The sequence below is a fragment of the Bradyrhizobium sp. S3.3.6 genome (assembly GCF_040546905.1).
GTDB lineage: Bacteria > Pseudomonadota > Alphaproteobacteria > Rhizobiales > Xanthobacteraceae > Bradyrhizobium > Bradyrhizobium cytisi.
Genome location: NZ_JBEPOT010000014.1, coordinates 170230 through 226461, shown reverse-complemented (window position 1 = coordinate 226461; position 56232 = coordinate 170230). Strand labels below are relative to the sequence as shown.

General features: G+C 65.0%; 52 protein-coding genes, 2 tRNA genes and 2 pseudogenes (2 of these 56 cut by a window edge). 23 read left to right on the top strand and 33 right to left on the bottom strand.

Translation table 11 applies throughout. The annotated features are described in order from the left end of the window. Positions 1-1162: the 3' portion of a YbfB/YjiJ family MFS transporter gene (locus tag ABID59_RS31740; RefSeq protein WP_354085973.1), read on the top strand. It extends 38 nt beyond the left edge of the window; the window shows 1162 of its 1200 coding nt (coding positions 39-1200); its start codon lies off the left edge, out of view; it ends in the stop codon at positions 1160-1162. Here ABID59_RS31740 and ABID59_RS31735 read toward each other — a convergent pair. The 4 genes and pseudogenes from ABID59_RS31735 to ABID59_RS31720 form a co-directional block, all read right to left on the bottom strand. Beyond that, positions 1149-1931 (bottom strand): molybdopterin-binding protein, encoded by a 783-nt coding sequence (locus tag ABID59_RS31735; RefSeq protein WP_354085972.1) that lies wholly within the window; start codon positions 1929-1931, stop codon positions 1149-1151. The two genes, ABID59_RS31740 and ABID59_RS31735, sit on opposite strands and share 14 nt — an antisense overlap. A 15-nt stretch (positions 1932-1946) precedes the next feature. Continuing rightward, a complete protein-coding gene (locus ABID59_RS31730) occupies positions 1947-2576 on the bottom strand; it encodes a cytochrome b/b6 domain-containing protein (protein WP_354085971.1) in 630 nt (209 codons plus the stop codon). A gap of 185 nt (positions 2577-2761) precedes the next feature. Next, complete coding sequence (locus ABID59_RS31725; protein WP_354085970.1) at positions 2762-3316, bottom strand: fasciclin domain-containing protein; 555 nt, start codon at positions 3314-3316, stop codon at positions 2762-2764. A gap of 305 nt (positions 3317-3621) precedes the next feature. Further along, positions 3622-4384, bottom strand: a pseudogene (locus ABID59_RS31720) (SDR family oxidoreductase). Positions 4385-4479: 95 nt separating this feature from the next. Here ABID59_RS31720 and ABID59_RS31715 point away from each other — a divergent pair. Continuing rightward, entirely contained in the window at positions 4480-6009 is a 1530-nt protein-coding gene (locus ABID59_RS31715; protein WP_354085969.1) for a malonate--CoA ligase, read from the top strand. Positions 6010-6159: 150 nt separating this feature from the next. Here ABID59_RS31715 and ABID59_RS31710 read toward each other — a convergent pair whose 3' ends face one another. Beyond that, entirely contained in the window at positions 6160-7020 is an 861-nt protein-coding gene (locus tag ABID59_RS31710; protein WP_354085968.1) for a sulfite exporter TauE/SafE family protein, read from the bottom strand. 508 nt (positions 7021-7528) lie between these two features. Between ABID59_RS31710 and sdhC the strand changes: the two genes are divergently transcribed. From sdhC to ABID59_RS31670, 8 genes are all read left to right on the top strand, one after another. Further along, positions 7529-7927, top strand: coding sequence for a succinate dehydrogenase, cytochrome b556 subunit (sdhC, locus tag ABID59_RS31705; protein ID WP_148756059.1), 399 nt, complete (start codon positions 7529-7531; stop codon positions 7925-7927). Positions 7928-7953: 26 nt separating this feature from the next. Beyond that, a complete protein-coding gene (sdhD, locus tag ABID59_RS31700) occupies positions 7954-8328 on the top strand; it encodes a succinate dehydrogenase, hydrophobic membrane anchor protein (protein WP_187435438.1) in 375 nt (124 codons plus the stop codon). Between the two features lie 3 nt (positions 8329-8331). Then, positions 8332-10182 carry a succinate dehydrogenase flavoprotein subunit gene (sdhA, locus tag ABID59_RS31695; RefSeq protein ID WP_354085967.1) on the top strand — a complete coding sequence of 617 codons (1851 nt, stop codon included), beginning with the start codon at positions 8332-8334 and terminating at the stop codon, positions 10180-10182. 24 nt (positions 10183-10206) lie between these two features. Then, positions 10207-10989 (top strand): succinate dehydrogenase iron-sulfur subunit, encoded by a 783-nt coding sequence (locus ABID59_RS31690; protein ID WP_148756056.1) that lies wholly within the window; start codon positions 10207-10209, stop codon positions 10987-10989. Positions 10990-11179: 190 nt separating this feature from the next. Further along, positions 11180-13333 carry a hybrid sensor histidine kinase/response regulator family protein gene (locus tag ABID59_RS31685; RefSeq protein ID WP_354085966.1) on the top strand — a complete coding sequence of 718 codons (2154 nt, stop codon included), beginning with the start codon at positions 11180-11182 and terminating at the stop codon, positions 13331-13333. A gap of 337 nt (positions 13334-13670) precedes the next feature. Further along, entirely contained in the window at positions 13671-14495 is an 825-nt protein-coding gene (locus ABID59_RS31680; RefSeq protein WP_354085965.1) for an FkbM family methyltransferase, read from the top strand. 104 nt (positions 14496-14599) lie between these two features. Beyond that, the gene (locus ABID59_RS31675; RefSeq protein ID WP_187435433.1) at positions 14600-14842 is read left to right on the top strand and encodes a hypothetical protein; all 243 of its coding nucleotides are present in this window, start codon (positions 14600-14602) and stop codon (positions 14840-14842) included. A 234-nt stretch (positions 14843-15076) separates the two neighbouring features. After that, complete coding sequence (locus ABID59_RS31670; protein ID WP_354085964.1) at positions 15077-17293, top strand: OmpA family protein; 2217 nt, start codon at positions 15077-15079, stop codon at positions 17291-17293. A gap of 171 nt (positions 17294-17464) precedes the next feature. On the opposite strand, the gene argG is transcribed toward ABID59_RS31670, so the two are convergent. From argG to ABID59_RS31640, 6 genes are all read right to left on the bottom strand, one after another. After that, positions 17465-18802 (bottom strand): argininosuccinate synthase, encoded by a 1338-nt coding sequence (argG, locus tag ABID59_RS31665; protein WP_354085963.1) that lies wholly within the window; start codon positions 18800-18802, stop codon positions 17465-17467. A gap of 93 nt (positions 18803-18895) precedes the next feature. Further along, positions 18896-19672: a phosphatase PAP2 family protein gene (locus ABID59_RS31660; RefSeq protein WP_354085962.1), complete on the bottom strand. Its 777-nt coding sequence runs from the start codon at positions 19670-19672 to the stop codon at positions 18896-18898. Positions 19673-19728: 56 nt separating this feature from the next. Continuing rightward, positions 19729-20223: a hypothetical protein gene (locus tag ABID59_RS31655; protein WP_148756236.1), complete on the bottom strand. Its 495-nt coding sequence runs from the start codon at positions 20221-20223 to the stop codon at positions 19729-19731. 121 nt (positions 20224-20344) lie between these two features. Continuing rightward, positions 20345-21547, bottom strand: coding sequence for a dual-specificity RNA methyltransferase RlmN (gene rlmN, locus ABID59_RS31650; RefSeq protein WP_354085961.1), 1203 nt, complete (start codon positions 21545-21547; stop codon positions 20345-20347). Positions 21548-21748: 201 nt separating this feature from the next. After that, a complete protein-coding gene (locus ABID59_RS31645; protein WP_354085960.1) occupies positions 21749-22378 on the bottom strand; it encodes an invasion associated locus B family protein in 630 nt (209 codons plus the stop codon). 106 nt (positions 22379-22484) lie between these two features. Beyond that, the gene (locus ABID59_RS31640; RefSeq protein ID WP_354085959.1) at positions 22485-23324 is read right to left on the bottom strand and encodes an SDR family oxidoreductase; all 840 of its coding nucleotides are present in this window, start codon (positions 23322-23324) and stop codon (positions 22485-22487) included. A gap of 246 nt (positions 23325-23570) precedes the next feature. Between ABID59_RS31640 and ABID59_RS31635 the strand changes: the two genes are divergently transcribed. The 3 genes from ABID59_RS31635 (at position 23571) to ABID59_RS31625 (ending at position 26971) form a co-directional block, all read left to right on the top strand. Beyond that, positions 23571-24545 carry an NADPH:quinone oxidoreductase family protein gene (locus tag ABID59_RS31635; protein WP_354085958.1) on the top strand — a complete coding sequence of 325 codons (975 nt, stop codon included), beginning with the start codon at positions 23571-23573 and terminating at the stop codon, positions 24543-24545. 398 nt (positions 24546-24943) lie between these two features. Then, positions 24944-25798 carry an SEL1-like repeat protein gene (locus tag ABID59_RS31630; RefSeq protein ID WP_187435457.1) on the top strand — a complete coding sequence of 285 codons (855 nt, stop codon included), beginning with the start codon at positions 24944-24946 and terminating at the stop codon, positions 25796-25798. Positions 25799-25816: 18 nt separating this feature from the next. Further along, complete coding sequence (locus tag ABID59_RS31625; protein ID WP_148756241.1) at positions 25817-26971, top strand: TAXI family TRAP transporter solute-binding subunit; 1155 nt, start codon at positions 25817-25819, stop codon at positions 26969-26971. A 179-nt stretch (positions 26972-27150) separates the two neighbouring features. Here the strand turns inward: ABID59_RS31625 and ABID59_RS31620 are convergent, their stop codons facing one another. Continuing rightward, positions 27151-27531 (bottom strand): YkvA family protein, encoded by a 381-nt coding sequence (locus ABID59_RS31620; protein ID WP_148756242.1) that lies wholly within the window; start codon positions 27529-27531, stop codon positions 27151-27153. A 90-nt stretch (positions 27532-27621) separates the two neighbouring features. After that, entirely contained in the window at positions 27622-27924 is a 303-nt protein-coding gene (locus ABID59_RS31615) for a 4a-hydroxytetrahydrobiopterin dehydratase (RefSeq protein WP_148756243.1), read from the bottom strand. Positions 27925-28076: 152 nt separating this feature from the next. Here ABID59_RS31615 and ABID59_RS31610 point away from each other — a divergent pair, with 152 nt between their 5' ends. Continuing rightward, entirely contained in the window at positions 28077-29522 is a 1446-nt protein-coding gene (locus ABID59_RS31610) for a TAXI family TRAP transporter solute-binding subunit (RefSeq protein WP_354085957.1), read from the top strand. 130 nt (positions 29523-29652) lie between these two features. Beyond that, complete coding sequence (locus ABID59_RS31605) at positions 29653-31200, top strand: alkaline phosphatase D family protein (protein ID WP_148756245.1); 1548 nt, start codon at positions 29653-29655, stop codon at positions 31198-31200. Positions 31201-31213: 13 nt separating this feature from the next. Here the strand turns inward: ABID59_RS31605 and ABID59_RS31600 are convergent, their stop codons facing one another. Then, positions 31214-31597, bottom strand: coding sequence for a response regulator (locus ABID59_RS31600; RefSeq protein ID WP_187435458.1), 384 nt, complete (start codon positions 31595-31597; stop codon positions 31214-31216). Positions 31598-31789: 192 nt separating this feature from the next. Between ABID59_RS31600 and ABID59_RS31595 the strand changes: the two genes are divergently transcribed. The 3 genes from ABID59_RS31595 to ABID59_RS31585 all read left to right on the top strand — a co-directional run bounded on the left by ABID59_RS31595 (position 31790) and on the right by ABID59_RS31585 (position 36029). Beyond that, positions 31790-32566, top strand: coding sequence for a Crp/Fnr family transcriptional regulator (locus tag ABID59_RS31595; RefSeq protein WP_354031168.1), 777 nt, complete (start codon positions 31790-31792; stop codon positions 32564-32566). A 292-nt stretch (positions 32567-32858) separates the two neighbouring features. Continuing rightward, the gene (gene typA, locus ABID59_RS31590) at positions 32859-34685 is read left to right on the top strand and encodes a translational GTPase TypA (protein ID WP_148756248.1); all 1827 of its coding nucleotides are present in this window, start codon (positions 32859-32861) and stop codon (positions 34683-34685) included. Between the two features lie 99 nt (positions 34686-34784). Continuing rightward, the gene (locus ABID59_RS31585) at positions 34785-36029 is read left to right on the top strand and encodes a flavin monoamine oxidase family protein (protein WP_354085956.1); all 1245 of its coding nucleotides are present in this window, start codon (positions 34785-34787) and stop codon (positions 36027-36029) included. A 22-nt stretch (positions 36030-36051) separates the two neighbouring features. Here ABID59_RS31585 and ABID59_RS31580 read toward each other — a convergent pair whose 3' ends face one another. Both ABID59_RS31580 and ABID59_RS31575 read right to left on the bottom strand, forming a co-directional pair. Continuing rightward, on the bottom strand, positions 36052-36459 hold the full coding sequence (locus tag ABID59_RS31580; RefSeq protein WP_354085955.1) for a thiol-disulfide oxidoreductase DCC family protein: 408 nt from the start codon (positions 36457-36459) through the stop codon (positions 36052-36054). Positions 36460-36502: 43 nt separating this feature from the next. Then, on the bottom strand, positions 36503-37390 hold the full coding sequence (locus ABID59_RS31575; RefSeq protein ID WP_354085954.1) for an alpha/beta hydrolase family protein: 888 nt from the start codon (positions 37388-37390) through the stop codon (positions 36503-36505). A gap of 266 nt (positions 37391-37656) precedes the next feature. Here ABID59_RS31575 and ABID59_RS31570 point away from each other — a divergent pair, with 266 nt between their 5' ends. After that, positions 37657-38166 (top strand): GNAT family N-acetyltransferase, encoded by a 510-nt coding sequence (locus tag ABID59_RS31570; protein ID WP_027533231.1) that lies wholly within the window; start codon positions 37657-37659, stop codon positions 38164-38166. A gap of 179 nt (positions 38167-38345) precedes the next feature. After that, a complete protein-coding gene (gene ppa / locus ABID59_RS31565; RefSeq protein WP_148752828.1) occupies positions 38346-38882 on the top strand; it encodes an inorganic diphosphatase in 537 nt (178 codons plus the stop codon). 142 nt (positions 38883-39024) lie between these two features. On the opposite strand, the gene folD is transcribed toward ppa, so the two are convergent. Genes folD through ABID59_RS31550 form a run of 3 tightly spaced genes read right to left on the bottom strand, consistent with a single transcriptional unit; the run spans position 39025 to position 40560 of the window. Next, positions 39025-39909 carry a bifunctional methylenetetrahydrofolate dehydrogenase/methenyltetrahydrofolate cyclohydrolase FolD gene (gene folD / locus ABID59_RS31560; protein WP_148752827.1) on the bottom strand — a complete coding sequence of 295 codons (885 nt, stop codon included), beginning with the start codon at positions 39907-39909 and terminating at the stop codon, positions 39025-39027. Position 39910: 1 nt separating this feature from the next. Continuing rightward, positions 39911-40243, bottom strand: coding sequence for a DUF167 domain-containing protein (locus tag ABID59_RS31555; protein ID WP_148752826.1), 333 nt, complete (start codon positions 40241-40243; stop codon positions 39911-39913). A 26-nt stretch (positions 40244-40269) separates the two neighbouring features. Continuing rightward, positions 40270-40560: a YggT family protein gene (locus ABID59_RS31550; protein ID WP_148752825.1), complete on the bottom strand. Its 291-nt coding sequence runs from the start codon at positions 40558-40560 to the stop codon at positions 40270-40272. A gap of 185 nt (positions 40561-40745) precedes the next feature. On the opposite strand from ABID59_RS31550, the gene ABID59_RS31545 reads away from it, so the two are divergent. After that, positions 40746-40821 (top strand) — tRNA-Ala (locus tag ABID59_RS31545). Positions 40822-40944: 123 nt separating this feature from the next. On the opposite strand, the pseudogene ABID59_RS31540 reads toward ABID59_RS31545, so the two are convergent. The 7 genes and pseudogenes from ABID59_RS31540 to ABID59_RS31510 all read right to left on the bottom strand — a co-directional run. Further along, positions 40945-41070: pseudogene (locus ABID59_RS31540) on the bottom strand (enoyl-CoA hydratase); the annotation flags it as partial. Between the two features lie 133 nt (positions 41071-41203). After that, positions 41204-41998 (bottom strand): glutamine amidotransferase, encoded by a 795-nt coding sequence (locus ABID59_RS31535; RefSeq protein WP_148752824.1) that lies wholly within the window; start codon positions 41996-41998, stop codon positions 41204-41206. Positions 41999-42221: 223 nt separating this feature from the next. Next, complete coding sequence (locus tag ABID59_RS31530; protein WP_148752823.1) at positions 42222-43001, bottom strand: SDR family NAD(P)-dependent oxidoreductase; 780 nt, start codon at positions 42999-43001, stop codon at positions 42222-42224. A gap of 229 nt (positions 43002-43230) precedes the next feature. Continuing rightward, positions 43231-43719, bottom strand: a complete 489-nt coding sequence (locus tag ABID59_RS31525; RefSeq protein ID WP_354031174.1) for a tellurite resistance TerB family protein — start codon at positions 43717-43719, stop codon at positions 43231-43233. Positions 43720-43865: 146 nt separating this feature from the next. Continuing rightward, positions 43866-45275, bottom strand: coding sequence for an adenylate/guanylate cyclase domain-containing protein (locus tag ABID59_RS31520; protein WP_148752821.1), 1410 nt, complete (start codon positions 45273-45275; stop codon positions 43866-43868). A 50-nt stretch (positions 45276-45325) separates the two neighbouring features. After that, positions 45326-46693, bottom strand: a complete 1368-nt coding sequence (locus ABID59_RS31515; protein WP_148752820.1) for a cytochrome P450 — start codon at positions 46691-46693, stop codon at positions 45326-45328. A gap of 34 nt (positions 46694-46727) precedes the next feature. Further along, on the bottom strand, positions 46728-48110 hold the full coding sequence (locus tag ABID59_RS31510) for a hydrolase (RefSeq protein WP_354085953.1): 1383 nt from the start codon (positions 48108-48110) through the stop codon (positions 46728-46730). A 137-nt stretch (positions 48111-48247) separates the two neighbouring features. On the opposite strand from ABID59_RS31510, the gene ABID59_RS31505 reads away from it, so the two are divergent. Beyond that, positions 48248-49936, top strand: coding sequence for an MFS transporter (locus ABID59_RS31505; protein WP_354085952.1), 1689 nt, complete (start codon positions 48248-48250; stop codon positions 49934-49936). 4 nt (positions 49937-49940) lie between these two features. Here the strand turns inward: ABID59_RS31505 and ABID59_RS31500 are convergent, their stop codons facing one another. Then, positions 49941-50156, bottom strand: a complete 216-nt coding sequence (locus tag ABID59_RS31500) for a hypothetical protein (protein WP_148752817.1) — start codon at positions 50154-50156, stop codon at positions 49941-49943. Between the two features lie 176 nt (positions 50157-50332). Continuing rightward, entirely contained in the window at positions 50333-50641 is a 309-nt protein-coding gene (locus ABID59_RS31495) for a hypothetical protein (protein WP_354085951.1), read from the bottom strand. Positions 50642-50894: 253 nt separating this feature from the next. On the opposite strand from ABID59_RS31495, the gene ABID59_RS31490 reads away from it, so the two are divergent. Further along, positions 50895-51962: a polysaccharide deacetylase family protein gene (locus ABID59_RS31490; RefSeq protein ID WP_148752815.1), complete on the top strand. Its 1068-nt coding sequence runs from the start codon at positions 50895-50897 to the stop codon at positions 51960-51962. Positions 51963-52037: 75 nt separating this feature from the next. On the opposite strand, the gene ABID59_RS31485 is transcribed toward ABID59_RS31490, so the two are convergent. The 5 genes from ABID59_RS31485 to ABID59_RS31465 form a co-directional block, all read right to left on the bottom strand. Continuing rightward, complete coding sequence (locus tag ABID59_RS31485) at positions 52038-52403, bottom strand: hypothetical protein (RefSeq protein WP_354031177.1); 366 nt, start codon at positions 52401-52403, stop codon at positions 52038-52040. A 195-nt stretch (positions 52404-52598) separates the two neighbouring features. Beyond that, positions 52599-52674 (bottom strand) — tRNA-Thr (locus tag ABID59_RS31480). A gap of 96 nt (positions 52675-52770) precedes the next feature. Further along, complete coding sequence (locus tag ABID59_RS31475; RefSeq protein WP_354085950.1) at positions 52771-54516, bottom strand: heme biosynthesis protein HemY; 1746 nt, start codon at positions 54514-54516, stop codon at positions 52771-52773. Between the two features lie 48 nt (positions 54517-54564). Further along, positions 54565-55800 (bottom strand): COG4223 family protein, encoded by a 1236-nt coding sequence (locus ABID59_RS31470; protein ID WP_354031179.1) that lies wholly within the window; start codon positions 55798-55800, stop codon positions 54565-54567. Positions 55801-55865: 65 nt separating this feature from the next. Next, positions 55866-56232 carry the final stretch of a uroporphyrinogen-III synthase gene (locus ABID59_RS31465; RefSeq protein ID WP_148752811.1) on the bottom strand. It continues 380 nt past the right edge of the window, so only the last 367 of its 747 coding nucleotides appear in the window; its start codon lies beyond the right edge, outside the window — the gene reads right to left on this strand; it ends in the stop codon at positions 55866-55868.

The window sequence follows — 56232 nt, the reverse complement described above, 5'->3', positions numbered from 1 at the left end:
CGCGCGGCTGATCCTGACCCTGTCGCTGGCCGCAACCGTCGGGCTCGGCATCGGCCGCTTTGCCTATGCGCTGGTGCTGCCTGACATGCGGGAGGACCTCGGCTGGTCCTACTCGGCGGCCGGTTTCATGAACACCATCAACGCCGTCGGCTACCTCGTGGGCGCGCTGGCGGCGTCCCGGCTGATCCAGCGGGTCGGCTGGGCGGCGGCGATCCGCGGCGGAACATTGGCCTGCCTCGCCGCGCTGGCGACCTGCGCGCTGACAGGCAATTTCATCGCACTGAGCCTGGCGCGGCTGGTGCTCGGTGTCGGCGCCGCGGCGGGCTTCGTCGCCGGCGGCGCATTGGCTGCGACGATCGCGCAGTCGCGCCCGGAGCGGGCCAATTTCCTGCTGAGTCTCTTTTATGCCGGCCCTGGCATCGGCATTCTTTCCTCCGGGCTGATCGCGCCGTTCACCCTGCAGCATTTCGGGCCGGGCTCGTGGTGGATGGTGTGGTGGGCGCTGACATTGCTGTCGGCCGCAATGACCGTGCCGCTGTTCCTGGTCCGGATCGAGAGCGGCGCGCGTTTCCACGAAGGCAGCCACGCCGCCTTCGCGATTCGTCCCGTGCTGATCTATCTCACCGCCTACTTCCTGTTCGGCGCCGGCTACATCGCCTACATGACCTTCATGATCGCCTATGTGCGCGACGGCGGCGGCGGAGCGGCGGCGCAGGCGGGATTCTGGAGCCTGATCGGCATGAGTGCGTTCGTGACGCCCTGGGCCTGGCGTCGCGTGCTCGCGCTCGACCGCGGCGGTCTCGCCACCGCGATCATCCTCGGCACCAATGCGATCGGCGCCGGCCTGCCGATGCTCGGACACTCGACGGCGTGGCTCGCAACCTCGGCGGTGGTGTTCGGCGTCGCCTTCTTCGCCGTGGTCGGCTCGACGACGGCCTTTGTCCGCTTCAACTATCCGTCCGAGGTGTGGCCGCGCGCGATCGCGGCGATGACGATCTCGTTCGGCGTCGGCCAGACGCTCGGGCCGATCGTGGTCGGCGCGATCACGGATGCGCTGGGGAGCCTGAGTTACGCGCTGAATGTCTCGGCGGGGTTGCTGGCGTTGGGGGCGGTGGCGGCGTTGTGCCAGCGGAAGGTGGGGCCGACACCTAGCTCCCGCTAAACGAATTATATCCCTGGTCTTCCCAGTAGCCGCCCTTGTAGTCGTTGGTGACTTCCATCGAGACCACGTATTTCGGGTTCTTGAAGCCGAGTTTCGTCGGCACGCGGATCTTCATCGGAAAGCCGTAGGCGCGCGGCAAGATTTCGTTGGCGTATTTGAACGTCATCTGGGTCTGCGGATGCAGCGCGGTGCGCATGTCCAAAGGCGAGTTGTAGCCGTCCTTGTCGGCGCACTGGAACCAGACGTATTTCGCGCGCGTGTCGGCGCCGATCAGCTTGAGGAAATCGCGCAACGGCGTGCCGGTCCAGCTGCCGATTGCGCTCCAGCCCTCGACGCAGATGTGACGGGTGATTTGCGTGACCTGCGGCAGCTTGTAGAGCTCCGGCAGCGTCCAGGACTTCTTGTTGTCGACGAGGCCGCGCACCTCGAGCTTCCAGGCGTCGCCATCGACGTCCGGAGCGTCGTCGAGATCGTAATAGGCGTTGAACGGGAACGGCTTTGTAATCGCGCTCTCGGGAAAGGTCGGCGCCAGCGCGTCGGGATTGAAGATGAAATCCTGCACGGCGTCGTTGAACTTCGAGACCTTCGCCAGCAGTGCTTCGGCCGACGAGGAGTCGACGACATCGCAGCCGGTGAGCAAGGTCAGCGCGCCGAGGCTGGCGCCGCCCGCGATGAAGCGGCGGCGGGTGACGTCAGGCATGGTCTTGAGGGAGTCCTTGATCAGCAGCCGCTTGTCGACGCCGGGGATCAGGAATGAACGCTTGGCCATATCTGCTCTCCCTCTCTAGCGACCGATGATCATCGCGCGCAGGCTCTTCGGCACCAGCAGCGCGAGCAGCACGTGAATGACGATGAAGGCGCAGATCGCGGCCATGCAGAAGAAATGGACGTAGCGCGCGGTCGGATAATCGCCGAACAGCGTCACCAGCCAGTGCAGCTGCACCGGCTTCCACATCGACAGGCCGGACAGCACGATCAGCACGCCGACGACGATGATGCCGGCATAGAGCGTGCGCTGCACGTAATTGTAGACGCTGAGATCGTCATGGCTGAGCTTGAAGGTCAGGGCAGCCCGGACGTCGTGGAGCACGCCCGATGGCGTGATCGGCAGCAGCTTCTTGGCGAAGCGGCCGGTGGCAAAACCGGTAATGAGATAGGCGAGGCCGTTGATCATCAGGAGCCACATCGCCGCAAAGTGCCAGAGCAGGCCGCCGCCGAGCCAGCCGCCCAGCGTGTACTCCCGCGGGAAGCTGAAGCCGAACAGCGGCGAGGCGTTGTAGATCTGCCAGCCCGACAGGATCATCAGGATCATCGCGACGGCGTTGGTCCAGTGCATCACCCGGACCCAGACCGGCTGGATCGTTTTGGCCGGGGTGGCCCCGACGTGCTCGTCGGTGACTGTGAGGCTTGCCATGATGGTTCCGTCCTGAACGTCGTCTGATGCCGATTATACGCCGATGCTTCCGCTTTCGTTACGCCCCTGCGGGCATCGAATCGATACCGCCGGACTCTGGTGGTCACAAAAAAGCGAGCCGGGCACCCCCCCGGCTCGCCGTTTCGTCGCATCCGGTTTGGGGGATGAAACCGGACCTCGTGGTGTTACGTCGCCGGCATCAGCACGGTGTCGACCACATGGATCACGCCGTTGGACTGGTTGACGTTGGAGATCGTCACCATCGAGGTGCCGCCCTTGGCGTCGACTATCCAGACCTTGCCGTCCTGCTTCTTGATCGTGAGCTCCTCGCCCTCGACGCTCCTGAGCTTCTTGCCGTCGGCGAGGTCGGAAGCCTCGAGCTTGCCGGCCACCACATGATAGGTGAGGATCTTGGTCAGGGTCGCCTTGTTCTCGGGCTTGACCAGGGTGTCGACGGTGCCGGCCGGCAGCTTGCCGAAGGCGGCGTTGGTCGGCGCGAACACCGTGAACGGGCCCTTGCCTTCCAGCGTCGGCACCAGGCCGGCCGCCTTCACCGCCGCCACGAGCGTGGTGTGGTCCTTCGAGTTGACCGCGTTCTGGACGATGTTCTTCGAGGGGAACATCGCGGCGCCGCCGACCATGACGGTCTTTTCCTCGGCGCGGGCCGGCGCGATGATTGTCGCGGTGATGGCCAGCGCGCTGAAGGCGGCGGCGGTGAGATAGGCAATGCGCTTCGACATGGAGAAACTCCCGATGATTGTGGCCGGCGACTGCCGGATTTTGCGTTGGGGCAACAACGGCGCCTGCGACAGTTTGACGTGAAGCAGTCACGCGTCGTTGGTCCGAACTACGGGAGCGTCTGCGAAACGGTTTCGAGCAATAATTTATCGTGATGCGTGAAACTATGGGCGGGGGAGTTCGTGTAGTGGCTCCGCCGTCATTGCGAGGAGCCCTTGCGACGAAGCAATCCAGACTACCTCCGCCGATACATTTCTGGATTGCTTCGCTTCGCTCGCAATGACGAACTCGGGGCTCCGACCGCGCCTCAATCCCTGCTCAACGGTGTCTGGATGAAGCCGCGATTATGCGTGGGGCTGATCAGGAGCTCGTTGATGCAGACGCGCGGCGGCATCGACGCGATGAACGCGATGGTGCGGCCGAGATCTTCGGACTGCAGCATCATCGCCTGCTCCTCCGCGCTCGGGCACCACCGGGCGCAGCTTCAGGATGGGCGTCGCCACCTCGCCCGGCATCAGGCAGCAGGCGCGCAGGCCATTGACGCATTCGTCCATGTTGAAGGAATGGGTCAGTGCCAGCACCGCATGCTTGGTCGTGGTGTAGGCCGGGCCCGGCATTTTCGAGACGTGGCGGCCGGCCCATGACGAGACGTTGATGATCGAGCCGTCCTGCTGCTTGCGCATCGTCGGCAGCACCGCGCGCATGCAATAGAGCACGCCGTTGAGATTGACCTGGACCAGCCTGTCCCAGCCGTCCAGTTCCATGTCCTTCCAGCTCCGCTTGGGGACATTGATGCCGGCATTGTTCACGAGCAGATCGATCCGGCCGTGCTTCGTGGCGATGTGATCGGCCGCCTTCTGGGCCTCAATGGCGTTTGAAACGTCCAGCGCCAGCGCCTCCGCGGTCCCGCCGGCCCTGGCAATCTTCGCGACCACGGTCTCGAGGGCGTCCTTGCGGCGGCCGGAGACCACGACGATCCAGCCGTCGGCCGCGAGCGCCTCGGCGCCGGCCTCCCCGATCCCGCTGCCGCCGCCCGTGACCCAGGCCACGCGTTTCCCGTTTTTTGCCATGCCAACTGTCTCCGTTGCTTCTTCGGGGCGGTTTTTGCTAATCCAGCCCTCGGTTTTGACCGGCCTTGTCAGTCTTGCGGTCGAGGAAATCTTGCATGAACCAAGCAGCCAACGCCAATCTGTTTTCCCGCCTGTTCGACGGCCTCGATAACCCTGCGCGTCTCGCCATCGAGACGCAGGACGGCGCCCATATCAGCTATGGCGATCTGATCGCGCGGGCCGGGCAGATCGCGAATGTGCTGGTCGCGCGCGGCGTGAAGCCCGGCGACCGCGTCGCGGTGCAGGTGGAAAAATCCGTCGCCAATATCGTGCTGTATCTCGGCACGGTCAGGGCCGGCGCGGTCTACCTGCCGCTCAACACCGCCTATACGTTGAATGAGCTCGACTATTTCATCGGCGACGCCGAGCCCTCGCTGGTGGTCTGCGATCCCTCCAAGGCCGACGGCCTCGCCCCGATCGCCGCCAAGGTGAAGGCCAAGGTCGAGACGCTTGGACCTGACGGCAAGGGCTCGCTGACGGATGCCGCAGCGACGGCGAGCAGCGAGTTTGCGACGGTCTCGCGTGCCAACGACGATCTCGCCGCGATCCTCTACACGTCGGGCACCACCGGCCGCTCCAAGGGCGCGATGCTCAGCCACGACAATCTCGCGTCGAACTCGCTCTCGCTGGTCGGCTATTGGCGCTTCACCGACAAGGACGTGCTGATCCACGCGCTGCCGATCTACCACACCCACGGCCTGTTCGTGGCGACCAACGTGACGCTGTTTGCGCGGGCGTCGATGATCTTCCTGCCGAAGCTCGATCCGGACCTTATCATCAAGCTAATGGCGCGCGCCACGGTGCTGATGGGCGTGCCGACATTCTATACGCGGCTGCTGCAGAACCCCGCGCTGTCGCGCGAGACGACCAGACACATGCGGCTGTTCATTTCGGGCTCGGCGCCGCTGCTGGCGGAAACCCATCGCGAATGGTCGGCGCGCACCGGCCATGCCGTGCTCGAGCGCTACGGCATGACCGAGACCAACATGAATACGTCGAACCCCTATGACGGCGAGCGCGTTCCCGGCGCAGTCGGCTTGCCGCTCCCCGGCGTCACCGTGCGCGTGACCGAGCCCGAGACCGGCAAGGAGCTGCCGCGCGACGGGATCGGCATGATCGAGGTCAAGGGCCCGAACGTCTTTAGGGGTTACTGGCGCATGCCGGAGAAGACCAAGTCCGAATTCCGCCCTGACGGCTTCTTCATCACCGGCGACCTCGGCAAGATCGACGACAAGGGCTACGTCCACATTCTCGGCCGCGGCAAGGATCTCGTGATCTCCGGCGGCTTCAACGTCTATCCGAAGGAGATCGAGAGCGAGATCGACGCCATGCCCGGCGTGATCGAGTCGGCCGTGATCGGCGTGCCGCATGCCGATTTCGGCGAGGGCGTCACGGCGGTGCTGGTCTGTAACAAGGGCGCCAATGTCAGCGAAGCCGCGGTGCTGAAGGCACTCGACGGGCGTCTTGCAAAGTTCAAGATGCCCAAGCGCGTGTTCGTCGTCGACGAGCTGCCGCGCAACACCATGGGCAAGGTGCAGAAGAACGTGCTGCGGGATATCTACAAGGATATTTACGCGAAGAAATGAGGGGGCTTTTGCTCTCTCGCCGTCATTGCGAGGAGCTCGCGACTCAATTGCGAAGCAATTTTGCACTGATGCGACGAAGCAATCCAGACTGCTGCCGCGAAGAGATTCTGGATTGCTTCGCTTCGCTCGGAATGACGGACTTTGTGGCGACTACTGTCCGCCCACGAGACTCATCACGAACCTGCTGCCGACGATAAACAGATAACAGCCGAATGCCATCTCCAGCGTGCGCTTCGACATAGCGTGCGCAGCTCTCACACCGAGCGGCGCGGTCACAAGACTCATCGGCATCACCAGCACGGCGCCGATCAGCGAGACATAGCCGAGCGCAAACGGGATTTGCAGCGCTGCGACGCCGGGATAGGCCACCGCCGCCGGCCAGCCGGCATAGACGTAGCCAAGCGCACCCGGGATGGAGATCAGCACTGCGAGCGCCGACGAGGTCGCCACCGCCTGATGAATCGGACGGCCGTAGAACGTCATCAGCAGGTTCGAGAACAGGCCGCCGCCGATGCCCATCAGCGTCGATAAAATGCCGACGCAGAAGCCGTAGATGCGCATCAACGGCCCTTCTGGCAGATCGTTGCCGAGCTTCCAGGTCTCGCGCGCGAAGATCAGGCGCACGGCGGCCGACCAGGCGACGCCAACGAACACGATCTTGAACAGCCGCTCCGGCGCGTAACGCGCGACCACGCTGCCGGCGACGACGCCGATCAGGATCGGCAGCCACCACACGCGCAGGATCGACATATCGACCGCGCCGCGCTTGTAATGGGCCTGGAACGAACGGATCGATGTCGGGATGATGACGGCTAGCGAGGTGCCGACGCAGAGCGGCATGCGCACCTCGAGCGGCACGCCGGCGAGGCGGAAGCATTCGTAGAACACCGGCACGAGAATCGCGCCGCCGCCGATGCCGAACACACCGGCGAGAAATCCGGAGAGCGCGCCGACTGCGATCAGCAGCAGCGCGAGCTCCACGATTTCCGCGATATCGAGACCTGCAATCACCCGGACCTGCCCCGCAGCTTCTCCGGTTCGTCCGTTCGGAATGAGCTGCGCAACAATCTGTAGGCGATCCGATTTGCATGGTCGACACGCCACGCCTCCCGGCTGGGGTGGAATGCAGGGTGCGCATATCCGCCGCCCGACGGAAAATCGATGCGCAAGGCGGAAATTGGAAAGGGCGCATCGTCCGGCCGCGCGGTGCCGGACATCATGAACTGCCTGGTTCGAACGGTGGCAGCCGGTCGGCGGCTTGGAGCCGTTCCAATAGTGATTTCAATGCGCCTCGACGGTCGCCCAAGAGATGAACTTATATTCTATTCTTGTCCGGTACACCATCGCGGTGGTATACCAAGCCCCTGATTGGCTTGTCGCATCAACGCCGTAGAGCTGAACGATGGTTCGATTTATGTCGATTTGGTGATTGCGCAGGCCAAATCGACTCCGTAAATAGAGCCGACCTTTCGCGATCCCCGCGTGCCCCCTGCTGGGCCGCAATAGACATCAAAAGCCCATGACCGCACGGATCGAACGACCGCTTTCACCACACATGCAAGTCTACCGCTGGACGTTGACGATGGCGCTGTCCATCGTCCATCGCGCCACCGGTATTGCCCTGTACTTCGGAACCCTGCTGCTGGCCTGGTGGCTGATCGCAGCCGCCTCGGGCCCTGCCGCCTACGCCCACGTCCAGGGCTTCACCGGCAGCATCATCGGCCGGCTGATCGTGTTCGGCTACACCTGGGCGCTGATGCACCATATGCTGAGCGGCATCCGGCACTTCGTCTGGGATCTCGGCTATGGATTCAAGGCCAATGAGCGTGAAGCGCTGACCTGGGGCGCACTGATCGGCGGCATCGCCCTAACGGTGCTGGTCTGGATCATTGCCTACGCGATCGGAGGTGGACGGTGAGCACAGCCGATACCCCGAAGCGCAGCATGCGCACTCCGCTCGGCCGCGTCCGCAACCTCGGCGCTGCGCATTCCGGCACATCCGACTTCTGGCGCCAGCGCCTCACGGCGGTGGCGATGACGCTGCTGATGATCCCGGTGCTGGTCATCATCATGATGCTGCTCGGCCGCAATCAGGCCGGCGCCAAGCAGATCCTCGGTTCGCTGCCGGTCGCCATCATCATGCTGCTCTTCATCGTCGCCAGCGCCTGGCACATGAAGATCGGCATGCAGGTCGTGATCGAGGATTACGTGCATAACGAGAAGCTGAAGCTCATCTCGATCATGCTCAACAATTTCTTCGCGGCCGCGGTTGCGCTCGCCTCGATCTACGCGATTCTCCAACTTTCATCCGGAGTGTAACCCATGACAACCGGAAGATCGGCCACAGAGACGAATGGCAAGGGCAACGCCGCTCCCGCCACCAACGGAAAAGCCTATCCGATCGAGGACCACACCTATGACGTCGTCGTGGTCGGCGCCGGCGGCGCGGGCCTGCGCGCCGTGGTCGGCTGCAGCGAGGCCGGCCTGAGGACGGCCTGCATCACCAAAGTTTTTCCGACGCGCTCGCACACGGTTGCGGCACAGGGCGGCATCTCGGCCTCGCTCGGCAACATGCACAAGGACGACTGGCGCTGGCACATGTACGACACCGTGAAGGGGTCGGACTGGCTCGGCGACCAGGATGCGATCGAATACATGGTGCGCAACGCGCCCGAGGCGGTCTACGAGCTCGAGCATTGGGGCGTGCCGTTCTCGCGCACCGAGGACGGCAAGATCTATCAGCGTCCGTTCGGCGGCATGACCATGGACTACGGCAAGGGCCAGGCACAGCGCACCTGCGCCGCCGCCGACCGCACCGGCCACGCCATGCTGCACACGATGTACGGCCAGTCGCTGCGCCACGCGGCCGAGTTCTTCATCGAGTTCTTCGCCATCGACCTGATCATGGACGACCAGGGCACCTGCCGCGGCGTCGTCGCGCTCAAGCTCGATGACGGCACGCTGCACCGCTTCCGCGCCCAGACCGTGATCCTCGCGACCGGCGGCTACGGCCGCGCCTACGCCTCCTGCACCTCGGCACACACCTGCACCGGCGACGGCGGCGGCATGGTGCTGCGCGCCGGCCTGCCGATGCAGGACATGGAGTTCGTGCAATTCCACCCGACCGGCATCTACGGCTCAGGCTGCCTCGTCACCGAAGGCGCGCGCGGCGAAGGCGGCTATCTCGTCAACTCCGAGGGCGAGCGCTTCATGGAGCGCTATGCGCCGTCCGCAAAGGACCTGGCGTCACGCGACGTCGTCTCGCGCGCGATGACCATCGAGATCCGGGAGGGGCGCGGCGTCGGCAAGAAGAAGGACCACATCTTCCTTCATCTCGACCATCTCGATCCCGCAGTGCTCGCCGAGCGCCTGCCGGGCATCTCCGAATCCGCCAAGATTTTCGCCAATGTCGACGTGACGCGCGAGCCGATCCCGATCGTGCCGACCGTGCACTACAACATGGGCGGCATCCCGACGAACTATCACGGCGAAGTGCTGACCAAGAGGGATGGCGACGATAACGCCATCATCCCCGGCCTGATGGCGATCGGCGAGGCCGCTTGCGTCTCCGTGCACGGCGCCAACCGCCTCGGCTCGAACTCGCTGATCGACCTCGTCGTGTTCGGCCGCGCGGCTGCACTGCGTCTTGCCGAGAAGCTGACGCCGAACGGCAAGCAGCCCGAGCTGCCGGCGAACTCGTCCGACCTCGCGCTCGGCCGCCTCGACCATTACCGCTACGCCTCCGGCGGCACGCCGACGGCAAAGCTGCGCGAAGGCATGCAGCACGTGATGCAGAATAACTGCGCCGTGTTCCGCACCGGCGACATCCTGAGCGAAGGCCAGAACCTGATCGAGAAGGTCCACAGCGGCATCACCGATATCGCCGTGTCCGACCGCTCGCTGGTGTGGAATTCGGATCTCGTCGAGACGCTCGAATTCGACAATCTGATCGCGCAAGCGGTGGTGACGATGAATTCGGCCGCCAACCGCACCGAGAGCCGCGGCGCGCATGCGCGCGAGGACTTCTCCGCGCGCGACGACAAGAACTGGATGAAGCACACGCTGGCCTGGCTGGAGGACAACGGCAAGGTCAAGATCGAGTACCGCCCGGTTCACGACTACACCATGACCAACGACGTGCAGTACATCCCGCCCAAAGCGCGCGTGTACTGAGCGAACAGCGAAAGCCTTATCGAAATGGTTGAATTCGCACTTCCGAAGAACTCCAAGATATCAGGCGGCAAGACCTGGCCGAAGCCCCCGGGCGCGACCGAATTTCGCGAATTCCGCGTCTATCGCTGGAATCCGGACGACGGCAAGAATCCGAGCGTCGACACCTATTACGTCGATACCAATGATTGCGGTCCGATGGTGCTGGACGGCCTGATCTGGATCAAGAACCACATCGACCCATCGCTGACCTTCCGCCGCTCCTGCCGCGAAGGCGTCTGCGGTTCCTGCGCCATGAACATCGACGGCCAGAACACGCTGGCGTGCACGCGTTCGATGCACGACGTGAAGGACGGCGCGGTGAAGATCAATCCGCTGCCGCACCAGCCGGTGGTGAAGGACCTCGTTCCTGACCTCACCAATTTCTACGCGCAATACGCCTCGATTGAGCCGTGGCTGAAGACGACCTCGCCGACGCCGCAGAAGGAATGGCGCCAGAGCCACGAGGACCGCGAGAAGCTCGACGGCCTCTACGAGTGCATCCTGTGCGCCTGCTGCTCGACCTCCTGCCCGAGCTATTGGTGGAACAGCGACCGCTATCTCGGTCCCGCGGCGCTGCTCCAGGCCAACCGCTGGGTGTCGGATTCGCGCGACGAGGCCACCGGCGAGCGGCTCGACAATCTCGAGGATCCGTTCCGGCTCTACCGCTGCCACACCATTATGAACTGCGCCAAGGCCTGCCCGAAGGGCCTCAACCCGGCGGAAGCCATCGCCGAGCTCAAGCTCAAGATGGTCGAGCGCCAGATCTAGGCGTCATTCGTGCTGCGATCCCGGGCCGAAATGCCCGGGACATTCTGTCGTTGGAGCGATTTTGGGTAAAATTCACCCCAGCCCGCGCCGCGGGCGAATCCGCGAACCACAACCTCCGGTTCCAACCACAAGCCGCTTCCTTCCCGGCGCAAGATTCTAGTAAGCTTCCGGCCGGGGGACCGGAGCGACCGTGCAGGGCGCACAACGCAACTCGCTGAGACTGTTGCAGTGGATGATGGCTGCATCCCTGGCGCTGCCCATTGCGCTGTTCGCGATCGCCTCCACGGTCTCCTACAATTCGACGCTCGACATCGCCGACCGTGAGATCGAGCGCACGCTCGATGTCGCCCATGAACACGCACTCAAGGTGTTCGAGACCATCGATCGCAGCCTTGCCGAGCTCAACGAGGTCGTGCGCGACCTTCCCGACGATGTCATCCGGTCGCGGGAACCGGCGCTGCACCGGCGCCTGAAGCAACTGACCGATGCGCTGCCGCAGCTCAAATCGGCCTGGATCTTCGATGCGAACGGAAAGTCGCTGGTCAACAGCCTGGTGTCACCGCCGCCGGAGCTGAGCTTTGCCGACCGCGACTACTTCTACGCTCATGTCGACCAGAGCATCGGCACCTTCATCGGCGCCTCGCTGACGCCGCGGCCACCCTACCAGGGCGCGCGCTTCTTCGGCGTCAGCCGCCGCCGCAACTCCGACGATGGCAGCTTCACCGGCGTGATCCAGGCGTCCGTGCTGCCGGAATATTTCGAGAGCTTTTACGCGAGGATCGGCACCGATCCCGGCAGCTTCTTTGCGATGGGGCGCACCGACGGCGTGCTGCTGGCGCATTTCCCGCGGCTCGATCGCGAGCTCCGGCTCGATCCGAACGGTGCAGTCGGGCGGAGCATCGCAGCCCATCCCGATCATGGGCTGATGACCATCGCCTGGCCATCGGACGGGATCGAGCGGCGCATCGGCTACCGGCGCGTCGCCGAATATCCGATCTATGTCAGCGCCGGCCTGGAGACCTCGGCGATCCGCGCGCGCTGGCTCGCCACCATGAGCCAGCACCTGGTGTTCGGCGTGCCCGCCACCGCGCTGCTGTTCATCCTGCTGGCCTTCGCCTTCCGGCGCACCCAGCATCTGCAGACCGAGGCTGCCAAGCGGCGCGAGGCCGAAGAGGCGCTCAAGCACAGCCAGCGGCTGGAGGCGCTGGGCCAGCTCACCGGCGGCGTCGCGCACGACTTCAACAACCTCCTGACCGTGATCCGTGCGTCCGTCGATCTCTTGAACCGGCCGCAACTGAGCGAGGAGCGGCGGCAGCGCTACATCACGGCGATTGCGGAGGCGGTCGCGCGCGCCGCCAAGCTGACCTCGCAGCTCCTGGCCTTCGCGCGGCGCCAGACCTTGAAGCCCGAAGTGTTCGACATCGGCGATCGCATGCAGTCGCTGCGCGACATGCTCGCCACACTGCTCGGACCGGCAATCGAAATCGTCACGCGGCTGCCGGCCGAGCCCTGCCTCGTCAATGCCGATGCCGGCCAGTTCGAGACGGCCATCATCAACATGGCGACCAACGCGCGCGACGCCATGCAGGGCAAGGGCCGGATCGTCTTCACCGTGCACGCGGCGACGAATGTTCCGGACACGCTCGCGCAGCTCTCGGGCGGCCAGACCTTGAAAAATCCTGGGTTCGTCTGCGTCGCCGTCAGCGATAGCGGCATCGGTATTCCCGCCGCACAATTGGGCCGCATCTTCGAGCCGTTCTTCACCACCAAGCGGGTCGGGCAGGGCACCGGCCTCGGCCTGTCGCAGGTGTTCGGCTTCGCCCGGCAATCCGGCGGCGAGGTAACCGTCGTGAGCGAGGTCGGCCAGGGCAGCACCTTCTTGCTCTATCTGCCGCGCGTGCCGGCGAATCTCTTGCCCCGAAGCCAGGCGCCGACCACCGCACCGGCCGTGGCGGGCAGCGGCATGTCGGTGCTGGTCGTCGAGGACAATATTGAGCTCGGCAATTTCGCCGCCGACGGCCTGACCGAGCTCGGCTACAGCATCACGCTGGTCGACAACGCCACCGACGCGCTCACCGAGCTGGTCGGCGACCCCGATCGCTTCGATGTCGTATTCTCCGACGTCGTCATGCCAGGGATGACCGGCCTCGATCTCGCGCACGCGATCCGCGATCGCTGCATCAGCGTGCCGATCGTGCTGACCACGGGCTATAGCGAGGCGCTGTCGCAAGGCGGCGTCGCCGGCTTCGATCTCGTGCAAAAGCCCTACTCGATCGAAGAGCTGTCGCGCGTCCTGCACCACGCAGCGCGGCTGAAACGGGTGCGCGACGGCGCCGCGGAGTGACTGGACCCTGCCGTATGCAGGAAGCGGCCGAGCAGCTTGCGTTTGCCCTTGCGCAAGCCGGTGGCGAAAAAGGCGGCGTGACCTCTCTCCGTCATCCCGGACAAGCGCAGCGAAGCGGAGCGCAGATCCGGGATCCCCGCGCGAGCGCTTGCGCTCGTCGCGATACCCGCAGGACATAGTTTGGCGAAGTCTCGGAGCGGGATTCCCGCGCCACGCGGCTCCCTGTGGTTATGGATCCCGGGCTCGCTTCGCGCCCCGGGACGACACCTGTGATGGAGCGTTGGAGTCCCCGGCAAAACCGGCTATGCATGCGCCGCCTGCAACGAGGATCGCCTGCTTGACGCCCGACAATGCCCTTTCATCCGCGCCGTTCGGCGCGTTTGCGCCGAACGCAGCGCAGGCCGCAATCATTCGCCTTGCGCAGGGATCAGGGCTGAAGCGCGGCGCGTTTCGTCCGTGGATGTCGCGGCTGGTCAATTTGCTGCGCGGCGGCCCGATCGACGTGCAATATCAGGGCGCCTCGTTCCGCTTCTATCACCAGGGCAGCGCGACCGAACGCGGTGCGCTGTTCAATCCCGACTACAATCTCGACGAGCTCGACTTCCTGCGCCAGCACACGCAGGCCGGCGGCACGTTCATTGATGTCGGCGCCAATGTCGGCACTTTTGCGCTGGTGATGGCGCGGCAGGTCGGCCCCACCGGCAAGGTGGTGGCGATCGAGCCGCATCCGACGACATTCGGACGGCTCACCTTCAATCACACCGCATCGAACGCGATGCAGGTGCGCCTGGTGCAGGCCGCCGCGGGCGACAGCGACGGCGAGCTGATGATCGAAAGCGGCGGCGGCAATCTCGGCGCCACGCACGTCGTCACCGGCGCCACCAGCCGTGATGCGATCAAGGTACCGTCGCTGCGGCTCACGCGCATTCTGGAGGAGGCCGGCGCCACGCAGGTCGATTCGCTCAAGATCGACGTCGAAGGTTTTGAGGACCGCGTGCTGATCGGCTTCTTCCGCGACGCGCCGCCATCGCTGTGGCCGCGCGCGGTCGTGATCGAGCATCTGTCACAAAACGAATGGCAGCAAGATTGTATCGCCGACATGGTCGCACGCGGCTTCGCGATCGCGCGCAAGACACGAAGCAATACGTTCCTGTCACGCTGACGCGCGACCGTCGACGCGTTCTACGCGGAATAGTGCGAGACGACGGGAACATTGGCACGGCATCATCGTTATCGTTCTCCTGACAACTGGTCTCGATGATGCCGATGCCGATCGAACCGCCCGAGATACCACCATCGACACCCGGCACGCCCACCGAGCCGCCGCCGGGAATTCCGCCGGGCAATCCGCAGCCTGAAATCACGCCGCCGGTGCACGAACCCGGCGAATCACCGCAGCCCGATGAATTGCCCGGGCGGATGCCGGAAGAGATTCCCTCGCGCGGACCGAATGGACCGACCAAACCCAATCCCGCGACGGATGCCAATTCGTCGCAGGATCACATGTGAGGCGAGCGATCATATGTGGGGCGATTGCAAGCTGCGCCTGAATGCGCAATGAACGTTGCTTGTGTGAGATGATTTGCATGCAGAAATAAATCGCGACGCAATGTCTTCGCCCGCCACAATGCAGCCTAACGCGTAGCCGTTCATTCCGACACTTCGTCAAACCGACACCTCGTCAAACCAAGACTCCGTCAAACCAAGACTTCGTCAAAGAACCTTCCGGGGAAGTTGAACCACATGACCAACCTTCGTTTCGTGCTGCTTGCCACGACGGCCCTGACCGCGATGCAATTCGCAAGCTCCGCATCGCATGCGCAAACCGCGCCGCCGCTCGTGGTCGCGCAGGCCCAGCCAGAATTGGGCCCTGACGGAAAACCGAAGCAGCCTCCGAAGGAAGCGCCAAAGGGCCCGCCGCCCGCCGCGCGCCCGGCAGCGCCGCCGCCGCCAGCTGCCCCACCTGCTGCGCCAAAGGCGCCGGCCGCACCGCCGCCGGCGGCTGCCCCGCCGCATCCGCCCGCCGCGCCTCCGCCCGCTGCTGCGCCGTCACGCCCGACGCCGCCGCCTCCCCCGGCCGCGCCGCCCGCGACTCGTCAGGCTCCTCCGCCGCCCCCGCCGCCTGCTGCACCCAAGGCACCGACGCCGCCTCCGGCCGCGGCTCCGCAGCAACATGCGCCGACACCTCCTCCGGCCGCGGCCCCGCAGCAGCATGCACCGACACCAACTCCGCCGCCGCCCGCCGCAGCACCGGCGCGTCCGGCTGCCCCGCCTCCGCCGGCAGCAGCCACGCCACCTTCAGCGGGCCCCGCGGCACGGCCCGGGCCGGCGGCAACGCCAGCCCCGACCGCAACGCCCACTCCGTCGCCCGCAGCACCGGCAGCTCGCCCGGGCACGACACCTGCTGCCCCGACAACCACACCCACACCGTCCGCGACCCCGGCGCCTGGCACCACGCCGCCCGGACGCCCCGGCGCTCCTCCGGCTGCAGGGTCACCGGCTCCAGGTGCCACCCCGACCCCGGCCCCGACGGCAACGCCCGGACGTCCGGGCGCTCCGCCGGCCGCAGGAACCCCGGCTCCGGGAACACCGACTCCGGGAACTCCGGCTCAAAGAACACCGGCTCCAGGAACACCGGCTCCAGGTGCCGCCCCGACCCCGGCCCCGACGGCAACGCCGGCTCCTGGCGGCGCGGTGACGCAGCCTCCAGGACGTCAGGGTGGAACGCCGCCCGCCGGCGCGCCTGCGGCTGCCGGAACACCTCCTGCAGGCACGCCGCCTGCGGCACCGCAGGCGGGCGTCCCGGCCCGACCCGCGCCGCCCGCCGGCGCCGCGGCGCCGTCTGTCGTCCCTGGTTCGGCGGCCGCCACGCCACCGCCCGACAGGGCGCAGAACGCCCCGCCGACAGTCAGCTCGGCCTTCCGCGCGGCGCCGACGACCACCACGCCGCTGCCGCCACCGCCGCGTCCACCGCAGCGTGACCTGACGCCGCTTGCAATCGGCGCGGGCGTCGTGGCCGGCGCCGTGATCGGCGCCACCATCGCCGACTACCGCAATCAGCGGCAGGAAGTCGTCGAAGGCGGCCGCACCGTCTACACCGAGCCGGATCGCATCATCATCCGCGACCCCGGCGGGCAGGAATACGTCCGCGGCAACGATCTCTATCGCTTCCGCTATGGCGCCCGCGACATCCGCACCGAGACTGTCGGCGGCGAAACCCGCACCGTCGTGATCCGTCCCGATGGCAGCGAGGTGATCACCGTGGTCGGTCCGGACGGTTCGTTGCTGCGTCGAATTCGCAGGGACCCAGGCGGGCGTGAGCTCGTCATCATCGACAACAGCTACCGCGATCCTCGGTCGGTCGGCGGCTTCTATGTCGACGTGCCGCCGCCGGTCGTCAGCATTCCCTACGATCGCTACATCGTCGACGCCCAGGATGCGACGCCGGACATGATCTACGGCGCCATGGAAGCACCGCCGGTGCAACGGATCGATCGACGCTATTCGCTCGACGAAATCCGCTACAGCCCCAATGTTCGCATGCAGATGCCGAGCGTCGACGTCAACACGATCAATTTCGAGACGGGATCGTGGACCATCCCACCGGACCAGGCTGCGAAGTTGCAAGTCATCGCCGACGGCCTCAATCGGGCGATCCAGCGCAACCCGCGCGAGGTGTTCCTGATCGAGGGCCACACCGACGCGACCGGCAACGACGTCGACAATCTGTCGCTGTCGGATCGCCGCGCGCAATCCGCAGCCGAATTGCTGACCCAGCAGTTCAATGTGCCCGCGGAGAACCTGACGTCGCAAGGCTACGGCAAGCAGTACCTGAAGGAGCAGACCGACGGACCGAGCCAGATCAACCGGCGCGTCACCGTCCGCCGCATCACGCCGCTGCTCAACGGCGGCCAGGCCTCGCTGCCGCCGCCTCCGCCCGGCACCACGCCGCCGCGCTGAGGCGACGCGCATAAATGCAAAATGGCCGGGAGCGATCCCGGCCATTTTTGTTTTGTGCGTCGTCATTGCGAGGAGCGAAGCGACGAAGCAATCCAGACTGTCTCTGCAGAGAGATTCTGGATTGCTTCGCTTCGCTCGCAATGACGAATGAGGCGACAGTCGCGGGTTACGTCAATCCTTGTCGCTCTCGAGCTTGAAAATCTGCGAGCCTTCGCTGCCTGAGAGCAGGCCGGTCTTCGCATAGAGACCGAGCTTGGTTCGCGTATCCGCGATGTCGAGGTTGCGCATGGTAAGCTGGCCGATGCGGTGTTCGGGCGTGAAGGCGGCGTCCTCGACCTTCTCCATGCTGAGCCGCTCCGGCGCATAGGTGAGGTTAGGGCTCTCGGTGTTGAGGATCGAATAGTCGTTACCGCGGCGCAGCTCGAGGGTGACCTCGCCGGTGACGGCGCGCGCGACCCAGCGCTGCGCGGTCTCGCGCAGCATCAGGGCCTGCGAGTCGAACCAGCGGCCCTGATAGAGAAGACGGCCGAGGCGCATGCCGCTGATGCGGTACTGCTCGATGGTGTCCTCGTTGTGGATGCCGGTGACGAGACGCTCATAGGCGATGTGCAAGAGCGCCATGCCGGGCGCCTCGTAGATGCCGCGGCTCTTCGCCTCGATGATGCGATTCTCGATCTGGTCGCTCATGCCGAGACCGTGACGGCCGCCGATCGCATTGGCTTCGAGGAACAGCGCGACGGGATCGGCAAAAGTCCGGCCGTTCAACGCGACCGGCTGGCCTTCCTCGAAACGCACGACGACCTTCTCGGCCTTGACGTTGCAGTCATCGCGCCAGAACGGCACGCCCATGATCGGGTTGACGATCTTGATGCCGCTGTCGAGGCTTTCGAGATCCTTCGCCTCGTGCGTGGCGCCGAGCAGATTGCTGTCGGTCGAATACGCCTTCTCGGCGCTCATCTTGTAGGCGAAGCCTTGTGCCGTCATGAACGCCGACATTTCGGCGCGGCCACCGAGCTCGTCGATGAACTGCTGGTCGAGCCAGGGCTTGTAGATGCGCAGGCCCGGATTGGTGAGCAGGCCGTAGCGGTAGAAGCGCTCGATGTCGTTGCCCTTGAAGGTCGAGCCGTCGCCCCAGATGTTGACACCGTCCTCCTTCATCGCCGCGACCAGCATCGTGCCGGTCACGGCGCGCCCGAGCGGCGTCGTGTTGAAATAGGTGATGCCGCCGGTCGAGATGTGGAAGGCGCCCGACTGGATCGCGGCGATGCCTTCGTGGACCAGCTGCGTGCGGCAATCGACCAGCACGGCCTTCTCGGCGCCGAACGCCTCCGCCTTGCGCGGGATCTCGTTGTAATCGGCTTCGTCGGGCTGGCCGAGATTGGCGGTATAGGCGTAGCAGCGCGCGCCCTTCTGCTTCATCCAGAGCAGCGCCGCGCTGGTGTCGAGGCCGCCCGAAAACGCGATGCCGACTTTCTCACCCTTGGGCAGGCTTTTCAGGATCGTGGTCATGGCGCTTCCAATCGGGTCTTGCGGGGCTGATAGCTTGTGCAGTTTGACCGCGCGAATATCAAATTTCGCTGACCTGAGCACGCATTTAATGGCTCAAATCGACGCTGCGGGACCGGTCTTGCCACCGAACAGGCGCTGGCGGAGCCGGTAGGCGGGCATGTTCAGCCGGGTCAGGGCGGCATCGACCGCCTCGTCCGAAAACCGGGTCCGCGGCCAGCGGTAGATCAGCGCGTAGCCGAACCAGATCACGACGAAGGTGACGAGACCGGCGGTCGCGACATCGGTGAAGAAGTGCCCGCCAAAGGCCATGCGGAGCCCGCTGGTCGCGGCGCCGAACACCAATGCGCCGGCGTAGGCAAGCGGCCGCCATGGTGGTGGTGCGAGCGCAGCCGGCGCCAGCGTCCAGAACGCGGTCGCACCCTCGCCCGAGAAGAACGAGCAATTGCGCGCACAATCGCCGCGCGGATCCCACCACGCCACGAACTGCTGGTCGCCGCCAAACTCCGTCACCACCACCGGCCGCGGCCGGCCCCAATAGGACTTGAAGGTGAGGTTGGTGAGAATGCCGGCCGACAGGATGATCGTGACCAGCAGGAACACGATCGCGCGCCCCGACACCATCAAGGGACGATCGGGCCGGATCATCTTGACCACGAGTGCGACCAGCGAAGGCAGCACCAAGGCCCAGGAGATCCACATCGCAGCGTCTCGCGCGATGCCGGCCCAGACGTTCAGCTTGAGCGGAAAGGTTTTCGTCCCGGGATCGAAGAACAGCGCGGCGAGCTTGAGATCGAGCTCGGGATAGAGGCCGAAAACGACGCCGATCACGAGCCACAGCGCCAGGGCGATGAAGAGTCCAGTCCGGTTCATGGCGCGCGGTTTAGCGGAGTGGAACGGGGATGAAAACCCCGGAATGACGGCACGAATTACTGTGCATCCGGCCTTGAATTCAATGGCAGCGGTGGAGGCGGCTGGCGCGGGGGCAACGGCTGGCGCCAGGCGCCGGCGTTGCGACCGGCGATCAGCCAATAGACCACGCCGGCAACGATGCCCGCACCGGTCATGATCTCCAGGTGACGGCGCACGATGCCCTCGAACTGCAACGTGTCGGAGTGAAAGGGAACGAGGCCGAGATAGCAGGCGAGCCCGACCAGGCCGCCGCCGACGGCATAGGCAAGCGCGCTGCGGATGTAGAGCGCTTCGGTGATCGCGACGATCACAGCCGCCGGCACCAGCGCAAAGCCGGAGACGAAGATGAAGCCGAAGCCGAGCATAATGTCGATCGTGCCCTGATCGACGGGACCGGCGCCGAGATCGGAGAATTCCGGAAACAGCAGCGCAACGACGACGATCATGCCGCCGACGAAACAGGCGGCGAGGAATCCGATGAAGATGACGATGAGGCGGCCGATCAGGGACATGACAGGAAACTCACCGTCAATGCGAGCGAAGCGAAGCAATCCAGAGTTTTTCCGCGAGGACAGACTGGATTGCTTCGCTGCGCTCGCAATGACGAGGATGCGAGAGCGCGGCCGCGCATCATCAATCCGTCATCGCCATGGCGCGCAGCGCCTGGCGCTCGCGTGCGCTGAGCTTTTCGGTCTCCGACTTGAGCTGGCCGCAGGCGGCGAGGATGTCGCGGCCACGCGGGGTGCGCACCGGCGAGGAATAGCCGGCGTTGAAGATGTATTCGGAGAATTTTTCGATCTGGTCCCAGTCCGAGCATTCGTAGGCCGTGCCGGGCCAGGGATTGAACGGGATCAGGTTGATCTTGGCGTGGATGCCCTTGAGCAGCTTGACCAGCAGCTTTGCATCGTCGAGCGAATCGTTGACGCCCTTAAGCATCACATATTCGAAGGTGATGCGGCGTGCATTGGAGGCGCCGGGATAGTCGCGGCAGGCCTGCAGCAGCTCCTTGATCGGATATTTGCGATTGAGCGGCACCAGCTCGTTGCGCAGCTCGTCACGCACCGCATGCAGCGAGATCGCGAGCATGACGCCGATCTCCTCGCCGGCGCGCACGATGTTCGGCACCACGCCCGAGGTCGACAGCGTGATGCGGCGGCGGGAGATGCCGATACCTTCATTGTCGCCGACGATCAGCAGCGCATCGCGCACCGCATCGAAATTGTAGAGCGGCTCGCCCATGCCCATCATCACGACGTTGGTGACGCGGCGCGTGCCGTCCTCGCGATCGGCCCAATCATTGAGGCGATCGCGCGCCACCATGATCTGGCCGACGATCTCGCCGGCGGTGAGGTTACGCACCAGGCGCTGCGTGCCGGTGTGGCAGAACGAGCAATTCAAGGTGCAGCCGACCTGCGAGGAGACGCAGAGCGTGCCGCGATCGGTCTCGGGGATGTAGACGCACTCGACTTCATGCGCCTTCTCGACATTGTCGCCGCTCGGCAGCCGCAGCAGCCATTTGCGGGTGCCGTCGTTGGAGATCTGCTCGGCCACGACCTCGGGCCGATCGACCGTGAAATGCTCTGCGAGCTCGGCGCGAATGCCCTTCGAGATCGAGGTCATGTCGTCGAAACTCTGGGCGCCGCGGAAATGCAGCCAGTGCCACAGCTGCTGCACGCGCATCTTGCGCTGCGCGGGCGCGACGCCGATGTCGCCGAGGCGATCGGCAAGCTCGGTGCGCGACAGACCGATCAGCGATGGCTTCGCCGGCGGCACATAGGTTTCGAGTGGAGTCTTCTCCACCAGGATTGCGTCGCGCGGCTCGGTCGTCGGTTGCATTGGATGGACCTAATGGCTTGGTCGTTCCAGGGCAGCTCGAGGAGCTGAACCCGGAACCTCGAGATTCCGGGGCGATGCGCCGCATCGAACCCGGAATGACGGAAGAAAATCTGGAACAGGCCTTATATAGCAACCGGAACTGCCGATTGCGACCGTGATCCCGCCTGCAGCCTTAACGCCTGCAATTTATCGTTGGCAGCCCTATCGTCTGCAGTCTTGCGAAATCCGGTCGAGCGCCTGGGCGAGGCCCTTCAGCGAAAAGGTGTCGGTCGTCTCCGTCCCCTTGGCCGAGACGCCCTTGACCACGAGATCGGCGGATTTGCGCATGGCCTCGACCATCCGCTCCTCCTCGGCCGCATTCTTGATCCAGAGGCCGTCGCCCTGCGTGTACATCGCGAACGCGGCGCCCCCGACCTCGACCGAGGATTCCGAGCCCGGCTTCAGCGCATAGCCGATCATGACCGAGACTTCGTTGTTCACCTTCTCGGCCGGGCGGGTCGAGACGAAGGCATAGGCGGGATCGCGTGGCCGGTTCGGCGGATTGGTCTTCGACGACGACGGCTTTGCCAGCGCAAAGCAGACCTTCTTGCCGTTGGGCGCCGCCGAATAGGCGCCCCAGGTGCCGAACTGGCCGATCAGGGTCGGCTCTGCGCCGCCCGCAACCGCCGCGGCAGGACCAACCGGCTTGCCCTCGGGCTTGGCTGCCGTCTTGGCAGCGGCCGGCTTTGCCGCAGCCTTCGGCGCCGGTTGCGGCGTCTGCGCCCGCGCGGAACCGGTGATTCCACAAGCTGTCACGCCAGTCATCAAAGCTAAAATCAGCACCCGCCACATGCTGGAGTGGTTCCCTCAATATTGTGACTGGAAGATGGCCCGGCCGTGCTTTGTCCCCGTCGCAGGGATAGCCGGAAAAGTTCAATTTGGGAAGGCAGTTAGCGGGTCAGCCTTTGGACCGCGCGGCACGTTGCTCGGCCCATTGTGCATCGGTCCAGCGCAACAAATCTTCGGCGCCGGAACTGCGCAAATGCGCCCCACCGTCGATTACCACCATCTCACCGTTGATGTAGCCGGCACGGTCCGAGACCAGGAAGCTGGCGAGGTCGGCGAGCTCGCTGTGCTCGCCCGTGCGCCCCATCGGATTTCGCGCGGTCCAGCCCTCGTCGCGGCCCTCGGGGCGAAGCTGGCCCGATGCACCGGCGGTCGGGAACGGTCCGGGCGCGATCGCGACGGTGCGGATGCCCTTCGGGCCCCACTCGACCGCGAGGCTTTTGGTCATCGCCAGCACCGCCGACTTGGCCATCGCCGAGGGAACAGTGAAGGCCCGGCCGGTGATGGTCGAGGTCGAGAGGATCGAGAGCACGACGCCGTTGTGCCTGCCGTCGATCCAGCGTTTGCCGGCGGCGAGCGTGCAGTACATCGCGCCATGCAGGGTCGGCGCCAGGACCGCGTCCGCTGCGCGGAACGACAGATGCTCGCTTTGCGCGATGAAGGTCGCGGCCGCGTTGTTGACCAGGATGTCGAGCGGTGCCTCGCGCCAGATCGCATCCATCATCTCGTCGACGGCGACACCATCGCGAACATCGCACGCGATCGTCGTGACCTTGCCGCTGCTCTGCGCGCGCATCTCGCTCGCGGTTGCCTCCAGCCGGTCGAGCTTGCGACCGCAGATCACGAGCGCGGCGCCGAGCGCGAGGAAGCGGCGTCCCATCGCGGCACCAAGGCCCGAGCCGCCGCCGGTGACGAGAATGCGCTTGCCCCTGAGCAGACCTGTTTCAAACATCGTTTGAATCCTCCCTTTTGTTCTTGCTTCGTCATTGCGAACGCAGCGAAGCAATCCAGACTATTTCCGCGGTACGGTTTCTGGATTGCTTCGCTCCGCTCGCAATGACGTGAGGATAGGCCTGCGCATCGCTTTGGGCAAAGAAACTGGATTGTCGGGCCGTGCTAAATCCGGCAGAAACGGGCCAACTATAATTCGCTGAAACGCCAAGTTCTCTCAAGCAAGTTCTCTCAAGAAGGTGCCGCCATGAAAGCCATCCTCTGCTCGCAATATTGCCAGCCCGACGATCTCGTGCTTGCTGATGTGCCGGATCCGGTGGCTGGTCCCGGCGAAGCCGTGATCGCGATCAAGGCGGCGGCGCTGAACTTCTTCGACATCCTGATGATTCAGGGCAAGTACCAGATCAAGCCGCCGTTTCCGTTCTCGCCGGCTGCTGAAGTCTCGGGCGTGATCGAGAGTATCGGCCCCGGTGTCACCGACCTCAAGGTCGGCGATCGCGTGGTCGCCTCCTGCGGCCACAACGGCGCGCGCGAAAAGATCGCGCTGCCGGCGGCAACGATCGTGAAGATTCCCGACAATCTCGACCATGACCGTGCGGCCGGCATCATCATCATCTACGGCACCGCGCTGCATGCATTGGAAGATCGCGCCGGCCCGAAGCCGGGCGAGACGCTCGCGGTGCTTGGTGCTGCCGGCGGCACGGGCCTCGCTGCATGCGAGCTCGGCAAGTTGATGGGCCTGAAGGTGATCGCCTGCGCCTCGTCGGACGAGAAGCTCGAATTCGCCAAAGCGCATGGCGCCGAGCTCACGCTCAACTACGGCAAGGAAGATCTGAAGGAAGGCTTGCGAAAACTCACCGGCGGCAAGGGCGTCGACATCATCTTCGATCCGGTTGGTGGTGCGTATGCCGAGCAGGCACTGCGCTCGATCGCCTGGGAAGGCCGCTTCCTCGTGATCGGCTTTGCCGCCGGCGACATTCCGAAGATGCCGCTGAACCTCGCGCTGCTGAAGGGCTGCGACATCCGTGGCGTGTTCTGGGGCGCCTGGACCCGGCAGAATCCGGAGAAGAACCGCGCCAATCTCGATAAGCTCGTGAAGTGGACGGCGGAAGGAAAGATCTCCTCACACGTCGACCGCACCTTCCCGCTGGCGCAGACCGCCGACGCATTGAAGGTGCTTGCGGGTCGTCAGGCCATGGGCAAGGTGATCTTGCATCCATGAGAATGCGGGTGGAGGCGTGTGTCACCGCACACGCCCGCTGTCATCGCCCGCCTCGACCGGGCGATCCAGTACTCCGAGACGCCGGTAATTGAATCGAGAGGCCGCGGCGTACTGGATTCCCCGCCTTCGCGGGGAATGACAGCGAGTGCGGGACAGACAGCATGCCCACCGTTGTCCGGTAAAATCCCTCTCAACCATTCCCGCTAAAATTGCGGTGCATTTCGCCGCCTCGCCGTAATGAAACCCGAATATTTCCCGATTCGCCCCAATCGCCGTCGCTTTTTGGGCTGATTCAAATTGCGATTTACCGGTTCCAGTTTGCAGGGCGCTCCTGGACAACAACAAGAAAACTGAAACCGGCAATGCCCCGCGTTGTGTCAGTATTGGGGAGCATCACCATGGAGACGACGGCCTTCCGTCAGTCCAGGGGGTCGAGGTCGCTCGACTCCGATCAAGTCGCATCACATCCGCCTACCGCGTCCTATATCCGTGCACGCGCCGCACGGGCCGAACTTTCTCCGGACGATCCGATTCCACTCTTCCTGTCCGATCCGCTCAGCCCGCCGGATCCGCGCGAATTCGCGCCACGCGAGTTGCGCACCGGCGTCAGGATCGTCCCGCGCATTCTCGCCGCCATCCTGGCGGCGGCGGCCATCGCGGTTCCGGTCGCGCTGTTTCAGTCCGACCTCAACCGGCTGCTCTCCATCAACACCAAGTCGTGGATGGGCGCGGCCGCGGACGAGGCCGCAGCTTCCGCCAATCCGCCCGCCGCACGGCAGAGTCCTGTCAAGGATGCCGCGCGTGTGACCAACACGATGCTGGCGAGTGCTGACGCACTGGACATGTCCGCGCCAACGGCGCCGAGCCGCGAGGCGATCGCAACCGCCTACCAGACCGCGCTACAGGCTCAGCCACCTGCGCCTGTACCGGCATCTGTCACCGAACAGCCCGCGTCACCTCCGCCGGCCAAGACCCTCGACGCCGACACGCTGGCCGGGTTGATGGCGCGCGCCGGGAGCCTAATGACCGTCGGCGACATCGCCGCGGCGCGGCTGTTGCTCGAGCGCGCGGCGAATGCGCAGGATGCGACGGCTGCGTTCCTGCTGGCGCAGACCTATGATCCAATCGTACTGGGCACCAAGGACACGCGGAGCATCACCGCCGACGCCGCCGCGGCGCGCGACTGGTACCAGAGGGCCGCAGCCCTCGGATCGGCGGACGCGCAGCAGCGCCTCGCTCTTCTCTCGAACTAGAACGCTTCAGGGGACATCATGCGTAACGCTTTGAAAATGGCGCTTGCCGCCATCATGACGATCTGTGCCTACACCGCACGCGCAGAGCAGACCGAATATGATCCGGCCAAGGTCTCGGACAGCCTGAAGGCCATCTTCCAGTTCGGCTCGACCTCGACCAAGCAGGCGCTCAACGCCAACACCGTCACGCTGATTACCGGCACGATCGGCGGCACCTATGTGCAGTTTGGCGCCGACCTCGCCTCGGTGCTCGACGACGGCAACAAGATCCGGGTGCTGCCGATCGTCGGCCGTGGCTCGGTGCAGAGCGTCGCCGACATCCTGTTTTTGCAGGGCGTCGATCTCGGAATCGTGCGAGCCGATACGCTCGACTATCTCGAACGCAAAGGCTTCGCCAAGGACATCAAGCGGCAGTTCACCTATGTGACGAAACTCTACAACGAGGAGATGCAGGTGATCGCGCCGAAATCGATCGCGACGCTGAAAGACCTCGAAGGCAAGACGGTGAGCGTCGACCTGCCGAATGGCGGCACCTTTGTTACCGCGCTTACCGTGTTCGAGCGGCTCGGGATCAAGGCCAAGTTCGTCTATGTCGAGCAGCGCATCGCGATGGAAAAGCTGAAAGCCGGCGAGATCGATGCAGTGATCGTGGTCGGCGGCAAGCCGTACAAATCGGTCTCGACCTTCGGCAATGACGGCCGCTTTCACCTTGCGAAAGTCGACTACGCAAAGCCGCTCCAGAATGACTATCTGCCGACGACGCTGACCGCCAAGGACTACCCCAACCTGATCAAGGACGGCGAGAGCGTGGACACCATCGCGGTGCCTGCCGTGCTCGCGGCCTATAATTGGGCGCCCAACACCGAGCGCTATCGCAAGCTCGCGCTGTTCGTGGACGCGTTCTTCACCAAATTCCCCGCGCTTCAGAACCCGCCGTTCCATCCCAAATGGAAGGAGGTTTCGCTCGCGGCACCTCTGTCCGGCTGGAACAGGTTGCCGGTGGCGCAGCAATGGCTCGACCGGCACGGCGTCGAACCGGTGACACAGCAACGCTTCGAGGCATTCCTGAAGCAGGCCCCCGCAGCCGCGAAAGTGTCCGACGCAGACAGGGACACGCTGTTCAGGCAATTCCAGGCGTGGGATGCGGAGAAGGCGCGCGCGGAAAAGAAGTAGCGAGCAGCTACACACTCGCCGTCATCGCCCGCCTTGTGCGCAATTGCGCACTGGGGCTGGCGATCCAGTACTCCGAGACGCCGGTGATTGAATCGAGAGGCCGCGGCGTACTGGATTCCCCGCCTTCGCGAGGGATGACGGCAGTGGGTGTGGCGACGACGTGCCGCCAATAGCGTCTGCTACGCCGCTTCCGCCTCATCCACCCCGCGCTTCAGCGCAGCGCGCGCCGCGTCGCGGTGCTCCGACGTGATATGGCTGGCGACCATGCGAATGGCGGTGGCGAGCACGGCGGCGTCATCGGTGAAGCCGAGCACCGGCATCACGTCGGGAATGAAGTCGAACGGCAAGATGAAATAGGCGATCGCGCCCAGCAGCGACGCCTGGACGTGGCGCGGCGTCTGCCGGTCGAACGCGCAGTAATAGGCGGCGAGCAGATCTTCGGCGAACGGCAGATGCGCGACGACGCGCTTCAGCTTGCGCCAGAAGCGGCGGCGCACGCTTTCACGATCTTCCGCGAGCCGATCGGCCGGCTCGAAGCCGACGCTGTGCTCGGCAGCCATGTTCGACAAACTCCCGTTCAGCCGGACGCGGCGGATGGCCGCATCCCGTGCCGATCACAAGATGGGGACGCGGCCCGCCCCTGCAAGACGTCAGCCCTGCGTCAGCTTGGCGATCGCATTCATGGCCGTGGCGAGCGTGATGTCGAGCTTGGTGACGCCACCGGCGTCGTGGGTCGACAGCACCACCTCGACCGTCTTGTAGACGTTGCGCCATTCGGGGTGGTGATCCATCTTCTCGGCGACCAGCGCCGCGCGGGTCATGAAGCCGAAAGCCTCGTTGAAATCCTTGAAGACAAAGGTCTTCCCGATCCCCTTGCCGTCCTGGACCTCCGCCCAGCCCGGGATACCGCCCAGCGCCTGCCTGCGTGCGTCCGCCGATAGCCGTTCTGCCATGATCGCCTCCGTTTTCAGGGGAACTTTACCCTAACACCGTGCCTACGGCCGGAGTTCATACGGGGGTTTGGCCGATCCGCTAACCATGACGGAGATGTAACCCCGCCGGACAAGAAATTTGCTACAGTTGCGGGCGTAAATCGCCGGCCAAGATGAAACTGAGCCTGAAGCGCCTGTTTGGGAGATCGATGACCGGGGACGCGAACCTGGCCGAAACGCCCTCTCCGCCTTCGCCGCGATCCGCGGCGCGGAAGACGGCACTCGTGTCTCTGGCGCTGGTGCTCGCAATCGTCGGCGCACTGGCCGGCGGCTACTATTTCGCGATGCGACCGGTGACCTTGAAGATCGCGGTCGGTCCCGCCAACAGCGACGACGTCAAGGTGGTGCAGACACTGACGCAGGCCTTTGCGCAGAGCAAAGGCTTTGTGCGGTTGCGCCCGATCCAGACCGACGGCGCCACCGCCAGCGCGGATCTGCTCGCGGAGGGCAAGGCCGATCTCGCCATCGTGCGCGGCGATCTCAATGTCCCCAAGAACGCCCAAGCCGTCGCGACGCTGCGCAAGAACGTCGCGGTGCTGTGGTCCGTGTCCGGCAAGGGCAAGAAGAAGGGCGCGAAAATCACCAAGATTGCGCAGCTCGCCGGCCATCGTGTCGGCGTGGTCGGCCGCACGCAGGCCAACGTCAATTTGCTCAAGGTGATCCTGCAGCAATACGGAGTCGATCCCGCCAAGGTCGAGATCGTGCAATTCCCGGCCAATGAAGCTGCCGAGGCGATCAAGTCACAGAAGGCCGACGTCTACCTCGCGGCGGGCCCCGTCAACAGCAAGATCACGGCGGATGCGATTGCCGCATCGGCCAAGGATGGCGGCACGCTGACCTTCCTCGCAATCGATTCGGCGGACGCGATCGCGCAGAATCATCCGGTCTATGAAGCGTCGGAGATTCCCGCGGGTACCTATGGTGGTTCGCCCGATCGTCCGGACGACGAGGTCAAGACCATCAGCTTCTCGCACCACATCGTGGCGCGCAAAGGCCTGTCCGAGACCACCGTCGCGGCTTTCACCCGGCAGCTCTTCGCGGTACGCCAGCAATTGCTGACCGAATTCCCGCAGGCCGCGAAGATCGAGACGCCCGATACCGACAAGGACGCGGTGATCCCCGTGCATCCGGGCGCGGCCGCTTTCGTCGACGGCGAAGAGAAAACCTTCCTCGACAAGTACAGCGATTACATCTGGTGGAGCCTGATGGCGCTTTCCGCCATGGGCTCGCTCGGTGCGTGGTTCGCGGGCTATCTGAGGAAGGACGAGCGCGACAACAACAGCCATCTGCGCGAACGGCTGCTCGACATGCTCGCCGCCGCCCGCAAGAGCGAGACCGCCGAAGATCTCGACCAGATGCAGGCCGAGGCCGACGAGATCCTGCGCGACACGCTGCGCTGCTACGACCACGGCGCGATCGAGCAAGGCGCGCTGACCGCCTTCAACATCGTGCTCGACCAGTTCCACACTGCGGTTGCCGACCGCAAGGCCGTGCTGTCCAGCATGCCGCAGAACCTGCAACGCGCCGGCACGCAATTCCGGGCCGCCGGCAACGCATAAACGCTTGCGCGCGTAATCGCCGCGTCACATTGTCTCAATATAGCTTCCGCTGTCATTCCGGGACGCGCAGAGCGCGAACCCGGAATGACGGCGCGAGATGCGCGCGAGACTGCTAGCCAGCGAGCGATCCATGAAGATCAAATTTTCCCGCCGTCGTTTCCTCAGCACCAGCGCCGGTGCGCTTGGCGCGATTGCGATGCCGCATCTGTCGCGCGCGGCCGACCGGCCGGCGGTGACCCATGGCGTGCAGTCCGGCGACGTCACAGTCGACGGCGGCGTGGTCTGGGCGCGGACCGACCGGCCCGCGCAGATGCTGGTCGAGGTGGCAACCACGGAGTCCTTCAAGGACGCGCGCGCGCTGCCGCCGATCGCGGCGCTGCCCGAGAGCGACTTCACCGCGAAGATGCTGGTGGACAATCTTCCTGCCAGCCAGGACATCTTCTACCGCGTCCGCTTCCGCGATCTCTCCCACACCGCGATCGAAGGCGAGCCCGTGGTCGGCCGCTTCCGCACGGCGCCCGCCGACCGCCGCGACGTCAGCTTTGTCTGGGGCGGCGACGTCGCCGGCCAGGGCTGGGGCATCAATCCCGACGACGGCGGCATGGTCACCTTCGCGGCCATGCGAAAACACCGGCCGGATTTCCTGCTGCATTCCGGCGACACCATCTACGCCGACGGCGTGATCCCCTCCGAGGTCAAGCTTGCCGACGGCAAGATCTGGAAGAACGTCACGATTCCCGAGAAGGCCAAGGTCGCCGAGACGCTGGACGAGTACCGCGCCGCGCACAAATACAATTTCACCGACGACAATGTCCGCGCCTTCAATGCCGAGGTGCCGATCTTCGTGCAGTGGGACGATCACGAGGTGACCAACAACTGGTCGCTGTCGAAGGATCTGCCGGCGACCTACAAGGTGCGCGACATCTCGCTGCTCGCGGCGCGCGCGGGCCGCGCCTTCCACGAGATGTATCCGATGCGCGAGAGCATCAACGAGCCGGGCCGGGTCTATCGCCAGATCTCCTACGGCCCGCATCTCGACGTGTTCGTGCTCGACGAGCGCAGCTATCGCGGCCCGAACGGCGCCAACCTCGAGACGGACTACGGCCCGGCCAGCTATTTCCTCGGGCCCGAGCAGATGGCGTGGCTGAAGCGTGGCCTGCTCAATTCGCGCGCGACATGGAAGGTGATTGCCTCCGACATGCCGCTCAGCCTGATCGTCTATGACGATGCGACCAACAAGAAGGGCTCCGAGGCATTCGCGCAGGGCGACGGTCCGGCCCGCGGCCGCGAGCTCGAGATCGCCGACATCCTGCGCTTCATCAAGATGGCACCGATCAAGAACACGGTGTGGCTGACCGCGGACGTGCACTACGCCGCGGCGCATTATTACGATCCCAACAAGGCCCAGTTCCAGGATTTCGAGCCGTTCTGGGAATTCGTCTCGGGTCCGCTGCATGCCGGCACGTTCGGTCCGAACGAGCTCGACAACACCTTCGGCCCCGAGGTGCGCTTCATCAAGGCGCCCGGCCTCGACAAGCAGAACCTGCCGCCGTCCGCCGGCATGCAGTTCTTCGGTCACGTCAAGATCGACGGTGCCTCGGGCCAGATGATTGTGACGTTGCGCGACCGCGCCGACGTCGCGCTGTGGTCGACCACGCTCGATCCGAAGCAGGCCTGAGGCTACCGCGCCGTCAGGCGTCGCGCGCCTGCAACGCCGCTTCCAGCGCATCGCTGGAGCACGGCTTTTGCAGCCGCGGACGCGCGGCAAATTGCGCAGGGATGCCGGTCTCCGCGCCGTAGCCGGTGACGAAGACGAAAGGGATTTCCAGGGCGGCGAGCCGCTCGGCGATTGCAAAGCTCTTCTCGCGGATCAGCTCGACATCGAGCAGCGCGAAGTCGGGCGCGCGTGCCGTGATCTCCTGCAGCGCCTGCGCCACCGACGCCACGGTGCGCACGCTGGTCACACCAAAGCCGAGCAGTCGATCCTCGAAATCGATGGCGATGATCGGATCGTCCTCGACGATGAGAACATCGGCAGGAACGTCGGCCGAACGGTCCGGGGAAGCAGGTGTCATGATCCTGGCTGCTATCGAGGGCTGCATGTTTTTCACCAATCTGGACGGCCTCATCCCGACGCCTGCGCCCAAGCCACATCGGAGGGTTCCCGGAACGAAACTCACCACAGAACAGTTTTGATGTCTGTCCACATGTGCACACAAGCCGTGAACCGAGCCCGCTAATGTGGAGAGGAGGAGGGAAAGTTCACGATGGACGCGCGTATCAGCCTGGCAAACGAGATCGAGAGCCGCCCCGCCAACAATCTCTTGCGGCGCCTGAACGCGGCGGATTATGCGCTGCTCGCGCCCCATGTCACCCTCGACGACGTCGGCGCGAACCATCTGCTCTACAGTCCCGGCGACGACGTCCAGGTCGTGCATTTTCCCTGCGGGCCTTCGCTCGCGACGTTTCTGGTCCCGAATGAGGACGGCCGTGACGTCGAGACCATTCTGGTCGGTCGCGAAGGCGCGGTGGGCGGCATCGTCAGCGAAGGATTTCTGCCGGCCTACACCCGCATCTGCGTGAAATTCGGCGGCCCGTTTGTGCGCATCAATGTCGCCAAGCTGGAAGCAGCCAAGCTGAGCTCGCCATCGCTGCGCAATATCTTTGCCCGCTACGCCGATTGCATGCTGGCGCAGATGTTCCAGTCGACCGCCTGCAACGCCATCCACTCGATCGAGCAGCGCACGGCGAAATGGATCCTGGCAGCGATGGAGCGGACCGGCGACGAGAGCAGCGTGCCACTGACGCATGAGCAGCTCGCCACATTGCTCGGGGTGGGGCGCAGCTATGCGAGCCGCGTGCTGCAATCGTTCAGGGCCGAAGGCGTGCTCGACACGCGGCGCGGCTCGATCCTGGTCCGCAACCATGCCGGCCTGCGCCTGCGCGCCTGCCTCTGCAACGACGCCGTGAAGATGCACTTCGAGGAGGTGCTGCGCGGGGTCTATCCGACCGAGCAGCCGGACCGCGGCTCCGCTCAGGGCTGATTGCGGCGGCCACCACGGGTTAAAGGGCCGATTTGGCCCAGAATCGTCCCTAACCCCCGGGGATTCCCGGGCAAAATTCAATCAACCAACCCAGAAAGAACGCATTGTTTTTTGGCGCTTTTTGCTTATATTGCGCCGCAAACGCGTAGGCTGCCCGGTCGATATGGCCGGGTTTCCTTTTTGGGCGTAGCAGGCCCCGTTTTCCACGTTTCCAGCGTTATCCGTGAAGAGGTCCCGGCTTGACCGGCGAGATCGCGCTTAACCCATTGTCCGATCGCAAAGAAGCTCACTCATGAATCTTCGTAACGTCGCCATCATCGCCCACGTCGACCACGGCAAGACCACCCTCGTCGACAAGCTCCTCCAGCAATCCGGCACCTTCCGCGAGAACCAGAAGGTGACGGATCGCGCCATGGACTCCAACGACCTGGAGCGCGAGCGCGGCATCACCATTCTGGCCAAGGCGGCCTCGGTGCAGTGGAAGGACACCCGCGTCAACATCGTCGACACTCCCGGCCACGCCGATTTCGGCGGTGAGGTCGAGCGCATCCTGAACATGGTGGACGGTGCGCTTGTGCTGGTCGACGCCGCCGAAGGCCCGCTGCCGCAGACCAAGTTCGTGGTCTCCAAGGCGCTCAAGGTCGGCCTCAAGCCGATCGTCGTCATCAACAAGGTCGACCGTCCCGACGCGCGTCCGACCGAAGTCATCAACGAGGTGTTCGACCTGTTCGCGGCGCTCGACGCCAGCGAGGAGCAGCTCGACTTCCCGATCCTCTATGGGTCGGCCAAGCAGGGCTGGATGGCCGAAAGCCCCGAGGGTCCGCAGGATAAGGGCATGGAGCCGCTGTTCGACCTGATCCTGCGCCACGTCGCGCCGCCGACGGTCGAGGAAGGTCCGTTCAGGATGATCGGCACCATCCTCGAGGCCAACCCCTATCTCGGCCGCATCATCACCGGCCGCATCTCGTCCGGCATTCTCAAGCCGAACCAGCAGGTCAAGGTGCTGCATGCCGACGGCAAGCTGGTCGAGACCGGGCGCATCACCAAGATCCTGGCATTCCGCGGTCTCGAGCGCACGCCGCTCGATGAAGCCGAAGCCGGCGACATCGTCGCCATTGCCGGCCTGACCAAGGGCACCGTCGCCGACACCTTCTGCGACCCGACCGTCGAGGTGCCGCTGCCGGCGCAGCCGATCGACCCGCCGACCGTGTCGATGTCCTTCATCGTCAACAACTCTCCCCTCGCCGGCACCGAAGGCGACAAGGTGACGAGCCGCATGATCCGCGACCGCCTGCTGCGCGAAGCCGAGGGTAACGTCGCGCTGCGCGTCGTCGAGGCCACCGACAAGGATGCGATGGAAGTGTCCGGCCGCGGCGAATTGCAGCTCGCGATCCTGATCGAGACCATGCGCCGCGAGGGCTTCGAGCTCTCGGTGTCGCGCCCGCGCGTCGTGTTCCAGAAGGACGAGGCGACCGGCGCCACCATGGAGCCGATCGAGGAGGTCGTGATCGACGTCGACGAGGAGCATTCCGGCGTCGTCGTGCAGAAGATGAGCGAGCGCAAGTCCGAGCTGGTCGAGATGAAGCCCTCCGGCGGCAACCGCCTGCGCCTGGTGTTCTACTCGCCGACCCGCGGCCTGATCGGCTACCAGGGCGAGCTGCTCACCGACACCCGCGGCACCGCGATCATGAACCGCCTGTTCCACGGCTATGCCCCGTACAAGGGCGAGATCCAGGGCCGCCGCAATGGCGTGCTGATCTCCAACGACCAGGGCGAAGCGGTGGCTTACGCCATGTTCAAGCTGGAAGACCGCGGCCCGATGATGATCGAGCCCGGCTGGAAGGTCTACAAGGGCATGATCGTCGGCGAGCACACCCGCGACAACGATCTCGAGATCAACGTGCTCAAGGGCAAGCAGCTCACCAACATCCGCACGACCTCGAAGGACGAAGCCGTGCGCCTGACCCCGCCGATCCGCATGACTCTCGAAAAGGCACTCGCTTATATCGAGGACGACGAGCTCGTCGAGGTCACCCCGAAGTCGATCCGCCTGCGCAAGAAGCACCTCGACCCGAACGAGCGCAAGCGCGCGGAAAAGTCCAAGGAAGCGGTGGCGTAAGCTGTCGTTCTCGCTCGCTGTCATTCCCCGCGAAAGCGGGTGATGACACCTGATTTGTGGTGACTTTAGCGCGTACCAGAGACGTGCTAGAGGCCACCCATGTCGTTCCCTTCCTCCGTCGATGTCGCAATCATCGGTGCCGGTGCAGCCGGCCTCGGCGCAGCACATGCGCTGCGCGGTTCAGGCCTCTCGGTGATCGTGCTGGAGGCGCGCAACCGGCTCGGCGGCCGTGCCTGGACCGTGCAGGCCTCACCCGAGGTCACCTTCGACGTCGGCTGCGGCTGGCTGCACTCGGCCGACAAGAACTCGTTCGTTCCAATCGCACGCGCGCTCGAATTCGAGCTCAACAAGGATCTGCCGCCCTGGCGCGAGCGCGCCTATGGCAATGCCTTTCCGCAAGGCGAGCGCGACGATTTCATGGGCGCGATGGACGCGTTCTACGAGCGGCTCTGGCAGGCCGCGCAAAAGGGCAAGGACGAGCCCGCGAGCCGCAGCCTCGAGCCCGGCAATCGCTGGAATCCCATGATCGACGCGATCTCGACCTACATCAACGGCTGCGAGCTCAAGGACATGTCGACGCTCGACTGGGACGCCTACGAGGACAGCGAGCTCAACTGGCGCGTCCGGCGCGGCTATGGCGCGCTCATCGCGGCCTATGGCGCGCCCTGCCCGGTGGCCCTGTACTGCAGCGTCACGCTGATTGATCATTCGAACAAACAGGTCCGCATCGAGACGTCACAGGGCATGATGGCCGCGGACAAGGTGATCGTCACCGTACCGACCAACCTGATCGCGGAGGAGGCGATCCGCTTCTCGCCGCCGCTACCGGCCAAAGTCGACGCAGCGCGCGGCCTGCCGCTCGGCGTCGACGACAAGGTGACGCTGGCACTCGACGACGCCGAAGCCTTCCCCAGGGAAGGAAACCTGCGCGGCGCCAGCATGCGCACCGAGATGGGCACCTACCACATCCGCCCGTTCGGCCAGCCCTGCATCGAAGGCTTTTTCGGCGGCAGCTTTGCTAGGGAGCTCGAAGCCGCCGGCGACGGCGCCATCGCCGCACACAGCATCGACGAGATCGCGGGCTTTCTCGGCAACGACATCCGTCGCAAGCTGAAGCCGCTGTACGAGTCGCGCTGGGGACACGATCCGTTTGCGCGAGGGTCGTACTCGCACGCGCTGCCGGGGCACGCCGGCGACCGTGCGGTGTTGGCCGCGCCGGTGGATGGGCGATTGTTCTTTGCGGGCGAAGCGACGTCGCCGAACTTCTTCACGACAGCGCATGGCGCGCGGGACAGTGGCGAGCGGGCGGCGAAGGAAGTGCTTGCTGCTCTTGGCAAGTCGTAACTGCACACTCCGTCATTGCGAGCTACTCGATCACCCGTGACCGCAAATCGGCATCGGGAACGAAGCACGCATCATACTTCCCAAAAATGCGATAGCGATTGCGTGCGATGAGGCTGTACACCGCATTGCGCAGCGGCTTCGGCACGGCGAACAGCGCGCGCACCCAACCCCAGCCGGGAAGCAGCGACAGCACGGTCAGCGCGGCGTCGGACTTCATAAACACCTCGCCGCCATGGACCACCGCATTGGTGTCGGGATCATCGGCATCGATGCCAAACGTCCGTGCGAGCTTCGCGCCGTAATCCGACTGGATCGGCGTGAATCGAAAGCGCTTCGTCGTGTCGCGCTGCGCTACGAACCGCACCCAGCGCGAGCAGAAGATGCAGACGCCGTCGAACAGGATCACGTCGTCATCAAGCCATTTTTGCATCAGCGATTATCCAGCATCCGGGGCGCGACCAGGAAATACAGCGTCATGGCCTGTTCGCCACCACCAGCTTCAGCGCACGCCCAAGCTCGTTGCTTGCGGCTTGAACGCCCGCCTCGGTCTCGATCATCCAATGTCCTTCGCTGCCCACGGCCGGCAGCGTGCGGAGGTCGTCCTGGCCGCCGCCGCTGCGAAACGCATCCGCGAGCTCTTTCGAAAATGCCGGCGCAAAATAGCTGTCATTGACTGCGACCAGCGATGTGACGGGAATGCGCGCCACCTTGCCGAATTCGGCCGCAGCCGCGAGCAGCGTATGGGGCGCGCAGACCTTGTTCGGCTCGTCATTGGCGTGACCGCCGCGTCCGGGCGCAAATACAGCGATCGCGGAAATCCGTTTCGGGTCGGCGTTCGCGAGCGCCAGTGCGCCCCAGCCGCCTGCGGAGTGTCCGATCACGACCGCAGCATCCTTGCGGGTAAAAGCCTGCTTTTGCAGATAGTCCAGCGCGAGCGAAATTTGCTCCGCTGTCGCGCGGCCCGCGCGTGCGTAGTCCGCTTCGTCGCAGCCACCCTGGTCCTCGACATAGCGTCCGCCGGTCGCGCCATGGCCGAGCCGCTCCGGCACGAGCACGGCGAAGCCGCGCGCGACGAGAAACGCTGCGAGTGCGCGATATTCCGGCTGCGGCATTTGTGCGCGACGCAACACGTTCTGTGTCGACGCATGTGCGATCACCGCAAGCCGAAACGGACCGGCACCGGCGGGACGAAACAGCAGCGCGCGCGCGGCAATGTCGGTATCCGGGGACGGCACGCGCCATTCCTGCCGCCGGAACGGCTCGCTCTCTGCGCCCGCTGCCCCGAACGTGACCTGCGCGCTCAGAGGCTGCGCCGTCAGCACGGACAGCAGAAGGAGAGCAAGGGTATCGAGGAGCCGCATGAATGACCGAGGACGAACACGGATGACACAGGCCAGAGTATTCGGAACGAATCACTCTGGGCGGACTTTCTGCGTTGCCATCGCCGTTCGTTCGCTGAGACCACGGAGTTTTGCACCGGCGCATGGCAGACCACTGCCGTTCGAAATGGCGGCTTGTCTTTTTTCGGTACAACATGGTTAAAATACTGATGCAGAAAGTCCACAGGTTAACCGATAATTAACGATAGGTCTTGCCGCCGGCGCGGCGACTTGGTTTGATCGCCTCCATGAGCACAACCCTGATCGAGGTCCGGCCGGCCAAAGCTGCAGATGCAACTGCGGTGGCGTCCACCCATGACGAAGCCTGGCGTTCCGCCTATCAGGGCATCATTCCCGGCGCCGAGCTGGAGAAGCTGATCAACCGTCGCGGTCCGCAGTGGTGGGACAGCGCGATCCGCAAGGGCAGCCGCGTCAGCGTGCTGGTGTTCGGCGACAAGATCGCGGGTTACGCGAACTACGGCCGCAATCGCGCCCGCAGCCTGCATTTCGACGGCGAGATCTACGAGCTGTACCTGCGCCCCGAGTTTCAGGGCCTCGGCTTCGGCCGCCGCCTGTTCACCGCCGCCCGCCGCGACCTCATGCAGAGCAATCTGAAGAGCATGGTGGTGTGGGCGCTCTCGGACAACGATCCGGCGACCGAGTTCTACCGGGCGCTGGGTGGCCGCATGGTGGCACGCTCATCGGAGCGGTTCGGGCCGAAGTCGCTCGACAAGGTTGCCTTCGCCTGGACCAATTGACCTGCTGAAACCTTAATCGGCAGCGCTGCCAATTCGTCGATACCGTTGCTTTTTGCGCCGGTGATCGCTGGATTCATTATTTCAAAAAACACGATGGATTGGGGGGCCAAGCCCGCGTATGACAGCGCCAAAATCGCTGCCGGGCGCGATTTAACCTCGGCGACAACGGAGCCTATTTAATGCGTATCGATGCGGTCTCGATCGGAAAAAACGTCCCTGAGGACGTCAACGTCATCATTGAAGTCCCCGTGGGCGGCGAACCGATCAAATACGAGATGGACAAGGAAGCCGGCACGCTGGTGGTCGACCGCTTCCTCTACACGCCGATGCGTTACCCCGGAAACTACGGTTTCATCCCGCACACCCTGTCCGATGACGGCGACCCCTGCGACGTGCTGATCATCAACACCCGCGCCATCATCCCCGGTGCCGTCATGAGCGTGCGCCCGGTTGGCGTGCTGTTCATGGAGGACGAGGCCGGCGGCGACGAGAAGATTCTGGCGGTGCCGTCGTCAAAGCTGACGCAGCGCTACGACAAGGTGAGGTCGTATTCCGACCTGCCCGATATCACGCTGCAACAGATCCAGCACTTCTTCGAGCACTACAAGGATCTCGAGAAGGGCAAGTGGGTGAAGATCATGCGCTGGGGCGGCCCCGAGGAAGCGCAGAAGCTGATCCTCGAAGGCATCGAGCGCGAGAAGAAAAAGAAGGCGTGAGCTGTTCTCCCTCGCCCCGCTTGCGGGGAGAGGGTCGGGGTGAGGGGGAGTCTCCGCAAGGACGGTGAGCGTTGGACTCGCGGAGAGTCCCCCTCACCCGGCGCTTCGCGCCGACCTCTCCCCGCAAGCGGGGCGAGGTGAACTACACCGCTGGCCTTGGCACCCCCGCGATCGCACAAGCTGCGCGCAGCGTGTTCACGAGCAGGCAGGCGACCGTCATCTGGCCGACGCCACCCGGCACCGGCGTCACCGCACCGGCAACGCCAAGCGCTTCCTGATAGGCGACATCGCCGACGAGGCGGGTCTTGCCGTCGGCCTTCGGCATGCGGTTGATGCCAACATCGATCACGGTCGCACCCGGCTTCAGCCAGTCGCCGCGCACCATCTCGGGCTTGCCGACCGCGGCATAGACGAGATCAGCCTGCCTCACGAGTCCGGGCAGGTCGCGCGAGCGCGAATGGGCGATCGTCACCGTCGCGTTCTCGTTCAGCAGCAACTGCACCAGCGGGCGGCCGACCAGATTGGAGCGGCCGATCACGATGGCGTTCATGCCCTCGAGGGAAGGGTGCACGCTCTTGGTCAGGATGATGCAGCCGAGCGGGGTGCAGGGCGACAGCGCCGCGAAGCCGCCGGCGAGCCGCCCGGCATTGTTCGGATGCAGGCCGTCGACATCCTTGGCAGGATCGATGGCATTGATCACCGCCTCTGTGTCCAGCCCCTTGGGCAACGGCAATTGCACGAGAATGCCGTGCACGGCGGGATCGCGATTGAGCTTTGCGACCACGGCCAGCAGATCGGCTTGCGAGACGTCCACCGGCAGCTTGTGCTCGAACGAGGCCATGCCGGCTGCCTGGGTCTGCGTATGCTTGGAGCGGACATAGACTTCGCTGGCGGGATCGTTGCCGACCAGGACCACTGCGAGGCCCGGCACCAGATCGTGGTCGCGCTTGACGCGGGCGACCTCGTCCGCGACGCGCGCACGAAGGTCCGCGGCGATGACTTTTCCATCGATGATCGTGGCCGTCATGTCAGTTCCTTATGCCTGTCGATTTGACGGAAGCGAGCTCGCGCAACGCCTCGGTAAGTCGTGCCGGATCGCCCGCGATGGCGACCTGCTTCAGCCGCGACGTCGTCCCCGACAAAAGAGTGACGCTGGCCTTGGGTACGCCAAGCGATTTCGCCAGCAGCACCAGCACGGCGCGATTGGCCTCGCCGCCATCGGCGATGGCACGCACACGCACCTTCAGCACACTGCGGCCGTCGGAGAGCTGTTCGACCCCGTCGACGCCGTCACGTCCGCCCCGCGGCGTCACCCGCAACGCGATGCTGACGCCCGTGGTGGAGATCCGCCAAGGATCCATCGAGGCTCCATCACGGTTTCGCCGGACTAGGGCACGTTCGGATAGACGTACTCGGCGAGATAGAGCTGGATCAGCCAAAGCACGAAGAAGGCGACGATCGGAGACAGATCGAGCCCGCCCATCGCAGGCAGCCGGCGCCTGATAGGGCCGAGGACCGGCTCGGTAATCCGATAGAGAAATTCCCAGACCGCGCCGACGAACTGGTTGCGGGTATTCACGACATTGAACGCGATCAACCAGGACAGGATTGCCGATGCGATCAGCAGGTAGATGTAGAGATTGATGATCTGGATCAGAATGAAGACTATCGGGCGCATCAGCGAAACACTCTCTGGGCCAGTCGTGGGACGGGTCTTGGCTAGATACCGGTTCCCCCCGGCCCAAACAAGGGAGGTCGGTGCCCGGATGGCTAAAACCGGGTTGCACCCGTCCTTGACTTGACCTTGGCAGGGACTTAAATGGCGCCCGGTTGTCGGCCGCGTTTACCAGAGCGGCCAGCAAAGGGGCCATAGCTCAGCTGGGAGAGCGCGTCGTTCGCAATGACGAGGTCGGCGGTTCGATCCCGCCTGGCTCCACCAGCCTTCGCTCGCTACGCGAGCTACGGCTAGGCAAGCCAGCCGAGCTACCTCGCAGCGAAGTGAGCGAAGGCTGTCCCGGCATAGCCCGCAGGGCGACGGCGGACCTATCCACGGAGTGCTTCCCTACTTCCCCGTAAAGCGCGGCGGCCGCTTCTCCATGAAGCTTGCGACCCCCTCGCGAAAATCGCTGCCGTTCAACGCCACCATCATCTCCCGGTTCGCCTCGATGGTCGCCCCACTGAGCGTCTGGCCGGCACGCGTTCGCGCGCGCTCGTTGGCAACGAGCCTAGCATATCCAGGGATGAGGCAAGGACTTGCGCCAAGGACTTGCACCAAGGACTTGCACCAAGGACTTGCACCAAGGACTTGCGCGAACGCGCGATCACTCGGCGGCTTGCGCCAGCACAGGCCGGTACGCCAGCCAGCCGTCGATGAAACGATCGAGCCAGACGCGTTCCGCGGCATCGTAGACCGCGCGATCGGCAAAATGATGATGCCGTTCGCGCGCGCCAGGCGCGCTGAGACCGTCATAGCCGCGCGTGGTCCAGCAATGCATCATTGCGTAGGTCACGTCGGGATGAAACTGCACGCCGAAGGCATTGCCGGTGCGGAACGCCTGGATCGGAAAATCATCGCCTTCCGCAAGCAATTCGGCGCCGGAAGGCAACTGAAATCCCTCGCGATGCCAGTGATAGACCTGCGCCGGCCAGTCCGCGCAGAGCGCGCGGCCAGCCGCGGTCGGGCGGATCGGGTAGTAGCCGATCTGGGTCAGTGCCTGTGCATGCGGCGCGACGCGTGCGCCGAGCTGCATCGCCAGCATCTGCGCGCCCAGGCAGATGCCGAGGAACGGCCGCTGTTCGCGGAGTGGAATTTGGATCCAGTCGATCTCGCGGCGGACGTAGTCGTCGGGATCGTTGGCGCTCATCGGGCCGCCGAAGACCACGGCGCCGGCATGCCGGTCGAGCGTGTCGGGCAGGGGATCGCCGAAGCGCGGCCTGCGGATGTCGAGATGATGGCCGAGCGCGCGCAGCGCGTTGCCGACGCGGCCGGGCGTCGAGGATTCCTGGTGCAGGACGATCAGAACCGGCAGAGGGTGCTCTGAGGCGGCCGCGCTCGGCGTCCTTCTGGGGAAGGGCACCAATTCTGCGCCACCAAACCTGTCCGTCCGAAACGACATGGTCTCTGCGAGTGCTATCGGTTCAAGCCGCCAGCATAGCTAAGCGACGGTTAACATCGTGTGAGTTCGCGCACACACGCCCCGACATTGAAGCAAGCTCCGGGCCACTACGGGTGCTTCGGGCGTTCGTCAGAGCGTTTTCGAGCGAAGTGGATCCCGGTTCGCGTCAAGAAAACGCGTCAAACAAGAAGCCGGAGCTGTTCCGATTCCATCGGAACGGGCTCTAGCGTCTTTGCCGCTGGAACCGGCTGGTGGCGAACAGGATGAAGCCGCGCGGGAAGAAACGCAGTGCGAACGGCACGATCTTGATACCGAGACCCGGCAGCACGGCCCGTTTGTTCGCCATCAGGCCACGATAGGCCTGCCGCGCGACATCGGCGGCGGGGACATTGAGAATCGCCGTATCGTGCCCGGAGCCGACGCCGGCGCGGGCCTGGAATTCGGTAGGCACCGGACCCGGGCAGAGCACGGTGACACGAACGCCGCGCGGCGCGAGCTCCGCCCGCAGGGCCTCGGTGAGCGAGATCACATAGGCCTTGGACGCGTAATAGACCGCCATGCCGGGACCGGGCAGGAAGCCCGCGACGGAGCCGACATTGAGCAGACCGCCCTTGTTCCGGATGAGCTGATCGGCAAAGCGCAGCGACAGATCAGTCAGCGCGCGGACGTTGACGTCGACGATGCCGACCTGCTCGTCGCGGTCGCGCTCGATGGCGTCGCCGAACACGCCGAAGCCGGCATTGTTGACGAGGTTGTCGAGCTCGACCTCTTCGGCAGCGAGCGCGGCGGCGATCCTTTCGCCGGCATCTGCTTGCTGCAGGTCGCAGGCGATCACGATCGGCTTCTTGCCACACTTGGCGGTGAGCTCGTTTGCGAGCGCCTCGAGCCGGTCGGCACGTCGCGCCGTCAGCGCGAGCCGGTGTCCGTTCGCGGCGAACACACGCGCCAGCTCCGTGCCGATGCCCGCCGAGGCGCCGGTGATCAAGGTTACCCGCTCAGTCACGATCGCAGTCTCTTGAATTGAAGTTTTTGACCTTCGTAATGGCGGAACTGGAGCATAGGCCACGCGCGACAGGCAAGCGGCGCTGGCAGCATGGCGGCCTGAGCGGGCAACAGGGAGCAGAAGAAACCGCGGATTTGCAGGGGAATCCGGAAACGTGAGGTCCGGAGGCTACATTAAAGTTTCGTCATGTGGTCCATACAACCGGAAATCATGCCGCGTTGGCGACAGCTCAGCCGCCGAGCGCGCCATCTTTGACCTGACCGCCGGCGCGGTTCGCGACCGCGTGCTTGAGATCGATCCGGTCGCGCTGGGAAATCCCGAGCAGGTCGGAGGCGCGCCAGACGACGTTGTCCTCGAACTCGGTGACCTCGCCGTCGGCATAGACCAGCTCCCACATCATCTGCACGATGCGCTTGCGGCCCTCTTCGTCGAGCGAGCGCATGATCGCGCTGGTGAAGTGATAAAGATCGACCGCCTCGCCCTCGACCTCAGTCGCATCCGCAATCAGCCGGTCGGCCGCGCCACGGTCGAGCTTAAAATGGCTTTCGATCAGATTGTGCAGCTTGCTCTGCTCGGCCTGCGTCGGCTGCCCGTCCAGCGAAACCACGTGGACCAGGAGTGCGGTGGCCGCCAGCCGATAATCGCTATCGCCGAAGGCGCGGTCCTGGGCATGAGGAGCAACAATGTCGGCGATGAATTGGCGCAGGCCGTCGAGCATAAGATCCTACCTGAATCGATGACGCCGCGGGGAACGCGGCCGCTACCGGCATTATATGAGTGGGAAACTCAACCGGCGCAACATGCGTCAGTTCCGCGCGCTGCATTACGTTTCGGCAATCTGGGTAGCGCTAATGCGCAAAGGCCTCACGGTATCTCGTACACCACCATCTTGTCGGCGATGCCGCGCAGCGCTGCCTGCTTCTGGATCGGCTTGATGGCACGTTGCTGCAAAACCTCGGCGACCGCCGGCGCATCCAGCACCGGGCCGGTGATATGGATCTCCCGCGCGGTCGACAGGCTCTGCACGCGCGCGGCGATGTTGACGGTCTGGCCGAAATAATCCTGCCGCTCATTGAGCATCACCGCGAGGCACGGACCTTCATGGATGCCGATCTTGACGATGAGATCAGCGGTGCCGCGCTGCTTGTTGAGCTGGTCCATCGCCGCGCGCATCCGCAGGCCCGCGACGATGGCATGCTCGGGACGGACGAAGGTCGCCATCACGGCATCACCAATCGTCTTCACCACCGCGCCTTTCTCGGACGAGATGATCTCCAGCAGCGCATGGAAATGCGCGCGCACGAGATCGAAAGCGGCAAGATCGCCGACGCGCTCGTAGAGCGCGGTCGAGCCCTTGAGGTCGGTGAACAGGAAGGTCAGCGAGGTGATCTGGAGCCGCTGATCGAGGCTGAGATTGTCCGCCTTGAAGACATCGCGAAAAGTCTGGTTCGACAGCATCCGCTTGGCGGTAAGGAACGGCTTGCGCTTGCCGATCAGATGATGGAGCGCTTCGGCCGCGATGAACACCGACGGCAGCACGCGGACGCCGGCCTGGTTCTCCAGCGACAGCCGCAGCGGGCCCGGCCGCATCGTCGCGGTGCCGGTCGGAGCCTGCACCCTGTTGTACATGATGGCGAGCTGCTGGCGGTCCTTGGTCGGCTCCCCCTGGACGTCGATGAAATGGGCGGCGTGCGTCACCGGCTCGAAGATGATGATGAAATCGTTCGGCAGTTGCAGCGACATCGTCGCCTTCTCGCCGGCCGGCAACTCCATCGTATCGAGCGTCACCTCGTTGGCGAGCGTGGCAAACGACTCCTTGTTGAAGTCGACGCCCGAACTCCAGAACACCTGCTTGAAATACTCCCACACCGGAAGCGAGTTGGGGTCGTGCGCCGCGATATGGCGCACGCGCGGATTCACCGTGAAGGAGACTTCGACCTGGTCATCGACCGAGGCCTTGTAGCCGCAGGCGCAAAGCGCACAGTGATAATCGTCCGGCTTCAGTGCCTTCAGCGTCGAGTGCGCCCCCAGCACGCCGCCGCATCCCGGGCACAGCACGTTCCAGCCGAGATCGAACAACCCGAGCCGTGCCGAATGCAGGAAGGCCGAGATCGCGCGCTCCTCATCCACGCCATGCTGCCTGGAGAAGTCGAGCACATTGACGCGATTGAGCTCGTGATCCTCACCGTGGCCGATGAGGTATTGAATCGCATCTACCGCCTTCGGGTCGGCGGTCTGCTTCAGGACAGAAAGCTGGGCTTGAATATCGCTCATGGCGCAACTCTATCTAGGGTGGATCACGCCATTAGCCAGACGAACGCCTGTCACCTGCGCGTGATGCGGAACATGGGTGAGTGATCCGGCTGGGTCGTGACGACACCATGCGGGATCACGGGAATTGTGTCGGCCAGCTCGACGCGGAACGCGCCGATCAGTCGCGCCAGCGCCAGCACGGATTCGGCTTGCGCGAACGGCGCGCCGACACAGACGCGCGGGCCCGCGCCGAACGGCAGATAGGCGAAGCGATCGGGCGCCTCTTTCGACATGAAGCGCTTTGGAATGAACGCGTTCGGCTGATCCCACAGCTTCTCGTGCCGGTGCAGCAGCCAGGGCGCGATCATGATGATGTCGCCCTTGCTGACCTTAGCACCGGCCACAACGTCCTTGCCGCGCGCGGCCCGGGCGACAAGGAAGGCCGGCGGATAGAGCCGCATGGTCTCATCGACCACGGCGCGGGTGAATTTTTGCCGGTCGATATCGGCCATGCTGTCGAGATGCTCGCCGCTTGTCTCGGAGGCGACCTCCTCCTGCGTATCAGGATCGAGCGCCAGCAGGTAAAGCGCCCAGAACAGCGCGGTCGCGGTCGTCTCATGACCTGCGAGGATCATGGTCGCAACCTCGTCGACGAGTTGCTCGTCTGAAAAGCCCTTGCCGGTTTCAGGATCGCGCGCCTCGTTCATGAGATCGAACAGATCGCGCGGCGGCGCGCCCTCATTCTTGCCCGCCGCCCGCCGCTCGGCGATCAGCATCGCGACGAATTCGGTCCAGCGGGTACGGAAGCGGGCGCGGGCTCGATCCATCGGCGTCGGCCAGGAGACCGGCAGCACCATGTCGAGGAAGTAGGCCCGCCCGAGCCGCTCGGCATATTCCATGACGAAGTTGCGCAAGGTCGGACCGTGCCGGTCCATGCCGAACGAGAACATCGTGCGGCCGGCGATCTCCAGCGTCATGCGTTGCATGATCTCGCGCAGATCAATCGGCTCGTTCGTGCGCGCATCCAGCTTCGCGATGGTCTCGTCGAGCACCGCCGTCATGTGCGGGACGAGATTGGCGGTGGCGCGCGGCGTGAAGGCGGGTGCGAGCGTCCGGCGCTGATGCGTCCAGGCGTGGCCCTCGGCGAGCAGGAGACCTTCACCGAGCACAGGACGCAGCATGCGGATGCCCGCCGGCGTCCGCGTATAGTTCTCGTAATTGCTGAGCAGGACGTGCCGGATCGCATCCGGCTGGTTCAGGATGAAGCTCTTGTGCAGGAGGAAGCGGCCCTGGATGATCTCTTCCTCATAGGCGCGCTGCCCCCAGGTGGCGATCATGTTCTGCTTGATCACCGCAAGCCGGCCGAAGAACGACAGATTGTCCGGCGCGCGCGGCGGGGTCGGGGGGATGATGGGCCGACGCACGCTGGCGATGTTCATGGCTCTCTCCCGCAGACCTCACGCAGGCAATTAGCTAGTAAGTCAGTTCGGCAACCGCAATCCTGTTCTCGGAGGCCGGCCAGGCGCGTGCCACAATTCGTTCTTGGTTGAACTGGGCCACGATATTGCGCCCGACCTCGCCGGCCGGAAGGCGCAGGGTTGCTGCCGCATCCGTGGGCACGCCCGGATGGACGTCGGCGGGCTCCTGGCCGTCGAACAGGACGATGTCGCGCGGCAGGCCGAAATAGCCGCGCGGGCGTGTCATGATCACGACCGCGCCGGCGTCCTTGTCCGCCGGCATGAACGGGCGCGCGGCGCGGAGATGCACGACGTCGGAGGAGCGCGGGAAGGGCGAGCGGTAGAAATGCGTAATCGGGGCGTCCGGCGTGGTCAGGACGATCTCGAGCGGCGAGGTCGGATCGACCGTGGCCGGCCCCCAGCGGCCGTCGGCGCCCGTCGTCGCGCGGTGCACCACATCGCCCCTTCGCTCCCCGCTCTCGCGGTCGACATAGTTGATCTCCACCACCGCCCCGGCCACGGGGCGATTGGTCGGCACACCGTCCACCGCGCCCGTGACCAATCCACTGATGTGAACGGTCTGCTCTGGCGTGATCGCGATGCGGGCAGGTTCGCGGCCGGCGATGAACTTGTAGATCTCCCGGAAAGCGCGCGGGTGATACGCCGTCTCGCGATGGTCGATGGTACCGAGCACAAGATTGGTCGCGCCCTTCAGCTCCGGCCCCTCGGCGGTGACGTTTGTCGGCATGCCCGGCTTGCCCATGAAGCGGCCATCGGGTTGCGCATATTTGTCCATGCCGTCGCTGCGCAGGGTGAGGAAAGCCGTGCCCGGCGTCACCTCGCTGTCGCCGTCGTTCAGGCCGCGCAGGAAGGGTCCGCGTCCGTTGAACTCGCTGCCGAGGAGATCATCGAGCGCAAATACGCCGTGATTGGGCGTGCCGCACAGGACGGCGTGACTGACGTCGCCGGCGCCCCCGTTCTTGATGACGTTGCGGATGGAGTTACCACCGCGCGAATTGCCGACCAGCGCGACGCGCGACGCGCCGGTGCGGCGCTTCAGCTCGGCGATGGCGGCGGCAAGCTCGCGGCGCTGATCCTCGGTCGAGGAGCGGTTGGCCTGCTCGACCGTATCGTCGCTGCGCGCGCTGGGATTGGTGAAATTGATCGCCATCATGCGGTCACGCGCGATGCCGTTGGATTCCATCCGCCACAGCGTCGTCATCCAGAGTGCGTCGTAGTCGCCATTGCCATGGACGAACAGGATCGGCGGCACCTCAGGGTTGTTGTCTGGACTCCGGGCCGCTGACGGCGCTTGCGCCAGCGCATCGCCGCGGAAGCTCGCAACCGCGAAAGCCAGGCCACCCGCACCCTGCAGGATCGTCCGTCGTGACAGCTTCATCTGTTCCTCCCCGTCAGAACCATGTCTTTGCACCGCTTATAGCGGCCTAACCACTGGACAGCGAAGGACTTTCGCAGGCATCACTGGAGATGCCGAAATCATTGAAGTCATTTCTGCCAGACGAGTTGTAAGAGGATATGACCGAGCAGACCAACCGCCAGAGACGCTCCACCGACGGCATTGCGGCGCCGCTGCGGTATACCGTGTTCCGGCGTATCTGGCTCGCGAGCCTGCTTTCCAATCTCGGCCTCCTGATCCAGGGCGTGGGCGCGGCCTGGGCGATGACGCAGATGGCGGCCTCCGCCGACAAGGTGGCGCTGGTGCAGACCGCCCTGATGCTGCCGATCATGCTGATCTCGATGCCGGCCGGCGCCATCGCCGACATGTATGACCGGCGCATCGTGACGCTGGTCTCGCTCATGATCGCGCTGATCGGCGCGTCCGCCCTCACCATCCTGGCAGGGCTCAAGCTTATCACCCCGGAGACGCTGCTGGCCTTCTGCTTCGTCGTCGGCAGCGGCAATGCGCTGTTCGGACCGGCCTGGCAGTCCTCGGTCAGCGAGCAGGTGCCGCCCGAAGCCCTGCCATCGGCGGTCGCGCTGAACGGCATCAGCTACAATATCGCACGCAGCTTCGGCCCCGCGGTGGGCGGCGTTATCGTCGCCGCGCTCGGGGCGGTGGCCGCCTTTGCCTGCAACGCGATCCTCTATCTGCCGCTGCTGGTGGTGCTGCTGCTCTGGCGGCGGACGACCGAGCCCTCGCGTCTGCCGCGGGAGAGACTCAACCGCGCGATGGTCTCGGGCTTCCGCTACATCACCAACTCGCCGCCGATCAAGATCGTGCTGTTGCGTACGCTGGTGATGGGCCTGTGCGGCGGTGCCGTGATGGCATTGATGCCGCTGGTCGCGCGCGACCTCCTGCATGGCGGCGCGCAGACCTACGGCATCATGCTCGGCGCTTTCGGCATGGGCGCCGTCGTCGGCGCGCTCAACATCCACGAATTGCGCAAGCGCATGAGCGGCGAGTCCGCGATCCGCGCCTGCACGATCACGATGGCGTTTGCGATGGCGGCGCTAGCGCTCTCCAGCGAGCCGGTGCTGACCGCGGCTGCGCTGGTGCTGGCCGGCGCGGTCTGGATGGCCTCCGTCGCACTGTTCAATATCGGTGTGCAGCTTTCGGCGCCGCGCTGGGTCGCGGGGCGATCCCTCGCCGCGTTCCAGGCTTCGATCTCCGGCGGCATCGCGATCGGCGCCTGGGGCTGGGGCCATCTCACCGACTATGCCGGCGTCGAGGTCGCGTTGCTGGTGGCCGCCGGTCTGATGCTGCTCTCGCCGCTGCTGGGAATCTGGCTTGCGATGCCACGGGTCGGCGCCCGCAACGAGGATGCCGCGGTGCTGGCCGATCCCGAAGTCAAGCTGTCGCTGACCGGGCGCAGCGGACCGCTGGTGGTGGAGATCGAATATCGCGTCTCCCAAGCGAACGCGCGCGCCTTCCACAATGTGATGCAGGACGTGCAGCTCTCCCGGCAGCGCAACGGCGCCTATGGCTGGTCGATCGCGCGGGACATCGCCGATCCCGAATTGTGGACCGAGCGCTATCACTGCCCGACCTGGTTCGATTACTTACGCCAGCGCAACCGTTCGACCCAGTCCGAACGCGCGCTGCATCAGCAAGCGATCGATTTCCACATCGGCCCCGATCCGGTGCGGATCCGCCGCATGCTGGAGCGGCCGTTCGGCTCGGTGCGCTGGAAGGAAGAGACGCCGGACCGCGCCAACGCCGAGGTGCTGCCGGTGGTCGCGACGGCGGCGGGCAGCAGTACGTAGGCCTTTACTGCCCGTGCTCCGTCAGCACCTTGTCGCAGGCCTTGCTCAGCTTGGCGCGGTTCTGCTTCAGGCAGGCGAGCACGGCGCTATCGCCACTATTCATCACGGCGCGGCAATGACGCGTGACGTCGCGCGCGCAGGCATCGTGGCCGGGCTGCTGCTGCGCTGACGCGCCGGATGCGCACAGTATCAAGGGAAGAATGAAAAGAAATCGGCTCATCGCGTAATACCTTGTACCCGGAAAGATGTGCGGACGAAGCTAGAGCGGTGATGCAGGAGCCGCAACGGCTTTATTGGCAGGCTGACTTTGCAGGCTGATTGCCGCGTGGCCTCGGCTTGACGCCGGGGCACATCGCGAGGGAAGCTAACCGACGCAACGACGCTATCGTTGCGCTGTTATTGACCGTCCTGGGCGTCAGCGACCTTGCGTGAGGCGCCCTTGGCGAGGTCCTTGTCCATCACCGCGCGGCAGCCGGCGCTCAGATCGGAGCGATGCTTCGTCATGCACGCGGTGATCTTCGGAATGTTCGGGATTTCCGACGAGCACAAGCGGAAGGCGTCGCCGGTGCACATCTGCTGCGCTTCGGCCGAGAAGGCGAAGCCCGAGGTGGTCGAGATGATCGAGACGATGACGGCAAAGCCCAGAGCCAGGCCGGTGTCGCGGATCTTGGCGGTCAAGGACCTCGTGTTCGCAGAGGTGGTCATTCGAAGCTCCCATTGGCACCGCGGGAAGCGGGCCCGTTGTTGATGGGAATGACCATGCTCCCCGAAAATCCTTTCCACTGTGATCACCGTCACGGGCGGCCCATTCTCCGTGACATCGGTCACTTTGGCGCATTCATCTGAAATTCCACCGCAACCGCTGTCGTGTTGGTGTCACGTTAACTGTTCCTTCGCATTAATGGCGAGGCGCGCGGGCAATTCCGCTGGTTTGGTTGCGTATTTGGAAAGAGTAGCGATGCGTAATGCGTTGGGCCTGATGCTGGCCAGTGTCCTTGCGGCGGTCGTGATCGCCGGAGGTTGGTATTTTTATTCCTCGCGCGCCGACCAGGGCGCTCCCAAGACAACAGCCGCCCGTGCGGCCGATCCTCTGCCGGCGCCGGCCAAGCTTGCCGCCAAGGACGACGTCGAGACCACTGCGGCGCTCGCGGGCAAACCCGCCGCTCCTGCCGCCGGGTCCGCGCCAGCGCCCGCACCGGCGGTGGCACCGGTTCAGCAGACGACGACCTGCACCAATCCGAATGCATTGGGCGTCTCGCGCGTGGTCGAAATCGACACGACGGGCGGCCCGGGCTTTGGCTTCGAGCAGTTCAAGCAGTTTGATTTCCTTGCCGACAAGGAGGTCGTGCTGACCTTCGACGACGGTCCGTGGCCGCACAACACGCCCGCCGTGCTGAAGGCATTGGCCGATGAATGCACCAAGGGCCTGTTCTTCTCGGTCGGCAAGCACGCCACCTGGCATCCGGAGATCCTGCGTCAGGTTCTGGCCCAAGGCCACACGGTGGGCGCGCACACCTGGTCGCACGTCAATCTCAACGGCAAGAAGATGACGGAGCAGGAAGCCAAGGACGAAATCGAGAAGGGATTCAGTGCGGTGAAATGGGCGCTCGGCACCAATCCGTCGCCGTTCTTCCGCTTCCCGCAGCTTCAGCAGAATCCGGCGCTCGTGGGCTATCTCGGCAGCCGCAACCTCGGAATCTTCTCGACCGACGTCGACTCCTTCGATTTCCGCAAGGAGAGCACGCCGGACAAGATCATCAGCAACGTGATGACCAAGCTCGACAAGCTCGGCAAGGGCATCATCCTGATGCATGACTTCCAGAAGCGCACCGGCGAAGCGCTGCCGACGCTGCTCGCGCGGCTCAAGGCCGGTGGCTACAAGGTCGTGCAGATCAAGGCGAAGACGACATTCGATTCGCTGCCCGAGTATGACGAAGCGGTGCTCAGGGAGTTGAAGGTGCCTGCGTCCAGCGCGACCAACGCGCGCCCGGTCTCGAGCGTGGTGCAGACGGTTTCGCAGCGCTGAGCGCGTCAGGTTTCGACGAGCATGATGGCCGGGCTCAGCCCGGCCATTTCCATTTTGGGAGTGTCACGCCGCCGCTTACCAGTAGACGCCGTGGCGGTGCAGCTCGCTGATGATGCGGCCTTCGGTCCAGGTCCGCGTGTGCCTGGGCTTGTCGGCTTTCGCGGTGGACTTGGGCGCAGGCTGGGACCCGGCAGGCGCCGACGTCGTCGTGTTCGCCGCGGCCGGTGCCGTGGCCGAAACCGCCGGCGGACGATCGACATATTTCGGAGCGTCGGACACTGGCGCGACTTCGCTCACCTCGGTCGTTGCGGTCGTCGGCGCGGCCGCTTGTGCAGCCGGGGCCTGCTCATTGGCCGCGGCCAGCGAGAGGCTGCGTGCGCCGCCTGCCTCGGCAGATGCAGAGACCAGAACCATGGCGGCAACCAGAATGATCTTGCGCATGTGAAAATTCCCCGTGTTTGCGTGACCAGGACACTACGGGAGGGCCGCGGGAGGTTATGTGATGAAAATCACGCCGGCTGCCGTCTCCGATTTCAGCAGCGCACCGCAGTGACACAAGCATCGAGCGCGATCACGGGCGCGCGGGCGTCAGTGGGCAAAACCTGGGCTTGTGACGATCGGATGAAATCTGAGTGCTGGTGCCGCAAGAGGGACTCGAACCCCCGACCCCGTCATTACGAATGACGTGCTCTACCAGCTGAGCTATTGCGGCGAACCCTGCCGGGCCCGGGCGATGCCGGCCCCGATACGCGCTCCTGATATCGGGCATGGCCCGGATTGGCAAGGACAAGCGGCAGGCGAATGCGGCTCACGCGCCCCAGCGCGACCAGAATCCGCGCCAACCGCCGGCCTGGGCCTTGGATGTACCGATTTGTTCCGTAAATTCATCGCTCGGACCGTCGTCATCGATGCCGGGATCATCCGGCGCCCGAACGATCGGGATGATGGCCTGGATCGGCGCCTGTATGGGCTTGCCGAGGTCGGCACGGGCCCGGAACACCGGGGTTGCCGCCAGCGGCGATGATTCGGCGGCCTCAGGGACCGGCTCGACCGGCTCAGCAGGTGTCACCACCGGTTCTTCCTCGACCGCCGGAGGCGCGTTGTCCTGCGCGGCCAAAGCAGGGGCCGGGGTCGGGATAGGTGCGATCACGGCCGGTTCCGCCGGCGCATCGTTGGCTACGGTTACCCGCTTCGGCGGGGGGGCCGCGAGCATGGCTTCCTCGAAGGCGGAGGACTCGATCGTCGTGCTCTTGTCCGAAGGCAGGCTCGCCACCGGCGTCTGCCACTGGAAGGCGTCGAGCCGGCCGGTGACCGGGGAGACCGGACGCCAGCGTTCGCTGACATAGCCGTCCGCGGTCCAGGCCGGGTCGTGACGGGCGCGCACCGCGCGCAAGGTCCAGGCGCGGGCACGGCCGCCGTCGCCATGCTCGGTGCGCTCGAGCTCGGCCATCAGCAGCGCGACGCGCTGGGTCGGATCGTTGACGTAGGGCGCCAGCACCTTGCGCGCACGGGCGAACTCGGACGCATCGATCGCGGCGCGCGCGATCGCAAGCTGGCCCTCGACATGGCCGGCCTTGTCCGCCGGCGTTTTCGCCGCGAGCGTCTCGATCCGCTGCAGGCGCTGCCGCGCGGCATCGCCGAGTTTGACATGCGCATAGGCGTCGGCAAGATCAGGATGCGGATTGGCAAGCCAGGCAGCCTCGACCAGCTTCATGGCGCGGCGCACCTGATGCGCCTCGCTCTCGAATTTCGCGGCGAGCACCGCCGCCGGCACCAGGGTCGGCGCGAGCTTGACGGCTTCCATCACGCTCTCGCGCGCGACGTCGCGGTCCATCGTCTCCAATTCCAGCGCGCGCGCCGTCAGCAGCACGCCGCGCTGCCGGCGGTAGCCCTGCTTGTCGATCAGGCCCGCGGACAGGTTCGAATCCAGGATCGCGAGCGCGCCGCTCCAGTCGCCGCGCGCACAGCGGAAGCCGAGCACCGCATGCGAAGCCCAGGTCGAGGACGGCGACAGCTTGATCGCTTCCTCCGCGATCATCACGGCGCCGACCGCATCGTCGGCGCGCTGCGCCTCGATGAACAGGCCGCGCAGGCCGAGCAGCCGGGTATCCTCGCGCTCGGCCATGGCGCGGAAGGCGCGCTGTGCCGCGTCGCGATTGCCGTCGAGCTGAGCCGATTGCGCGTGCAGGAGAAGCGCAAGCGGATCGTTCGGCGCGTGTCGTCGCGCCGCTTCGGCGTGACGGCGGGCGAGCGCAGTATCGCCATGACCGATCGCGAGCAGGCCGTGGGTGATGGCGTGGCGGCCGCGGGCATGACGCTTTTCATGCCGGCGGCGGCGCATCCGCCCCGGTGCGCGCCAGATCACGGTCAGGATGCTCCAGAGCAAGACGATCAGGACTGCGAATATGCCGAGGCAGAGCACGAACACCGGAATGCTCGGTGAAGCCCGGAAACCGCCCCAGGTCAGCACGACATCGCCGGGCTGATCGGCAACCCAGGCCGCGCCGGCGCCTGCGAGCGCAATCAGAACAAGGAAGAGAACGATGCGAAGCATGGCTATCCCTATACGCGCGGATCGTTGCGCGAATCTTATTGACCAGGCCTATTGACCAGGCTTGGCGAGACCAGCGAGAGCGTCGTCGGCGAATTTGCGGGACGCCGCGAGCGCGGCATCGCGCGCGTCGGCCTTCTCGAGCCAGGCTTGTGCCGGCACGCGATCGGTCTCGGGCAGCGTCTTCAGCTCGCGGCGCGCCTCGACGAAATCGTTGCGCAGCGCCGCGGCCGTGACCCGCGCGACGATGGCGCCGCGGTCATTGCCGACGCCGTCGGTGCGCTCGATGCGGACGAGCTTTGACGCTCCCGCCTGAAGGCGCTCGACGATGCCGGCGCTGCTGCTCGGCGCCTCCGGCGGCGGCGACAATTTCGGCACGATGTTGAGGAGCTCGCGGGTCAGAGCGACCGGCGTCGGAATCCCTGACGCGGCAAACGCATCAAGCGGCTTCAGCAGTTCGGGCTTGGTCGCGAGCGACCGCGCAGCAGTGAGCTGCGCCTCATAGGGATCATTGTGGCGAACGGCAACGTCGAGCAGGGTGGCGGCGACCACGTAGCGCAACGACTTGTCGTCCATCACCTTGGCATCGGCGATCTTTTCGCCCTGCTGTGCGAGCTCCGCGCGCGCGGTGGTGCTGGCGCGCTCGAGCCGGGAGATGCGGTCGTCGAGGGCGGCGAGGCCGGACGAGGCCGCCGCGTCGCCCGACGCGGATTTCGCGTCGTTCAGTGCGCTCGCGGTCTTGTCGGATTGCGCGCGCAAATTGGCGATGTCGCCGCGCAGGGTGCCGACGGATTTCTCCAGCGCATCGAGCCGCGCGACGACGGCCGGATCGGCGGCGGGCTTGCCCGTCCTGGCTTCGACTGCGGCGACACGTCCGCTCAGCGCATCGACCGTGGCACTCGTCACTTGCGGCGCGGCCGGCGGCGCCTGCACCGCGGGCCAACCCAACGCCCAGCCGACCGCGATCACGACTGCGGCTGCAACCGCGCCGGAAAATGGCGCGATGATCCAGGGAGAAATGGCGCCCGATGCAACGGCCGCCTGCACCTCGCCATGCTCCGGCTCGGCCTTGGTTGCCTCGACCTTGGCCGTCTCGACCTTGGCGTCTTCAGCACCGGCCTGCTCAGCGTTTGCCCGCTCGGCCGAAGGCTGCGCCTCCGGTTCACCCGCCACATCCTGCGGCTGGGTGGAGACTTCGGTCGCCTCGAGGTCGATGGTAGGCGGGGTGCGCTTGGCACGGCCGGACTCGGGGGCCAATCCTGCGTCTTCAGGCTTGTCGTCGGCCATCGTGACGGTTCCTCACACTTTCCTACCAGAGACGAGCCCGATTGCCTCGGATTCGGCCCGTCCTCTTACGCCAAACGGGTCCGCAACGCACGCTCCAAGGCGTCAAACAGGGCATTTTCGTCCGGGGTCGCGGCCACCAGGACCTGCGACGCCCCGGCATCGCGCAGCACGCTGGCGATCGTCTCGGACAGGCAGCATTGCGGGATCGCCAGCGCCGAGATTTCGACGCCTTCGTCCCGGGCCGCATCCAGAAAGGCCCGCGCACTGCGCCGGGAGTAGTGTAGCACCGCCGCGATGCCATGCGCGGCAAAGCCGTCGCAGACGTCGCGCGGCAGAAGCTTGACCGGCACCATACGGTAGGTCGTCTGAGTGACCACGCTAAAGCCTTCCGCGCCGAGCTCGCCGCCGAGATCCCGCGACAGATCGGCGCCC

What these genes read in the sequence shown, in the direction of transcription:
- ABID59_RS31735 (WP_354085972.1), bottom strand. Translation starts at nt 1,931, where the DNA reads ATGGCCAAGCGTTCATTCCTGATCCCCGGCGTCGACAAGCGGCTGCTG.
- ABID59_RS31730 (WP_354085971.1), bottom strand. Translation starts at nt 2,576, where the DNA reads ATGGCAAGCCTCACAGTCACCGACGAGCACGTCGGGGCCACCCCGGCC.
- ABID59_RS31725 (WP_354085970.1), bottom strand. Translation starts at nt 3,316, where the DNA reads ATGTCGAAGCGCATTGCCTATCTCACCGCCGCCGCCTTCAGCGCGCTG.
- ABID59_RS31715 (WP_354085969.1), top strand. Translation starts at nt 4,480, where the DNA reads ATGAACCAAGCAGCCAACGCCAATCTGTTTTCCCGCCTGTTCGACGGC.
- sdhC (WP_148756059.1), top strand. Translation starts at nt 7,529, where the DNA reads ATGACCGCACGGATCGAACGACCGCTTTCACCACACATGCAAGTCTAC.
- sdhD (WP_187435438.1), top strand. Translation starts at nt 7,954, where the DNA reads ATGCGCACTCCGCTCGGCCGCGTCCGCAACCTCGGCGCTGCGCATTCC.
- sdhA (WP_354085967.1), top strand. Translation starts at nt 8,332, where the DNA reads ATGACAACCGGAAGATCGGCCACAGAGACGAATGGCAAGGGCAACGCC.
- ABID59_RS31690 (WP_148756056.1), top strand. Translation starts at nt 10,207, where the DNA reads ATGGTTGAATTCGCACTTCCGAAGAACTCCAAGATATCAGGCGGCAAG.
- ABID59_RS31675 (WP_187435433.1), top strand. Translation starts at nt 14,600, where the DNA reads ATGCCGATCGAACCGCCCGAGATACCACCATCGACACCCGGCACGCCC.
- ABID59_RS31670 (WP_354085964.1), top strand. Translation starts at nt 15,077, where the DNA reads ATGACCAACCTTCGTTTCGTGCTGCTTGCCACGACGGCCCTGACCGCG.
- argG (WP_354085963.1), bottom strand. Translation starts at nt 18,802, where the DNA reads ATGACCACGATCCTGAAAAGCCTGCCCAAGGGTGAGAAAGTCGGCATC.
- ABID59_RS31660 (WP_354085962.1), bottom strand. Translation starts at nt 19,672, where the DNA reads ATGAACCGGACTGGACTCTTCATCGCCCTGGCGCTGTGGCTCGTGATC.
- ABID59_RS31655 (WP_148756236.1), bottom strand. Translation starts at nt 20,223, where the DNA reads ATGTCCCTGATCGGCCGCCTCATCGTCATCTTCATCGGATTCCTCGCC.
- rlmN (WP_354085961.1), bottom strand. Translation starts at nt 21,547, where the DNA reads ATGCAACCGACGACCGAGCCGCGCGACGCAATCCTGGTGGAGAAGACT.
- ABID59_RS31645 (WP_354085960.1), bottom strand. Translation starts at nt 22,378, where the DNA reads ATGTGGCGGGTGCTGATTTTAGCTTTGATGACTGGCGTGACAGCTTGT.
- ABID59_RS31640 (WP_354085959.1), bottom strand. Translation starts at nt 23,324, where the DNA reads ATGTTTGAAACAGGTCTGCTCAGGGGCAAGCGCATTCTCGTCACCGGC.
- ABID59_RS31635 (WP_354085958.1), top strand. Translation starts at nt 23,571, where the DNA reads ATGAAAGCCATCCTCTGCTCGCAATATTGCCAGCCCGACGATCTCGTG.
- ABID59_RS31630 (WP_187435457.1), top strand. Translation starts at nt 24,944, where the DNA reads ATGGAGACGACGGCCTTCCGTCAGTCCAGGGGGTCGAGGTCGCTCGAC.
- ABID59_RS31625 (WP_148756241.1), top strand. Translation starts at nt 25,817, where the DNA reads ATGCGTAACGCTTTGAAAATGGCGCTTGCCGCCATCATGACGATCTGT.
- ABID59_RS31620 (WP_148756242.1), bottom strand. Translation starts at nt 27,531, where the DNA reads ATGGCTGCCGAGCACAGCGTCGGCTTCGAGCCGGCCGATCGGCTCGCG.
- ABID59_RS31615 (WP_148756243.1), bottom strand. Translation starts at nt 27,924, where the DNA reads ATGGCAGAACGGCTATCGGCGGACGCACGCAGGCAGGCGCTGGGCGGT.
- ABID59_RS31610 (WP_354085957.1), top strand. Translation starts at nt 28,077, where the DNA reads ATGAAACTGAGCCTGAAGCGCCTGTTTGGGAGATCGATGACCGGGGAC.
- ABID59_RS31605 (WP_148756245.1), top strand. Translation starts at nt 29,653, where the DNA reads ATGAAGATCAAATTTTCCCGCCGTCGTTTCCTCAGCACCAGCGCCGGT.
- ABID59_RS31600 (WP_187435458.1), bottom strand. Translation starts at nt 31,597, where the DNA reads ATGACACCTGCTTCCCCGGACCGTTCGGCCGACGTTCCTGCCGATGTT.
- ABID59_RS31595 (WP_354031168.1), top strand. Translation starts at nt 31,790, where the DNA reads ATGGACGCGCGTATCAGCCTGGCAAACGAGATCGAGAGCCGCCCCGCC.
- typA (WP_148756248.1), top strand. Translation starts at nt 32,859, where the DNA reads ATGAATCTTCGTAACGTCGCCATCATCGCCCACGTCGACCACGGCAAG.
- ABID59_RS31585 (WP_354085956.1), top strand. Translation starts at nt 34,785, where the DNA reads ATGTCGTTCCCTTCCTCCGTCGATGTCGCAATCATCGGTGCCGGTGCA.
- ABID59_RS31580 (WP_354085955.1), bottom strand. Translation starts at nt 36,459, where the DNA reads ATGCAAAAATGGCTTGATGACGACGTGATCCTGTTCGACGGCGTCTGC.
- ABID59_RS31575 (WP_354085954.1), bottom strand. Translation starts at nt 37,390, where the DNA reads ATGCGGCTCCTCGATACCCTTGCTCTCCTTCTGCTGTCCGTGCTGACG.
- ABID59_RS31570 (WP_027533231.1), top strand. Translation starts at nt 37,657, where the DNA reads ATGAGCACAACCCTGATCGAGGTCCGGCCGGCCAAAGCTGCAGATGCA.
- ppa (WP_148752828.1), top strand. Translation starts at nt 38,346, where the DNA reads ATGCGTATCGATGCGGTCTCGATCGGAAAAAACGTCCCTGAGGACGTC.
- folD (WP_148752827.1), bottom strand. Translation starts at nt 39,909, where the DNA reads ATGACGGCCACGATCATCGATGGAAAAGTCATCGCCGCGGACCTTCGT.
- ABID59_RS31555 (WP_148752826.1), bottom strand. Translation starts at nt 40,243, where the DNA reads ATGGATCCTTGGCGGATCTCCACCACGGGCGTCAGCATCGCGTTGCGG.
- ABID59_RS31550 (WP_148752825.1), bottom strand. Translation starts at nt 40,560, where the DNA reads ATGCGCCCGATAGTCTTCATTCTGATCCAGATCATCAATCTCTACATC.
- ABID59_RS31535 (WP_148752824.1), bottom strand. Translation starts at nt 41,998, where the DNA reads ATGTCGTTTCGGACGGACAGGTTTGGTGGCGCAGAATTGGTGCCCTTC.
- ABID59_RS31525 (WP_354031174.1), bottom strand. Translation starts at nt 43,719, where the DNA reads ATGCTCGACGGCCTGCGCCAATTCATCGCCGACATTGTTGCTCCTCAT.
- ABID59_RS31520 (WP_148752821.1), bottom strand. Translation starts at nt 45,275, where the DNA reads ATGAGCGATATTCAAGCCCAGCTTTCTGTCCTGAAGCAGACCGCCGAC.
- ABID59_RS31515 (WP_148752820.1), bottom strand. Translation starts at nt 46,693, where the DNA reads ATGAACATCGCCAGCGTGCGTCGGCCCATCATCCCCCCGACCCCGCCG.
- ABID59_RS31510 (WP_354085953.1), bottom strand. Translation starts at nt 48,110, where the DNA reads ATGAAGCTGTCACGACGGACGATCCTGCAGGGTGCGGGTGGCCTGGCT.
- ABID59_RS31505 (WP_354085952.1), top strand. Translation starts at nt 48,248, where the DNA reads ATGACCGAGCAGACCAACCGCCAGAGACGCTCCACCGACGGCATTGCG.
- ABID59_RS31500 (WP_148752817.1), bottom strand. Translation starts at nt 50,156, where the DNA reads ATGAGCCGATTTCTTTTCATTCTTCCCTTGATACTGTGCGCATCCGGC.
- ABID59_RS31495 (WP_354085951.1), bottom strand. Translation starts at nt 50,641, where the DNA reads ATGACCACCTCTGCGAACACGAGGTCCTTGACCGCCAAGATCCGCGAC.
- ABID59_RS31490 (WP_148752815.1), top strand. Translation starts at nt 50,895, where the DNA reads ATGCGTAATGCGTTGGGCCTGATGCTGGCCAGTGTCCTTGCGGCGGTC.
- ABID59_RS31485 (WP_354031177.1), bottom strand. Translation starts at nt 52,403, where the DNA reads ATGCGCAAGATCATTCTGGTTGCCGCCATGGTTCTGGTCTCTGCATCT.
- ABID59_RS31475 (WP_354085950.1), bottom strand. Translation starts at nt 54,516, where the DNA reads ATGCTTCGCATCGTTCTCTTCCTTGTTCTGATTGCGCTCGCAGGCGCC.
- ABID59_RS31470 (WP_354031179.1), bottom strand. Translation starts at nt 55,800, where the DNA reads ATGGCCGACGACAAGCCTGAAGACGCAGGATTGGCCCCCGAGTCCGGC.